Below are 45,106 nucleotides of genomic sequence, written 5' to 3'. Positions count from 1 at the left end.
CGCCGAGGCTGACCAGCGCCCCCGGCACCGCGCCGCCGGCGAGCATGGCGGCGAGGCGGAGCGCCGGTTCGGGCAGTGTTGCGCCCGAGGCGCGGACGGCGAGCCCCGCGACCATCGCCCAGACGAGCGGCGCACGCAGCATGGCGTTGGCGCCCGCGCGCAGGCCCCCGCGGGTCAGCAGCAGCATGTTGGCGTTCATGGTGCCGAGCACGTCGATCACCAGGATGGCGATCGCGGCACCGGTGGCGGCGGGGTCGGAGCCGAGGGGCGAGACGGCGATGGCGGGCAGGCCCATGTAGCCGACGTTCGCGCTGACCGCGCCCATGGCGGCGAGGGCGCGGGCGCGCGGGGAGACGAGGGCGGCGGTTGCGGCGGTGGCGAGCATGGCGGCGGCGAAGGCGGCGGGTGCGAGGAGTGCGGCGGGTGGCGGCGTGGCGGCCTCGACGACGAAGCGGAAGATGAAGGCGGGCAGCGCCGCGTAGAGGACGAACAGGCGCAGCCCGTTCTGGGCTGCGGGCGCGGCGAGCGGGCCGCGGCCGAGCGCGTAGCCGAGCGCGATCAGGGCGAAGAAGGGGAGGAGAATCGGCAGGGGCAGCACGGGGGGAGGGTCGGGGATGGGGGGTGGTGGGGGGAAGGGGCGAGGTGCCGTGGCGTCGCCGGCCCGGGGGCCGGCTCAGCGCCACCCTTCCCTCCGCGGGTCCGCTTGTCTTGCGGGGGCGAAGCCGCCACTCTGGCACGGACCGAGTCGCGCGAGGCCCGATGCTGGACACGTCCGTTCATGACGCATTGATCGCCTATGCCGATGCGATCCGGAAGGATCGCGCGGCCAATCGGGGCATTGCCGGCGACGGTACGGGACTGGAACTGCTGCTGGCGCCGCGCTTCCAGCGACTGTTGGAAGATGCGCTGCGGCTGCGCTTCGGCGCCGGGGCAGCGGTGCGCGTGCTGCCCGAATACCGCAAGCCTGGCGTGGGCCGGCCCGACATCGCGTTGGCGCAGGCGGCGCAGCCGGCGCGCGCCTTCGTCGAGTTGAAGGCGCCGGACAAGGGGCTGCGGCCGGCGCAGTTGCGCGGGCACGACAAGTTGCAGTTCGAGCGCTTCAGGGCGCTGCCGCTGTGGGGATTCTGCAACTTCCACACGATCCATCTCTATCGGCGTGATGCGCACGACGAGGAGGCGATGATCGTTCCGGCCTCGGTGCTCGACCCGGAGACGCCGGCGGCGACGGCGGAGCGGCTGATCCGGGGCAGCGATCCCGCGCCGTTCCTGGCGATCGTCGAGAAACTGGCGCTGGCGCAACCGCCGCCGATGCGCACGGCGCAGGACGTGGCCGAGGCGCTGGCGCATGCCGCGCGGCTGGTGCGGGGCATCACGCTGGATGCCTGCCGCGAGGGCGCGCCAGCGGCCTTGGATGCCGTGCGGGCCGAATTCCGCGACACGCTGTTCGCCCATGCCGAGGCGGGCGGCTACGACGAGCGGGACGAGAACGCGCTGTTCGCGAACGCGTTCGCCCAGACGCTGGCCTTCGGCCTGCTGCTCGCGCGCGAGGCAGCCGGCGGAGAGGTCGGTCAGGACGCCTACCGCAGGCTGCCGGAAGGCAGCTATCCGCTGCTGCGCGCCACGCTGCGCGCGCTGACGCAGGACGAGATCGTCGAGGTGCTCGGCGCCGGCTTCGACGTCATCCTGGACACCGTGAACGCGGTCGATCCCGAGGTGCTGGCCAAACGAAACGGACACGATCCGATCCTCTATTTCTACGAGGACTTCCTCGCGACCTTCGATCCGGTCGCGCGCAAGCGGCACGGGGTCTATTTCACACCCGTTCCGGTCGTGCGGTTCATGGTGGCGGTGACCGACCGGGCGCTGCGCGAGCATCTGGGCACGAACGGGTTGCTGGACCGGGATGTGCTGGTGCTCGACCCGGCCTGCGGCACGGGCACGTTCCTGATCGCCGCCGCATCGCTTGTCGCGGAGCGGGCGGCACGCGAGATGGGCGAGGGCGCGGTAGCCGGCGAACTGACCAAGCTTGCCGAACGGCTGCACGGGTTCGAGCTGCTGGTGGGGCCGTACACGGTGGCGCACTACCGGTTGCAGCGCGAATTGCTGGCCGCCGGAGCGTCACTTGCGACGCGGTTGAAGATCTACCTCGCGGACACGCTCACCCCGCCGACCGGCGGCGTCGGGGTGGTGCCGCATCTCGGGTTCATGTCGGCACCGATCGTGGAGGAGCGGCGGGCGGCGGATGCGGTGAAGCGCGAGGCGCCGATCCTGGCGATCTTCGGCAACCCGCCCTATCGGCGGCTGGCGGAGGGCGAGGAGACGCGGATCACCGCCGGCTGGGCGAACGGGTTCTGGGACGATCTGAAGCAGCCGGTGCGTGAGGCCGGCTGGGGCGGGGAGCTCAACACGTTCCCCGACCTCTACATCGCGTTCTGGCGCTGGTGCCTGTGGAAGCTGTTCGAGAGCGAGGGCGCGCCGAAGCGCGGCGTGGTGTGCCTGATCACCAACCGGACCTTCCTCGCGGGCCACCCCTATGCCGGGCTGCGCAGGATGCTGCGCGAACGGTTCGACCGGATCGAGGTGATCGACCTGCGCGGCGACCTGCGCGGGGAGCGCCCGGCCGGGATCGAGGAGGACGAGAACGTCTTCGCGATCCAGGCGGGGGTGTGCATCACGATCGCCGTCGCCGACGGCACGAAAGCGGACGGCACGGAGGCGCAGGTGTTCTACGCCGACACGTGGCGGCAGCAGGCGTAGCGTGGCGGTGGGTCTGTTCTCGAAGGCGGCGAAGGAGGCGTTCCTGGAGCGTGTCGCGCGGGACGAGGTGGCCCTCTCGTTCGTGCGCGTCGAGCGCGGCGGGCTCGACGATTTCCTGCCTGCGCCGTTCGCCGATGTCGCCGCCGTGTCCATCGCCGATGCGTTCCGGTTCCGCTCGTCCGGAACACAGACGAAACGGGATGAATTCGTCTACGGCTTCACGGCCGCACAGATCGAACGCCAGGTGAAGGATTGGCTGGCGGCGCCAGCGGCCGAGGCGCAGGCAGCGTTCCATGCGTCGCGCGACCGCGACTGGTCAGAGGCGCACGCCACGTCCTTCGATGCCGCGCTGGTCCGTGAAACGGCGTATCGACCGCTCGATCGTCGGCTCCACTACGCGCACCGCGCCTTCAACGATTTCCTGCGCACCGATCTCCGCGCGGCCTGGGGCGCCACGAACATCGCCCTCTACGCCATGCCCTCCGGCACCGGCGCCGGCCCGGCCGTGTGGGTGCACGGCCTGATCCCCGACTACCACGCCTTCCGCGGCTCCTACGGCGGCTACGCCTTCCCGCTCTACGACCGCCGCAACGGTCCCGGCGCGCACAACCTGAACCCCGACCTGCTGCGCGGCCTGGAAGCCGCCTATGCGCGCCGCGTCCGGCCCGAGGACGTGTTCCACGCGATCACCGCGCTGCTCTCCGCCACCTCCTACACCCGCCGCTTCGCCTGGGACCTGGAGGAGGCCTTCCCGCACATCCCCTTCCCCGCCGATCCGGCGGTGTTCGAGGACGCCGCGCGGATCGGCGCGGAGATCGCCGCGCTGGAAACCTTCGCACGCCAGCCGGCCGCCGCGTTCCGCACCGCGCGTCTCGCGGGCAAGGCAACGGGCGTCACGCTCCAGGTGCCGCCGATCGGCCGGGCCTTCCTGCCCGACGGGTCCGGCAGCGGCGCGATCCCGCTCCAGCACGACAGCTCGCTCCGCCTCGCTGGCGTGCCCGAGCGCGTCTTCGCCTTCGGCGTGTCCGGTTATCGCGTGCTCTACCGCTGGCTTGTGGCACGCGCAGGCGAACCCCTTGCCGAGGTGCAGCGCGACGCCCTCGATATCGCCTGGCGGCTCGCCGAGCTGCTGCACTGGTTCGACCAGGCCGATCCCGTGCTGGACGCCGCGCTCGCGCGCCCGCTCAGCCGCGCCACGCTCGGCCTGTAAGACACCGCCCCCGGGCTGCTACACTGCCGGCATGCCGATTCACGCCCCCGACCAGACCAGCCTGTTCGACCACCTCCCGGCCCAGAGCACGGAGGCCGAGGACGAGGCCCGACGCAGGGCCGCGCGCCGCATGGCGCGGCACGTCATCGCCGAGCTCGAAGCGGCCAAGACCATGCCGTGGGACGAGGCCGCACGGGCCAGCGCGAGGATGCTGGTCACCAATGCCACGAGCTGGTTGCCTGAGGAGGAGCGCGAGACGCTGCGCGCGGCCTTCGCCGCGGCGCTCGCCCGGCACGGGGTCACCGCGTAGCCCACCGTGCCCCGCAGCGGCTCTACGCGATCGAGGACGAACACGACCGGTTCTGACGCATCGGTGCACTACGCTGCGCGCGCCATTCCCCGGCACGCCGCACACGACGCCGGGCGGCGGCATAAAGTCGTAAAGCGATAAAGTCATAAAGCAATGGGGGGCGACGCTCGCCCCCCACACCCCCCGCAGCGATCAGTCGTCCAGGAAACTGCGCAGCTTCCGGCTCCGGCTCGGATGCTTGAGCTTGCGCAGCGCCTTCGCCTCGATCTGGCGGATGCGCTCGCGCGTCACGTTGAACTGCTGCCCCACCTCCTCGAGCGTGTGATCGGTGTTCATGCCGATGCCGAAGCGCATCCTGAGGACGCGCTCCTCGCGCGGCGTCAGGGTGTTGAGGACGCGCGTGGTCGCCTCGCGCAGGTTCGCCTGGATCGCCGCATCGAGCGGGATGACCGCGTTCTTGTCCTCGATGAAGTCGCCGAGATGGCTGTCCTCCTCGTCGCCGATCGGCGTCTCCAGGCTGATCGGCTCCTTGGCGATCTTCAGCACCTTGCGCACCTTCTCGAGCGGCATGCCGAGCTTCTCGGCGAGCTCCTCCGGCTGCGGCTCGCGGCCGATCTCGTGCAGCATCTGGCGGCTGGTCCGCACCAGCTTGTTGATCGTCTCGATCATGTGCACGGGAATGCGGATCGTGCGCGCCTGGTCCGCGATCGAGCGCGTGATCGCCTGGCGGATCCACCAGGTGGCGTAGGTCGAGAACTTGTAGCCGCGGCGGTACTCGAACTTGTCCACGGCCTTCATCAGGCCGATGTTGCCCTCCTGGATCAGGTCGAGGAACTGCAGCCCGCGGTTGGTGTACTTCTTGGCGATCGAGATCACGAGGCGCAGGTTCGCCTCGATCATCTCCTTCTTCGCCCGCGCCGCGTCCCGCTCGCCCTTCTGCACCGTTGTCACCACGCGGCGGAACTCGCCCACCGGCAGATGCACCTCGTTGGCGATCGCGGCGATCTTCGCGCGCACCGCCTCCACCTCGGCCGCGTGCTTCGTGGCGAGGGTCTTCCACGCCTTGCCGGGCAGCCTGCCCACCCGCTCGAGCCAGCCCGGATCGAGCTCGTGGCCGCGATACTCCTTGAGGAAGTCCTCGCGCTTGACCTTGGCGCTCTCGGCGAGACGGAGGAGCTGGCCCTCGAACGCGGTCAGGCGCTGGTTGAGGTCGCGCAGCTCCTCGACCAGCTGCTCGATGCGCACGTTGTTCAGGTGCACCTTCTGGACGAGCTCGACCACCTCGGCCTTGGCCTTCTCGTACTTCCGCTCGGCCTGCGGCGTCGGCACCCCGCCCTCGGAGAGCGTCTTCAGGCGCGCCTCCTGGAGCTTGGCGAGCTTCCGGTAGGCGGCCGCGATCGCCTCGAAGGTGGCGAGCACCTCGGGCTTCAGCTTCTCCTCGAGCGCCGAGAGCGAGAGCTGCGCGCCCTCGTCGTCGTCGAACTCCTCGCCGCCCGCATCGTCGTCCGGCTCCGCCGCCGGGGCGGGCGCGCCGTTGACGGCCGCCTCCTCCGGCGTCTGGCCGGCGCCGTGGGTGGCCTCGAGGTCGATGATGTCGCGCAGCAGCATCTTGCCCTGCTGCAACGCGTCGTGCCAGGCGATGATGGCCTTGAAGGTCAGCGGGCTCTCGCACAGCCCGCCGATCATCATGTCGCGGCCGGCCTCGATCCGCTTGGCGATCGCGATCTCGCCCTCGCGGGAGAGGAGCTCGACCGAGCCCATCTCGCGCAGGTACATCCGCACCGGGTCGTCGGTGCGGCCGAGCTCGGCCTCGTCGACATTGCCGCCCGAGCCCTCGTCCTCGTCCTCCTCCTCCGCCTTCGCGGCCTTGGCGACGGGGGCGGCCTCCGACTCCTCGGCCTCCTCGGCCTCCACCACGTTGATGCCGAGTTCGCTCAGCATCGCCATGGTGTCCTCGATCTGCTCGGAGGAGACCTGGCCCGGCGGCAGGGCGGCATTCACGTCGTCATAGGTCACGTAGCCGCGCTCGCGGCCGCGGGCGACGAGCTTCTTCACCGCGGCCGACTGGGTGTCGAGCAGCGCGCCCTCGGCGATGTCCTCCCCGGCGGGGTCGGCGGTGGTGGTGGTGGTCGGTTTCGCCATTCGGGTCACCTCGGTCGGTGGTCGGGATGGGGCACGAACACTGTCCCCCTACCCTATGTGCGTGTCTCGCAGGCCTCGGCGGCGTCACTCGGCCGGATCCTCGGCGAGCTCCGCCCGGAGCTCCGCCCGCATCCGGTCCAGCGCCTGGAGCCTGCGCAGATTGGCCTCGCAGAAATCGGCAGCCAGCGCCGCGCGCGCCTCGGCCACTTCGCGCTCCAGCCGCTCAGGGTGCAGTCCGGCGAAGGCGCGCTCGATCGCGGCACTCGCCTCCGCTGGTGTCGCCTCGGGCAGGGTGGTCGGTGGAATGTCGCTCAGGCCGCGTCCCAGAACGGCCTCCAAAGCCTCTGCAAGCCCCAGGCTGCGGAGTTGGTCGACGAGCCCCTTGGGGTCAAGCCCGATCAGGGCGGTCCTGACCTGCTCGCAGGGCGGGGAGGTGAACCGCTCGGCCGCGAGCGCCTCCTCGAACCGGGGCAGCAGCCCCGGATGGGTCAGCAGCAGGGCGAGCAGGTTGCGCTCGCGCAGCGCCTGTACCCGATCCGGGGCAAGGGGCGGACGGGATGCTAGGCGTGCGCGCGGGCGGGTCGCCGGCCCTGCGGCGCCGCTCCGGGCGCCCTGGCGCTGGCGGAACCAGCGGTCGCGGAAGTGGCGGCGGTACTCGTCGCTGAGGTCGCGGTCCCGGATGCGCCCGGCGAGTTCGTCAAGGCGGCGGCGCTGCGCGGCCCGTTCCTCCGGCCCGGCGGCAGGACCGGCGATCGCGTCGAACAGGGTATCCGCGAGGCCCTTCCGCGCCGCGAGCACCTGGTGGAACCCGTCCGCGCCCTTGCGCAGGACGAGCGTGTCTGGATCCTCGCCCGGCGGCAGGGAGGCGAGCGCCAGCGTCCGCCCGGGCGCAAGCAGCGGCAGCGCGATCTCGGCGGTGCGCAGCGCCGCACGCGCGCCGGCAGCATCGCCGTCGAAGCAGAGCACCGGGGCCGGGGAGATGCGCCACAGCTCGGCGAGGTGTTCGGCGGTCAGCGCCGTGCCGAGCGGGGCGACCGCGCCGCCGAACCCGGCCTGGTGCAGCGCGATCACGTCCATGTAGCCCTCGACGACGACCAGCTCGGCGCCCGCACGCGCATTCGCCCGCGCGAGATCGAGCCCGTAGAGCGTGCGGCGCTTCGAGAACAGCCCCGTCTCCGGCCCGTTCAGGTACTTGGGCTGGCCGTCGCCGAGGGTCCGGCCGCCGAAGCCGATCACCCGGCCGCGCCGGTCGCGGATCGGGAACATCACGCGGTTGAAGAAGAGATCGACTGCCGGGCGATCCGGGTCGTCCTGCTTCATCAGTCCGACCGCGACGAGCTGCTCGACCGTCACGCCCTGGCCGCGCAGATCGGCCGCGATCGCGCCCCGCCCCTCGCCCGACCAGCCGAGCCCGAACAGCCGGATGGTCTCGTCGGTCAGTCCCCGCCGACGGAGATACGCGAGTGCGGGTCGCCCCTCCGGCAGATGCAGCCGGCGGGCGAAGGCGGCGGCGGCGGCCTCGGCGATGCCGGAGAGGCTCGCGATCCGCTCGGCCGCGGCGGCGGCCTCGGGGCTCGCCCGCGGCACGGTCATGCCCGCTTCACTGGCCAGCCGTTCCACCGCCTCCATGAATCCGAGGTTCTCGCAGCGCATCACGAAGGCGATCGCATCGCCATGCGCACCGCAGCCGAAGCAGTGGAAGAACCCCTTGTCCTCGACCACGTGGAAGGAGGGCGTCTTCTCGTTGTGGAACGGGCAGAGGCCCTTCAGCTCACGCCCCGCGCGCGTGAGGCGCACGCGCCGGCCGATCAGCGCGCCGAGGGGGGTGCGCGCACGCAGCTCGTCGAGGAAGGAGTCGGGAAGCGCCATCGGCGCGGGTTCAGCCGGCGAGCGCCGCCCTCACCTTCGGCCCGGCCTTGGCCAGGTCGAGCGCCCAGCCGTGCTTCGCCTTCAGCGCGGCCATCACCTTGCCCATGTCCTTGACCGAGGCCGCGCCGGTCTCGGCCACGGCGGCGCGCACGGCGGCCTCGAGCGCCGCCTCGTCCATCTCGGCGGGCAGGAAGCGCTCGATCACGGCGATCTCGGCGAGCTCCTTGTCCACCAGATCCTGGCGGTTGCCCTGGCGGTACATCTCCACGCTCTCGCGGCGCGACTTCACCATCCGGCGCAGCATGGCGAGGATCTCGTCGTCCTCGACCTTGTCGATGCCCTTCGGCCGCGCCTCGATATCCACCTTCTTGAGCTCGGCGAGGATCATGCGGATGGTCGAGGTGGTGGCGGCATCCCCCGCCTTCAGCGAGGTCTTCATCGCCTCGGCGAACTGCTCGCGCAGGCCCATGCGCGGATCTCCCTGATGAATGGCCCTCTACTATAGGGTATGACGCTCGCCGGCGCAGCTTGGGAACGCCCTTCCCAAGTGCCGATTTGGCTTGCGGCAGGAAATCTCTTCCCTTATCTCCGCCCCATGGCCAGCGTGGACGAGATCATCGACCGGCTCGGCGGCCCAGAGCGGGCGGCCCAGCTCACCGGCGTCGGGACGGAAGCGATCCGCAAGTGGCGCCAGTCCCGCACCATTCCTGCCAAGCACTGGCCGCTGATCCTGAAGGAGACTGGGCTCGCGCTGGCCGACATGCCCGGTGCCGAAGCGGCGGAGCCTGCGCCGAGCGCGGATGGCCGCCCGGTCGGCGCGACGGCGGCGCTGGTGCTGGCGGATGGCACCGTGCTCTGGGGCCGCGGCTTCGGCGCGCACGCCACCATGGTTGGCGAGGTGTGCTTCAACACGGCCATGACCGGCTACCAGGAGGTGCTGACCGATCCCTCCTATGCCGGGCAGATCATCACCTTCACCTTCCCGCATATCGGCAATGTCGGCACCAATGCCGAGGACATCGAGACCGCCACCCCCGCCGCGCGCGGGCTCGCGGTGAAGGACGATCCGACGCTGCCCTCCAACTGGAGGGCCTCGCGCGGCCTGCCCGAGTGGCTCGTGGCGCACGGCCTGCCCGGCATCGCCGGGCTCGACACGCGACGCCTGACGCGGCGCATCCGGCTTGCCGGCGCGCCCACGGGCGTGCTCGCGCACCCGGCGGACGGCAGGTTCGACCTCGAGGCGCTGGTCGCGCAGGCGACGTCATGGCCGGGGCTCGAGGGCATGGACCTCGCGCGCGAGGTCACCACCCGCCAGCAGTACTCGTGGGACGAGACGGTCTGGGCGTGGCCCGCGGGCTATGGGCGTCAGGAGGCGCCGCGCTTCCACGTGGTCGCGATCGACTACGGGGCGAAGCGCAACATCCTGCGCTGCCTCGCCAATGCCGGCTGCCGGGTGACGGTGCTGCCCGCGACCGCGAGCGCGGAGGACATCCTGCGCCACGCGCCGGACGGGGTGTTCCTCTCGAACGGCCCGGGCGATCCGGCCGCCACCGGCGAGTACGCGGTCCCCGCGATCCGCGGCGTGCTGGAGAAGCGCGTGCCGGTGTTCGGCATCTGCCTCGGGCATCAACTGCTCGCGCTGGCGCTCGGGGGGAAGACGCGCAAGCTGCACCAGGGCCACCGCGGCGCGAACCATCCGGTGAAGGAGCTCGCCACCGGCAAAGTCGAGATCACCAGCCAGAACCACGGCTTCGCGGTGATCCCGGAGAGCCTGCCGGAGAGCGTGCGGGTGACGCATGTGTCGCTGTTCGACGGCACGAACGAGGGGATCGCGTCGGACGCGCTGCCGGCGTTCAGCGTGCAGTACCACCCCGAGGCGAGCCCGGGACCGACCGACAGCCATCACCTGTTCGACCGGTTCGTGACGATGATGGAGAGGGCGAAGGCAGCATGAGCGGTCTGTTCGATCTGACGGGGCGGGTGGCGCTGGTCACCGGGGGCAATGGCGGCATCGGTCTCGGCATGGCGAAGGCGATCCATGGCGCCGGTGCGTCGGTGATGATCGCGGGCCGCAACACGGAGAAGAACGCGGCCGCCGTGGCCGCCCTCGGCGAGCGGGCGGCGTCCGTGGTCGCGGATGTGAACGACGCGGCGTCGGTCGCGGCGATGGTCAAGGCGACCACGGACCGGTTCGGCGGCCTGGACATCCTGGTGATCAATGCCGGCATGAACATCCGCAAGCCCGTGCAAGAACTGGCGTTCGACGAGTGGCGCCAGGTGATCGCGACCAATCTCGACAGCGCCTTCGCCTGCGCCAAGGCGGCCTATCCGGCGCTGAAGGCCTCGGGGCGCGGCAAGGTGATCACGATCGGCTCGATGATGTCGATCTTCGCCGCCGGCTTCGCGCCGGCCTATGCCGCGTCCAAGGGCGGGATCGTGCAGTTCACCAAGGCGCTGGCGACCGGCTGGGCGGCGGACAACATCCAGGCGAACGCGGTGCTGCCGGGCTGGATCGACACCGATCTGACACGTCGCGCGCGGCAGGACGTCGCGGGGCTCAACGAGAAGGTGGTGGCGCGCACGCCGGCCGGGCGCTGGGGCGTGCCGGACGATCTCGGCGGGATCGCGGTGTTCCTCGCGTCGAGCGCATCGGACTTCGTCACCGGCACGGCGATCCCGGTCGATGGCGGCTACGCGGCGATGATCTGAACCGTGCCCGACACCGCCACCCTGCTGACCTTCGCGGCGCTGAGCTTCGGCCTGTGGATCACGCCCGGGCCGAACATGCTCTATCTCGTCTCGCGCAGCCTGACGCAGGGGCATCGCGCGGGGTTCGTGTCGCTGGTCGGCTGCCAGTGCGGCAGCCTGGTCTATGCGCTGCTGGGCGCGGCGGGGATCAGTGCGGTGCTGCTGGCGGTGCCAGCGGCCTATGACGCGTTGCGGTTCGGTGGCGCGGCCTATCTCGGCTGGCTCGCCTGGCAGAGCGTCCGGCCGGGCGGTGTGCCTTTATTCGCGCCGCGGCCGATGCCGCGCGAGGGCGATGCGCGGCTGTTCCTGATCGGCATGGGCACGGCGATCCTGAACCCGAAGGTCGCGTTGTTCTATGTCGCGGTGTTGCCGCCATTCATCGATCCGGCGCGCGGCGACGTGTTCGTGCAGGGCGCGGTGCTGGGCGGCATCCAGGTGCTGGTGTGCACGCTGGGCGACGCGTTCCTGGTGGCGACGTCCGGCGGTGTGGCGACGTTCCTGCAGAAGCGCCCGATGTGGATGGCGGCGCAGCGCTGGGTGCTCGGCGGGGCCTTGGCGCTGCTCGCGGTGAAGTTGGCGACAGACGAGCGACGGTAATCGGGGGGTCCGGGGGGCCAATGGCCCCCCGGCGGGATGCAAGGGCGGAGCCCTTGCGGAGGGGAAGACATGCCCAAGCGCGAGGACATCAAGAGCATCCTGATCATCGGCGCCGGTCCGATCGTGATCGGCCAGGCCTGCGAGTTCGACTACTCGGGCGCGCAGGCCTGCAAGGCGCTGAAGGCCGAGGGCTATCGGGTTGTTCTGGTGAACTCCAACCCGGCCACGATCATGACGGATCCCGGGCTCGCGGATGCAACCTATGTCGAGCCGATCACGCCGGAGATGGTGGAGAAGATCATCGCCAAGGAGCGGCCCGATGCCTTGCTGCCGACCATGGGCGGCCAGACCGCGCTGAACACGGCGATGAAGCTCGCCGATCTCGGCGTGCTCGACCGCTACGGGGTCGAGCTGATCGGCGCGAAGCGCGAGGCGATCGACAAGGCTGAGGACCGGCAGAAGTTCCGCGACGCGATGGCGGCGATCGGGATCGAGAGCCCGAGGAGCGCGATCGCCCATTCGCTGGCGGAGGCGCGCGAGGCGTTGAAGCTGGTCGGTCTGCCGGCGGTGATCCGGCCGAGCTTCACGCTCGGCGGCACGGGCGGGGGCATCGCCTACAACATGGAGGAGTTCGAGGCGATCGTCACGGGCGGGCTGGATGCCAGCCCGACCACCGAGGTGCTGATCGAGGAGAGCGTGCTCGGCTGGAAGGAGTACGAGATGGAGGTTGTGCGCGACCGTGCGGACAACTGCATCATCGTCTGCTCGATCGAGAATCTCGATCCGATGGGCGTGCACACCGGCGATTCGGTGACGATCGCGCCGGCGCTGACGCTGACCGACAAGGAGTATCAGCGGATGCGCGACGCCTCGATCGCGTGCCTGCGCGAGATCGGGGTGGATACCGGCGGGTCGAACGTGCAGTTCGCGATCAATCCGGCCGATGGGCGGATGGTGATCATCGAGATGAACCCGCGCGTCAGTCGCTCCTCGGCGCTGGCGTCGAAGGCGACCGGGTTCCCGATCGCCAAGGTCGCGGCGAAGCTCGCGGTCGGCTACACGCTCGACGAGTTGGCGAACGACATCACCAGGGTGACGCCGGCGAGCTTCGAGCCGACGATCGACTACGTGGTGGTGAAGATGCCGCGCTTCACCTTCGAGAAGTTCCCGGGCACGCCGGCGCTGCTGACCACGAGCATGAAGTCGGTCGGCGAGGCGATGGCGATCGGCCGCACCTTCGCCGAGGCCTTGCAGAAGGGGCTGCGCAGCCTCGAGACGGGACTCTCGGGCCTCGACGAGGTGACGGCGCTGGCGGGGGCGGAGAAGGGCGAGATCCTGGCGGCGCTGTCCACGCCCACACCCGATCGCGTGCTGGCGGTGGCGCAGGCGTTCCGCGAGGGGCTGACGGTGGAGGAGATCCACGGTGCGACGCGTTTCGACCCGTGGTTCCTGCGCGAGATCGAGGCGGTGGTGCATGCCGAGGAGATGGTGCGCGCGGCGGGGCTGCCGAAGGATGCGGCGGGGTTGCATCGGCTCAAGGCGATGGGATTCTCGGACCGGCGGCTTGCCACGCTGGCCGGCGTGAAGGAGGCCGAGGTCGCGAAGCTGCGCGGCAGGCTCGGCGTGCATCCGGTGTACAAGCGGATCGATACCTGCGCGGCCGAGTTCGAGAGCCTGACCCCCTACATGTACTCGACCTATGAGGGGAACGGGATCGAGCCGGCCGAGTGCGAGGCCGATCCGACGGACCGCACCAAGGTGGTGATCCTCGGCGGCGGGCCGAACCGGATCGGCCAGGGGATCGAGTTCGACTATTGCTGCGTGCACGCCGCCTACGCGCTGAAGGAAGCGGGGTTCGAGACCATCATGGTCAACTGCAACCCCGAGACGGTGAGCACGGACTACGACACCTCGGATCGGCTCTACTTCGAGCCGCTGACGGCGGAGGACGTGATCGCGCTCGTGCGCCGCGAGCAGCAGCGCGGCACCGTGCTCGGCTGCATCGTGCAGTATGGCGGGCAGACCCCGCTCAGGCTCAGCCAAGCGCTCGCCGCGGCGGGAATTCCGCTTCTGGGCACCTCGGCCGATGCGATCGACATCGCCGAGGATCGCGAGCGATTCCAGGATCTCCTCAAGCGGCTCGGGCTGCGTCAGCCCGAGAACGGCACTGCGCGCTCGGTCGAGGAGGCCGAGGCGGTGGCGGAACGGATCGGCTATCCGGTGGTGATCCGCCCCTCCTACGTGCTCGGCGGGCGGGCGATGGAGATCGTGCACGACCGGTCCGGCCTGCACCGCTACATGCGCGAGGCGGTGCGCGTCTCGGGCGAGAATCCGGTACTGATCGACCGCTACCTGAACGACGCGATCGAGGTGGACGTGGACTGCATCGCCGATGGCGAGACGGTCTATGTCGCGGGCGTGATGGAGCACATCGAGGAGGCGGGGATCCACTCGGGCGATTCGGCGTGCTCGCTGCCGCCCTACTCGCTCTCCCCGGCGCTGGTGGCGGAGCTGCGCGAGGAGACCGAGGCGCTGGCGAAGGCACTGAAGGTCGTCGGGCTGATGAACGTGCAGTACGCGATCCAGGACGGGGCGATCTACGTGCTGGAGGTGAATCCCCGCGCCTCGCGCACCGTGCCCTTCGTCGCCAAGGCCACGGGTGTCGCGGTGGCGAAGATCGGCGCGAAGGTGATGGCCGGGGCGAAGCTCTCCGCGTTCCGGCTGGACGACGAGGCGGTCAGCCGGCACGTGGCCGTGAAGGAGAGCGTGTTCCCCTTCGCGCGCTTCCCGAACGTCGATGTGCTGCTCGGTCCCGAGATGAAGTCGACCGGCGAGGTGATGGGGCTGGATGCGAGCTTCGAGCGCGCCTTCGCCAAGAGCCAGCTCGGCGCCGGGGTGCGGCTGCCGCTCGCCGGCACCGCGTTCATCAGCGTCAAGGACGGCGACAAGCCGGCGGCGGTGGCGCTGGCGCGGCGGCTCACCGACATGGGCTTCGGGATCGCGGCGACGCGGGGCACCGCCGCCGCGATCCGCGAGGCGGGGCTGGAGGTGGGGGTGGTGAACAAGGTTCTGGAAGGCCGGCCGCACTGCGTCGATGCGATCAAGTCGGGCGCCTTCCAGCTCGTGATCAACACCACCTCCGGCGGTCGCAGCGTCTCCGACAGTTTCGACATCCGCCGCTCGGCACTGACGCACAACGTGCCGCACTACACGACGCTTGCTGGCGCACGCGCGGCGGTGCACGCGATCGCCGCGCTGAAGGCCGGCACGCTTGAAGTCGCGCCCCTCCAGTCGTATTTTGTCGGGTCGTTCTAGGACGAAGCCGCGCGCCTGCCCGGGCAACCGGGGGGCGCGCAGCGTCGTTTGACAGTCGCGGGGAAAGGGGCAAGCTGATCGCCGTCCCCGCGGCATGTTGTGCCGGTTACACGAGAAGAGAGTTCAAGAGGACGCCTGCCGTGCAGAAGTTCCCGATGACGGCCGAAGGCCTTGCCAGACTGGAGGAGGAACTCCGGCACCTGAAGAGCGTGGAGCGACCGGCGGTGATCCGCTCGATCGCCGAGGCGCGCACGCATGGCGACCTGTCGGAGAACGCCGAGTATCACGCGGCGCGCGAACGCCAGAGTTTCATCGAGGGCCGGGTGGCGGAGCTCGAGGCGATCATCGCCGCCGCCGAGGTGATCGACATCTCCAAGCTCTCGGGCAACCAGGTCATGTTCGGCGCGAAGGTGACGCTCGTGGACGAGGAGACCGAGGAGGAGCGCACCTGGCAGATCGTCGGTGCGCACGAGGCCGACATCAAGAAGGGACTGATCAGCATCTCCTCGCCGGTCGCGCGCGCGATCCTCGGCAAGAAGGTCGGCGACGTGGTCGAGGTGCCGGCCCCGGGCGGGGCGAAGAGCTACGAGATCACAGCGGTCGGCTTCGGCTGAGGGTCAGGCCCGGTCCGTCCCGCCGTGGCGGTGACCTTTGACGACATCGCCGCGGCGGCGGCACGCATCGCCGACGGTGTCGCGCGCACGCCGACGGTTCCCGCCCATGCGCTGGCGACACGCCTCGGCCTTGCGGCGCTCGCGCTCAAGCTCGAGACACTGCAGCGCACGGGCAGCTTCAAGGAACGCGGCGCGCTGAACCGCCTGCTGGCGCTGTCCGAAGACGAACGGCGCGCGGGCGTGATCACCATGTCGGCCGGCAATCACGCCCAGGCGGTCGCCTACCACGCGCAACGGCTCGGCATTCCCGCGACCGTGGTGATGCCGGCTTCGACGCCGAACGCCAAGGTGATGCGCACCCGCGGTCACGGCGCGAGGGTGGTGCTGCACGGCGAGACGCTCGCGGACAGCGCCAGGCATGCGCGCGCGCTCGCAGCCGAGCACGGGCTGACCTTGGTGCATCCGTACGACGACGATGCGATCATCGCCGGCCAGGGCACCGCCGCGCTCGAGCTGCTCCGCGATGCGCCCGATCTCGATACGATCGTTGTCCCGGTCGGCGGCGGCGGCCTGATCGCCGGCTGCGCGGTCGCCGCACGCGCGCTGCGGCCGGGCGCACGCGTGATCGGCGTCGAGGTCGAGGGCTGGGCGGCCTGCGCCCAGCGTCTCGCCGGCGAGGAGGTGCGCACCGGGGGCGCGACGATCGCCGAAGGGATCGCCGTGCGCGACATCGGCGAGCGCCCCTTCGCGATCATCCGCGACCATGTCGAGCGTGTCCTTGTTGTCCCGGAACAGTCGATCGAGGAGGCGATCGGGCTCCTGGCCGAGGAGGCGAAGATCGTCACCGAAGGGGCGGGCGCGGCCGGCATCGCGGCGCTGATCGCGCATGCGCCGCTGTTCGCCGGCGCGCGGGTCGGCGTCATGCTGTGCGGCGCGAACATCGATGCGCGCATCCTCGCCAACGTGCTGCTGCGCAACCTGGTGCGGGACGGGAGGCTCTTGCGGCTTGCGGTCGACATCGCCGACCGGCCGGGCGTGCTCGCCGATGTCGCCGGCCGGATCGCGGCGGCCGGCGGCAACATCATCGAGGTGACGCATCAGCGCCTGTTCGCAACCCCGTCGGTGCGCGCCGCCGAACTCGACCTGGTGGTGGAGGCGCGCGATGCCCTGCACGGCGCGGAGATCCTCGCCGCCCTGGAAGGGGCCGCGTTCCGGGTGAAGCGGATCTAGCCTCGCAACCGGAAAGGTCAGGAAAGCTCCGGCAAGACGCGACGGTCGTCGCGGAAAGCGCGGGTCGGCATGGTGGCTGCGGAACGACGCCCAGGCAGGCGCCGTGCACCGCAGGGAGATCCCGCCATGACCCAGACCCGCCCCCGCCGCACTCTCGCCGCCCTTGGCCTGGCCGCGTGCCTCGCCGCGGCGAGCGCCGCCTCACCCGCGTCCGCGCACGACCCCCGCTCCGCCGCCGGCGGCCCGGCCGCGCTGACCGCCCAGCTCGTCGAGGTGCGCGAGGCGCTGTCGAAATACGCCGATCCCCTGGTCGCGATCCGCGACGGCTACTTCTCGACGCTGGGCTGTGTGCTCTATCCCGAGGGCGGGATGGGAGTGCACTTCCTCAACCCGGCGCTGATCGGCCCCACGCCCGATCCGTTCAAGCCGCAGATCCTGGTCTACGAGCCGGATCGCGCAGGCCGGCTGCACCTGGTCGCCGCAGAGTGGTTCATCCCTCTCGCCACGGGCATCGCCGACCGGCCGACGATCTTCGGCCGGCCCTTCGACGGGCCGATGGAGGGCCACGAGCCGCTGATGCCGCGCGAGCTGCACCACTACGACCTGCATGTCTGGCTGTGGAAGGACAACCCGGAAGGGGTCTTCAACGCCATCAACCCGACCGTGACCTGCCCCGGCTACGCCTATCGGCTGATGGAGGCACCACCGCCGATCGTCGCCCATCGCTGAGGGCGCGCGCCCGCGCCCGCGCGCCGCCGACGCTACTCCATGTGCCAGCCGTGGCTCGCGATCAGGCTCTGCCCGGTCAGCGCCGCGGTGGGATGGCTCGCGAAGAACAGCGTCACCTCGGCGATGTCGTCCACGGTGGTGAACTCGCCGTCCACCGTGTCCTTCAGCATCACCTTCTGGACGACCTCCTGCTCGCTCAGCCCCAGCGTCCGGGCCTGTTCCGGGATCTGCTTCTCGACCAGGGGGGTGAGCACGAAGCCCGGACAGACGACGTTGGCGGTCACGCCCTTCCGCGCTCCCTCCTTCGCGACCACGCGCGCGAGGCCCATGAGCCCGTGCTTGGCGGCGACATAGGGCGCCTTCAGCACCGAGGCGGTCTTGGAGTGCACCGAGCCCATGTAGATGATCCGGCCGTGGTTGTTGGCGTACATCGAGGGCAGGCAGGCGCGGGTGAGCAGGAAGGCGGCGTCGAGATGGACCGCCACCACGCGGCGCCACTCGGCGAAGCTGAACTCCTCCAGCGGATGGACCACCTGGATGCCGGCATTGCTGACCAGGATGTCGGTGCGGCCCCAGGATTTCAGCACCGCCTCGACGCCGGCCTGCACGGCTGCCTCGTCGGCGACGTCCATCGCCACCGCCATCGCCGTCCCGCCCGCCCCGCGGATCGCCTCGGCGGCCGCCTCGGCGGAGTCGCGGTTCAGGTCCGCGATCGCGACCTTCGCCCCCTCCTCGGCGAAGCGTTCGGCGATGCGCCGGCCGATGCCGCTCGCAGCGCCCGTGACGATCGCCGTGCGTCCCTCGAGTCGCATCCCTGCACTCCGTTCCTGGGGTTCACTCGCGCGGGATCGGCACCCCGGCCACGTCCTTGCCGGTGCGGATGGTCTGCAGCGTGGTCACGCGCGTCACGTTCGGAGCCTCGGTGAGCCGGCGCGTCAGCTCGTTCTCATGGGCGGTGTCGCGCGCCACCACCTTCAGCAGGAAGTCGCCGCCGCCGCGGATCATGTGGCACTCGCGCACCTCCGGCCAGGAGCTCGCCATCTGCTCGAAGGCGTCGAGCACGGACTGCTTCTGGCTCTCCAGTCCCACCACCGCGAAGAACAGCACCTCCCAGCCCAGCATCGCCGCATCGGTCTCCGCGTGGTAGCCGCGGATCACTCCCGCCTCCTCGAGCCTGCGCACGCGCCTGAGGCAGGGCGGCGCCGAGATGCCGGCGCGCCGGGCGAGCTCGACATTGGTCATCCGCCCATCCTCCTGCAGTTCGGCGAGGATCCGCCGGTCGATCGCGTCCAGCACGGGCGTGGCGGCCGGGGTCTTGCGCATCTCGGAATCCTGGAACGGTCACGAAGCTCGCACGCGCAAGAATATTCCAGATTCGTCCCCCGCGGAACAGCCTGGCCTGCGCGTTCGCCTTGTCGCGCCGCGGCAAAGGGCAATATCCTGTCGTGGACGCGGACGAGGGGGCGATGGCCGATCCGATCACTTCCCCGGTGCTGATCATCGGCGCCGGCCCGGCCGGCTACACGGCAGGGATCTACGCGGCGCGGGCCGCGCTCAAGCCCGTGCTCGTCGCCGGGCTGCAGCCGGGCGGGCAGCTCATGATCACGACGGATGTCGAGAACTATCCAGGCTTCGCGGACGTCATCCAGGGCCCCTGGCTGATGGAGCAGATGCGCAAGCAGGCCGAGCATGTCGGCACCCGCGTGATCGAGGACATCGTCACCGCGGTCGACTTCTCCCGCAGGCCGTTCCGGGCGACCGGCGACTCGGGCGCGACCTACCTCGCGGACGCGGTCGTGATCGCCACCGGCGCCCAGGCGCGCTGGCTCGGCCTGCCCTCCGAGAAGCGGTTCCAGGGCTTCGGCGTCTCGGCCTGCGCCACCTGCGACGGGTTCTTCTTCAGGGGCAAGCGGGTGGCGGTGATCGGCGGCGGCAACTCGGCGGTGGAGGAGGCTCTCTACCTCACCCACCATGCCTCTCAGGTCACACTGGTGCACCGGCGCGACACCCTGCGCGCCGAGAAGATCCTGCAGGAGCGGCTGTTCGCGAACCCGAAGATCAGCGTGATCTGGGACCATGTGGTGGACGAGATCCTCGGCACGGACGACCCGCCGGGCGTGACCGGGCTTCGGCTGCGCCACGCGCGCACCGGCACCATGCGGGAGGTCGCGCTCGAGGGGGTCTTCATCGCCATCGGCCACAGCCCGAACACGGCCCTGTTCAGGGGGCAGGTGGAGATGGATGGCGAGGGCTACATCCTCACCGCCCCCGGCAGCACGCGCACCTCCGTCCCCGGCGTGTTCGCCGCCGGCGACGTTCAGGACAAGGTGTTCCGTCAGGCGGTGACGGCGGCCGGGACCGGCTGCATGGCCGCACTCGAGGCTGAGAAGTTCCTGGCCGCACATCCGGCGCAGCCGGCGCTGGCGGCCGACTGAGCTTGCCCGGCGCGGATGCCGCCGGGCGGTCGTCGGATCACGCGTGGAACGTTGTCGCCCCAGGTGACAACGGGCCCTCTCCGGCGGCACGATCACACCGCCCGCGGCGCGACTCCTGCGCCGTGGGCATCGGGTGCGAAACGTCATGGCATCGCCTCGCCGTCCCTGCCGGGGGCGGACAGGCAGACAGAGGCGTCGCCCCGCGAGGCGGAGCAGGACGATGATCGACTGGGACAAGCTGCGCGTCTTCCACGCGGTCGCAGAGGCGGGAAGCTTCACCCATGCGGGCGAGACCCTGAACCTCTCGCAGTCGGCGGTCAGCCGGCAGATCTCGGCGCTCGAGGAGGCGCTCCAGGTGCCGCTGTTCCACCGCCATGCGCGCGGCTTGATCCTGACCGAGCAGGGCGAAACGCTGAACCGCACGGTGCGCGAGGTCTTCGCCAAGCTGGCGATGACCGAGGCGCTGTTGACGGAAAGCAAGGAGAAGCCTTCGGGCAAGCTGAAGGTCACCACCACCGTCGCCTTCGGATCCACCTGGCTCGCCCCGCGCATCAAGGCGTTCCTCGACCACTATCCCGAGATCTCCCTCTCGATCGTTCTCGACGACCAGGATCTCGATCTCGCCATGCGCGAGGCCGATGTGGCGATCCGGATGCACCCCCCGCGCCAGCCGGACCTGATCCAGCGCCACCTGATGACGATGAGCTGGATGCTGGTCGCGGCGCCCGACTACCTCAAGCGCATGGGTGTGCCGGAGCGGGCCGAGGACCTCGACCAGCATCGGTTGCTGGTGTTCGGCGACTACCGAACCCCCGTGCAGGACATCAACTGGATCCTGGATGCAGGCAAGCGGCAGGGCATCACGCGCCGGCCGGTGCTGGAAGTGAACTCGATCTATGGCCTGCTGCTCGCGGTCCAGAGCGGCCTCGGGATCGCGGCGATCCCCGACTACATGATCGACGAGACGCGCGATCTCGTCCGCGTGCTGCCGGACATCAAGGCGCCGAAGGTCGAGGCCTACTTCGTCTACCCCGAGGAGCTCAGGAACTCGAAACGGGTCTCGGTGTTCCGCGACTTCCTGCTCACGCAGTTGGCGGACAAGGGCTGACCGCCGTCTGACCGCGACCGGCGGGCGCGAAGGGCAGCGCAAACAGCGGTTGATCCGACTCGCTGCAAAGTTGCAGACTGGGCCATGCGGCACACGCATGTCGGCCCCCGGCATTTCGCGATGCAGCAGACCGGAACCGCCCCCTACCTTTGCTGCGTTGATTGACGCAGATCACACGCGTTAGCGGACTTGGTTGATAGATTTCATCCGGTTTCGGCTTTGGCCGATCCAGTTCCGGCGACTTTGCCGGAAACCGGGGTCTTCGGACCCCTTCGTCTCCCAGACGTGAAGCCTCCCTGTTGACTTGGGGGTCCGGGACAACCCGGACCCTCTTTTTTCGATCGTTTCTGGGTCATGCGCCGGACCGGCTTGCCCGTCCGGCCGAGCCGAGACAGGCTTGAGCCGCAGAGGCGAAGGAGGGGCGTCGGTGTTCCCAGGCTTCACGCTCCGCAGCATCGAGGTCGGTCCCGGCATCGCGCTTCGCGTGCGCACCGGCGGCTCCGGCCCGCCGCTCCTGCTTCTGCATGGCAACCCGCAGACCCATGCGATGTGGCACAAGGTCGCGCCTGCGCTCGCCGCCCGCTTCAGCGTGGTCTGTCCCGACCTCCGCGGCTACGGCTTCTCGTCCAAGCCGCCGCCATCGCCGGACCATGCCGCCTACGCCAAACGGGCCATGGCTGCCGACATGGTGGCGCTGATGCGGATCCTCGGGTTCGACCGCTTCCGCCTGGTCGGCCATGACCGCGGCGCCCGCGTCGGCCACCGCCTGATGCTCGACCACCCGGACCGGGTCGAACGGGCAGCCCTGCTCGACATCATCCCGACGCTGGAGCATTTCGAGCGCGCCGGGATGGACTTCGCCATGGGCTACTACCACTGGTTCTTCCTGGCCCAGCCAGCGCCCTATCCGGAGACGCTGATCGCCGCGGATCCGCGCTTCTGGCTGTTGAGCCACAGCGGCAGGCACGGCGCGCCGCCCGACTTCTTCGCCCCGGAGGCCTTCGCCGACTACCTCGCCGCGCTGCACGAGCCCGGCACGATCGCGGCGATCTGCGAGGACTACCGCGCCGCCGCGGGCATCGACCTCGAACACGACCGGGCAAGCCGGGCCGCCGGGCAGCGCATCACCTGCCCGCTGCTGGTGCTGTGGGGTGCCAGGGGCCGGGTCGGGGCCTGGTACGACGTGCCGGAGGTCTGGCGGCTCTACGGCACCGACATACGCGGCGCCGCGATCCCGTCAGGGCATTATCTCGCCGAGGAGGCGCCGGCCGAAACCCTGGCGGCGTTGGAAGCGTTCCTGTGAGCCCCTACTCGACCCGCTTCCACCAGTAGCCCTCGTCCACCGGCTCGCCGGTCGGGCGGATCGCGTAGCCCGGGATCACGCCGACGAAGTTCCAGCCCAGGCTGCGCACGATCGCCTCGGCCGGCCCGCCCGGCCAAGTGCGCAGCACCAGGAGCCGCCGCCCATGCGCGAGCCCCGCCTGGTCGATCCGCGCCATCAACTCCCGCCCGACCCCCTTGCGGCGGAAGCCCGGGTGCACGATCAGCTGGCGCACCTCGGCGCGATGGCTCTGGTTCTCCGGCGTATCCATGTCGAGCTGCAAACACCCGCCGATCGCTCCATCCACCCAGGCGCACAGGATCACGCGCTTGCCGGCAGCCACCTCGGCGGCGCGGTCGCGCCAGAAGCTGCGCGCCTTCTCCATCGCGAGCGGTGCTAGGAAGCCCACCACGGCGCCGTCGTCGACGCAGGCCTTCAGCACATCGGCGAGCCTGCGCTCGGCCGATACGGCGGCGGCCGCGTCCAGCACCTCGACCACCGTGCCGGCGATCGGCTTGGCATAACGGAACTCGAGGCTGCGGCTCTTGTCGTCGAGCACGCGGATCGAGCCCGCGCGCACGAAGGAGTGCTTCTCGTAGAAGCGGTGCGCCGCCTCGAAGCGCGTATCGGTCCAGAGCACCACGCGGCGCGCACCGGCGCTGCGGATGCGCTCCTCCGCCGCCGCGAGCAGCCGCGCCGCCAGCCCGGTGCCGCGATAGGGCCGGGCGACATACATGCGCGAGATCTCCCAGGCGAGATCCTCGCGCATCGGTGTGGCCGCGATCATCCCGACGATGCGCCCCGAGGCCTCGGCGGTCCAGAGCGCACCGCCGCGCTCGCCCACATGCGAGGCGAGCCGGCGCAGCTCCGGTACCTCGCCGTCGACGTCGAGGACGCAGCCGGGATACTCGGACCAGCACTCGGCGATCAGGCCGATGAACCCGGCCGCGTCATCGTCGCGGCCCGGACGGATCCACGGCAGCGCGGTCATGGTCAGGTGAGGCCTGCGCAGAAGGTCTGGATGCGGGCGCAGGCTTCGCGCAAACTCTCCGTGTCCGTGGCGTAGCTCACCCGCACATAGGGGCTCATGCCATAGGCGCCGCCATGCACGGCCGCGACATGGTGCTCCTCAAGAAGCGCAAGCACGAAGTCGAGATCGCTCTCGATGCGCCGTCCGCCGGCGGAGGTCTTGCCGAGACAGCCGGCGATGTTCGGGTAGACATAGAAGGCGCCCTCGGGCTTGTGGCAGACCACACCCGGCGCCTGGTTCAGGAGGTCGACGACCAGGTCGCGGCGTTGGCGATAGATCGCCTGACGCTCGGCCACCACGTCCTGCGGCCCGTCAAGCGCCGCCGCCGCCGCCGCCTGCGCGACCGTGCAGACGCCCGAGGAGAGCTGGCCCTGCACGTTCACCATCGCCTTCACGAGCGCCTTCGGTCCGCCGCAGTAACCGATCCGCCAGCCCGTCATGGCATAGGCCTTGGAGGCGCCATTCACCGTGAGCACCTGCTCGCGCGTCTCGGGCGCCGCGGCCGCAAGGGTGGCGAAGGCGAAGCCGTCATAGACCATGTGCTCGTACATGTCGTCCGACAGCACCCAGACCTGCGGATGGCGCGCCACCACCGCGCCGATCGCGCGCAGCTCCTCCCCCGACAGCGCCGCCCCGGAGGGATTGTTCGGGCTGTTCAGCACGATCCACTTCGTCTTCGGCGTGATCGCCGCCTCGAGGTCCTCCGCGCGCAGCTTGAAGCCGTTGTTCTGCGGGCAGGGCACGAACACGGGCCTGCCGCCGGCGAGCTTCGCCTGTTCGGCGTAGCTGATCCAGTAGGGTGTCGGGATGATGACCTCGTCGCCCTCGTCGATGGTGGCGAGGAAGGCGTTGGCGATGATCTGCTTGCCGCCGTTCGAGACCATGATCTCGTCGAGCGCGTAGTCGAGCCCGTTGTCGCGCTTGAACTTGCGCTGCACCGCGGCCTTCAGCGCCGCCGTGCCGTCCTGCGGCGGGTAGTGCGTGTCGCCGGCGAGCGCGGCCTTGTGCGCCGCCTCGATCGCGTGCGGCGGGGTTTCGAAATCCGGCTCGCCGACGGCAAGGCTGATCACGCGGTGGCCGGCGGCGCGCAGCGCGCGCGCCTTGTTGGTCATCACCACCGAGGCGGCGACCTCCACCCGGTTCAGGCGGCTGGCAAGAGCGGGCATCCTCGGACTCCCGGGCGCTGGAATGGCGGTCAGTGCAGACCTTCGCAGAAACGGCGGATGCGGGCGCAGGCTTCCCGCAGGCTCTCGGTGTCGGTGGCGTAGCTGATGCGCATGTGGCCGGGGGCCACGAAGGCGGTGCCGTGCACGGCGGCCACTCCTTCCTCCTCCAGCAGGGCGGTCACGAAATCCTCGTCGGTCTCGATCCGCCGTCCGCCGGCCGAGGTCTTGCCGAGGCAGCCATGGATGCCGGCGAACACGTAGAACGCCCCCTCCGGCTTGCGGCATGTCAGGCCGGGGCAGGCATTCAGCGCCTCCACCACCAGGTCCCGGCGGAGCTTGTAGACCTCCACCATGGCCCTGATCGACTCCTGCGGCCCCGTCAGCGCCTCGACCGCCGCGGCTTGGCTGATCGAGGAGGTGTTGGAGGTCGACTGGCTCTGCAGCTTGTCCATCGCCTTGATGAGCGCCTTCGGCCCACCGCAGAAGCCGATGCGCCAGCCCGTCATGGCATAGCCCTTGGAGCAGCCGTTCATGGTCAGCGTGCGCTCCTTCAGGCGAGGCTCCACCTGCACCACGGTCGCGGGTTTGAACCCGTCATAGGCGAGGTGTTCGTAGATGTCGTCCGTGAACACCATCACCCGAGGATGGCGCATGAGGACATCGGTGAGCGTCTTCAGTTCCTCGACCGAGTAGGCCGCCCCGGTGGGGTTGCAGGGGTTGTTCAGCATGAACCACTTGGTGCGCGGCGTGATCGCCGCCTCGAGATCCGCCGCGCGCAGCTTGAAGCCGTTGTTCTGCGGGCAGGCGACGAACACCGGCTTGCCCTCCGCGAGGCTGACGATGTCGGGGTAGGAGACCCAGCAGGGGGTCGGGATGATCACCTCGTCGCCGGGATCGAGGGTCGCGAGCATCGCGTTGAAGATCACCTGCTTGCCGCCGGTGGAGACCATCACCTCGTCGGGCGCGTAGTCGATGCCGTTGTCGCGCTTGAACTTGAGGCACACCGCCTCGCGCAGCGCCCGGGTGCCGGCGACGTCGGTGTACTTGGTCTCGCCCCGCTCGATCGCGGCGATGGCGGCGCGCTTGATGTTCTCAGGCGTGTCGAAATCGGGCTCGCCAGCGGACAGGCTGATGATGTCGCGACCCTCCGCGGCAAGCGCGCGCGCCTTCTGGGTGATGGCGATGGTCTGCGAGGGCGAAATGCGGTCGAGCCGCTGGGCGGTGAGCGACATGCGGAAGATCCCGGGCCCCTTTCGGGAAGATCAAGCGAACGAAATCGGACGCTAGCCGCCGACCCGGGCGGACGCAACCCGGCCAAGCCGCAGGGCGAGGGCAAGCCCGAAGCTGACCACGACGATGATCACCGTGGCGAGCGCGAACAGCTCCGGGGTCAGGCCAAGCTTCAGCGCCGAGAACACAACCATCGGCAGGGTCGAGGCGCCAGGGCCCGAGGTGAAGGAGGCGATCACCAGGTCGTCGAGCGAGAGGGTGAAGGCGAGCAGCCAGCCGGCGGCGAGCGCCGGCGCGATCAGGGGCAGGGTGATCAGCAGGAACACCCGCCAGGGGCGCGCACCGAGATCGAGCGCCGCCTCCTCGAGCGAGCGGTCGAAGTCCGACAGGCGGGACTGTACCACCACCGCGACATAGGCCGTGGCGAAGGTGATGTGGGCGATGGTGACGGTGGTCACGCCACGCTCGCCCGGCCAGCCCACCGCCTCGGCCAGCGCCACGAACAGCAGGAGCAGGCTGAGCCCGGTGATCACCTCGGGCATCACGAGGGGTGCTGCGACCATGGCACCGAACAGCGAACGGCCGCGGAACGCCCCGAATCGGGCGAGCGCGAAACCCGCGGCCGTGCCGAGCGCCGTCGCCCCGGTGGCGGCCACCGCGGCGATCCGGACCGACAGCCAGGCGGCTGTGACGAGCGCGTCGTTGTGCCAGAGGGCGGCGTACCAGCGCAGCGAAAATCCGGTCCAGAGCGTCACCAGCCGGCTGTCATTGAAGGACAGCACGACCAGCAGCGCGATCGGGATGTAGAGGAAGGCGTAGCCCACCCCGAGGGCGATCCAGAGCCGGCCGAGCCGCCCGCTCACCTTCCCCCTCCGGCGCGCCCCTGGAGGTGCTGGAACCAGGCGATCGGCAGCACGAGCAGCAGCAGCAGCACGACCGCGAGCGCGGAGGCCATCGGCCAGTCGCGGTTCTGGAAGAACTCGGTCCACAGCACCCGGCCGATCAGCTGCGCGTCCGGCCCGCCGAGCAGTTCGGGAATGACGAACTCGCCGACCGCCGGGATGAACACCAGCATGAAGCCCGCGAGGATCCCGGGCAGCGAGAGCGGCAGGGTGACGGCGAGGAAGGCGCGCCAGGGCCGCGCGCCGAGGTCGGAGGCCGCCTCCAGGAGCGCCGGGTCGAGCTTCACCAGATTGGCGTAGAGCGGCAGCACCATGAAGGGCAGGTAGCAGTAGACGATACCGAGATAGAGCGCGGTTTCGGTGTAGAGGAGGCGCAGCGGCTCGGTGACGAGGCCGAGGCCCAGCAGGATGTTGTTCACCACGCCGTTGTCGGCGAGCAGTCCGATCCAGGCCATCACGCGCAACAGGAAGCTGGTCCAGAACGGCAGCACGACCAGCAGCAGCAGCAGGTTGCGCCGGCGCTCAGGCGCGCGCGCGATCGCATAGGCCATCGGATAGCCCGCGAGCAGGCAGAGCAGCGCCGAGAGCGAGGCGACGCGGAGGCTGCGCAGGTAGGCGTCGAGATAGAAGCTGTCCTCGACCAGCAGCGCGAAGGCGCCGAGGTTCAGCACGATCGCGAGCGTGCCCTGCTCGTCCCGGCGCAGCAGCGGCGCGTAGGGCGGGATGCCGAGGGCCGCTTCGCTCAGCGCGATCCTGGCGACGATCAGGAAGGGGAAGAGGAAGAACAGGCCGAGCCAAGCGAAGGGTAGCGCCAGGACGAGCGTGCGGCCCGCGGGCAGCCGCCAGCTCATTCCGGCAGCACCACGGTCGCGAGCGGCGGCCAGTCCACCGCCACGCGGTCGCCCCAGGTGATCGGCAGTTCGGTGACGCGCGCGAGGTTGGGCTGGCTGACGCGCACGCTGCGGCCGTCCGGCAGATCCACCACGAACATGAAGAAGTCGCCGTAATAGGCGATGTCGCGCACGGCCCCGACCAGCCGGTTGGTTCCCGCCCGCTCGCCCTCGGCGGCCTTGCGCACGCGCATCTTCTCGGGCCGGACGGCGACGAAGACGCGCGCCCCCACCGGCTTGGGCGGGTCGGTGTCGCTCTCGAAGACGGCGTCGAACTCGGTGGACTCGACGAGCGCACCGGTCGCGCCGGCCTTCGTCACGATTCCCTCGAACACGTTGGCCGTGCCGAGGAACTCCGCGACCAGGCGGGTCTGCGGATACTCGTAGACCTCCGCCGGCGTGCCGACCTGGGCGAGGTAGCCGTGGTGCATCACCGCGAGCCGGGTCGCCATGGTCATCGCCTCCTCCTGGTCGTGCGTGACCATGATGAAGGTGATGCCGGTTCGCTCCTGGATGTTGACGAGCTCGAACTGGGTCTGCTCGCGCAGGCTCTTGTCGAGCGCGCCGAGCGGCTCGTCGAGCAGCAGGAGCTTGGGCCGCTTGACGAGGCTGCGCGCCAGCGCGACGCGCTGCCTCTGTCCGCCCGAGAGCTCATGCGGCCGGCGCCGCTCGAGCCCCGTGAGGCGGACGAGGTCCAGCATCGCCCCGACGCGCGCGGCGATCTCGGCGCGGGGCAGGCCCTCCATGCGCAGGCCGAAGGCGACGTTCTGCGCCACCGTCATGTGCGGGAAGAGCGCATAGGACTGGAACATCATGTTCACCGGCCGCGCATAGGGCGGCACGGCGGCGACATCCTGGCCGTCGATCAGGATGCGCCCCTGGTCGGGCCGCTCGAAGCCGGCGAGCATGCGCAGGAGCGTGGTCTTGCCGGAGCCCGAGCCGCCGAGCAGGCAGAACAGCTCGCCGCGATAGATGTCGAGGCTCACGTCGTCGACCGCGACGGTCGCGCCGTACCGCTTCGTGACGCCGATGATGCGGACATAGGGCTCCGCCTCCGGGTCGCGCCAGGGCTCGGGCGCGCCCGGAGGGGCGACGTTCGCGGTCTGCACCGTCTCAGCGGCCGGCCTTGAACCTCGCCCACATGCGGCTGCGCGCCCGTTCGGCCGCCTGCGGCACGGCGCCGATCGTGAAGAAGCGCGCGAAGTCCTGCTCGGCCGGATAGACGTTCCGGTCGGCCAGGATGTCCGGCTCGATCATCGGCTTGGAGGCCGGAACCGCGTTCGGATAGGCGACGTGGTTGGTGACCGCCGCGATCACCTCGGGCTGGAGCAGGAAGTCGATGAAGCGGTGCGCGGCCTCGGCGTTGGGCGCGTCCTTCGGGATCGCCAGCACATCGAACCAGAGCTGCGCGCCCTCGCGCGGTGCGACGTACTTCACCTCCACGCCCTGGCCAGCCTCCTGCGCGCGGTCGGCGGCCTGGATCGCGTCGCCCGAGTAGGCGAAGGCGAGGCAGGACTGGCCGGTGGCGAGTTGCTCGATCGCCCCGCCCGTGGAGAAGGTGCGGATATGCGGGCGGATCGCCATCAGCGTCTGCTCGACCTTGCGCAGGTCGGCCTCGGCCGTGCTGTTCGGATCGAGCCCGAGGTAGTGCAGCACGGTCGGGATCACGTCGATCGCGCTGTCCATCATGGTGATGCCGCAGCGCGCGATGCGGCTCGCGTGCTCGGGCTTGAACAGCAGATCCCAGGAATCGAGCGGCGCGTCGGGCGCGACCTCGCGGATGCGCGCCGGATTGAGGCCGAGCCCGATCGTGCCCCAGAGATAGATCACGCCGTGGCGATTGCCTTCATCGGAACGGTCGAGCCGCTGCATCAGCGTGCGGTCGAGGTTGCCCCAGTTCGGGATCTTGGCGCGATCGAGCGGCTGCAGCGCCCCGGCCCTGATCAGGCGCGAGAAGGTGGGCTCGTTGGTCGGCACGACGATGTCGTAGCCCGACCGGCCGGCGAGCAGCTTCGCCTCCAGCGTCTCGAGGCTTTCGAACACGTCGTAGCGGACGGCGATTCCGGTCTCGCGCTGGAACCGTTCGATCACGGCCGGATCGATGTAGTCGTTCCAGTTGTAGACGTTGAGCGTCTGCGAGATCGCGGCAGTTGCGGCCGTGGCGATCACGGCGGCGGCGAAGGCGCCTAGGACGCGGCGGGCGAAAGCGGGCGCGTGCTGGCTCATCGTCCCGGTGTCTCCCCTCTCTGCGGTGGAATGGCGGGCGGGCCGCCGCGGACACCCTAACACGTCGCGGCCCGGCGGATCACCGCCGCAGGGCGCCGGCCCGGGTTTCCGCCGCCTATATGAATATTTTCCTTGACTGGAATCCGAAGCCTTGGCAGCCTGCGCGACGTCACGGGACTCGTGCGCCCGGGGATCACCGGTCCCCTTCGCTCACGCCGTTCCCCCGCCCGAACCCCACCGTCCGCCGCCGCCCCGACGCGCCGCTCGCGCCGGGCGCTGCGCGCCGCGCAAAGGGACCGACCCCGCCATGGCGTTCGTGCCCACCAGTCTTGCGGTCCTCTCCTACGCCGCCGGCTTCACGCTCTGGACCTATGCCAGCGCCGAGGACGACGTCGCCGCCATCCTCGCCGAGGGCTATTTCGACGAGGCGCGCACCTACCTGCGCACGGACGACCTGATCCTGCTGAACGGTGCCGACGGCGCGCGGATCCTGCGCGTCGTGTCGAACGACGGATCGACGGTCGCCGTCGCCTCGCTCGCGGGCGAGACGCCCGATCTCGGGCCGGACATCCCGCCGGACGCGATCCTCGACGAGTCCGGCCAGCCGATCCTCGACGATGCGGGCCAGCCGATCCTGGCGGGCTAGAGCCGCGGTCGGCGCCGCCACCCGCCGACCCGCAGGCGCCATCCGCCGGGCAAGCCCCGTGCTGGCCGTCCCCTCCCCAGCCCCGCCCAAGGAGTCCCCGTAATGCCCTTCGAGATCCAGAGCCTGTCCGTGCTCGCCTATGCCAACGGCTTCACGCTGTGGCACTACCGCACCGACACCGACACCCGCACCCAGACCCTCTCTGCAGGCTACTTCAACCCGGCCGCGCATCTGGTGCGCCGCGGTGACATGGTGCTGTCGCGCTCGAGCGACGCGTTCTCCATCCTGCACGTGACGGGGCACTCCGGGTCGTCGGTCAGCGTCGCCGCGCTGGTCTAGATCGCCATGCTGCGCCGCAGCACCACGCGCCACGCCGGACGGATGGTGCTGCCGGTGAGGATTGAACTCACGACCTCTCCCTTACCAAGGGAGTGCTCTACCACTGAGCTACGGCAGCGCTGGCCTGACAGGCCACTCCGCTCGCGCCGGTCCACTACTCCAAACCCCGGCCTGCCGTCGAGATGCCTCGTGCGCGGCATCGGCGAGGCGGGCCGGCACGCCGCCCGAACGCCCCGTGCCGCTACCCGCCGGCCGACGGTCGGGCGGTGACACCGCAACCGGGCCGCTCCGTCGAGACGGCCCTGTCATTCGTCAAGGAGACGCCGATGTCTGGCCCTCTGAAGATCTCGCAATACCCGCCCGCGACGTCCGCCCAGGACACCGACGAGATGGTCGCCAATCAGAACGGCACCACCCGCAAGATCACCGTCGGTCAGGTCCGGGCATCCCTCGCACCGGCGGCGCACACCCATACCGAGGCGGATCTGATCGGCACGATCGCACCGGCCAGGCTCGCCCAGGGGGGGGCCTCCACGGGCCAAGTGCTGAAGTGGAACGGCACCGCCTGGGCCCCGGCGACCGACGTTGTCGGCAGCGGCGGCTCGACCGACTGGTCCGCGCTCACCGGAATCCCGGCGGCGATCGACGCGATCGACGCGCTCACCCCGGCCGCCGACCGCATCGCCTACTACACCGGCGCGAGCGCCGCCGCGCTCGCGCCGCTCACCGGCTTCGCCCGGTCGCTGCTGGACGACGCGGACGCCGCCGCCGCGCGCAGCACGCTCGGCGCGGCGGCGGTGTCGCACGGCCATGTCATCGCCGACATCGCCAACCTGCAGACCGCGCTCGACGGCAAGGCACCGGCAACGCACACGCACGCGGCCGCCCAGGTCACCGACTTCCCGGCCGCGGCGCGCGCCCAGACCGAGGCGATGGTGGTCGCCGGCACGAACCTCGCGATCGCCTATGGCGGCACGGGTGCAACCCGCACCGCGACCCTCGCCGCGGTGGGCGGCCCCGCCTCCTATGCCGCGCTGACGGCGAACCGGGCGGCGACGGCGGCCGACAACGGGCGCGTGATCGAGTGCGACGGGTCGGACCGTACCCTCACCCTGCCGGCCGGGCTCGGCAAGGGCTTCGCCTGCGTGGTGCGCCGCGCCGCGGCCGGCAACGCCACCGTGGCCAAGGGCGGCGGGGTGACCTTCGCGCCGGTGGACGCCAGTGTGAGCACCGCCGCACTGTGGGACGAGATCGCCGTCGAGTGCATCGCCGACACCGGTTCCGCCGCGACCTTCCTGGTACGGCTGGTGCCGGCCTGACACCGCCGTTGCCGCCGCTCAGCGCTGGCGCCACGGCAAGCCGGAGGCGATCCAGCCGGCGACGGTGCGACGGTGGCCCTGCGCGTCCAGCGGTCCCTCGAACCCGTCGCGGATGTTGAACACCGCCGGGAAGCCGGCGGCACGCGCCGCGCGCGCCGCCGCGAGGCTGCGCGCGCCCGACCGGCAGAGAAAGTAGAGCCGGTGTCCGGGCGTCAGCCCGGCGGCCCGCAGCGACTCGACGAAGTGCGGGTTCACCGCCATCGCCGGGAAGACCTGCCAGGCGATCGGCAGGATGGGCTTGCCGGTCGCCGACAGGTCGGGCATGCCGACATAGGTCCACTCGGCATCCGTACGGACATCCACCAGCATGGCGTTCGGGTCCTCGTTCAGCGCCTGCCAGGTCTCGGCCGGGGTCACCTCGGGTATGTCGCTCATCGAGTGGGCTATCCTCTCCGGCAGTCGGATATCGTCGGGTGCAGGGTAGCGGCAGGAGCGGTGCGATGGCGATGGTGGACGGGCTGGTGGGGGCGATCGGCAACACGCCGCTGATCCGGCTGAGGCGGGCCTCCGAGGCCACGGGCTGCGAGATCCTCGGCAAGGCCGAGTTCATGAACCCGGGCGGATCGGTGAAGGACCGCGCGGCCCTCGCCATCATCACCGATGCCGAGGCGAAGGGGCTGCTGCGCCCCGGCGGAACGATCGTCGAGGGCACCGCCGGCAACACCGGCATCGGGCTGACGCTGGTCGGCAATGCGCGCGGCTATCGTTGCGTGATCGTGATGCCGGAGACCCAGAGCCGCGAGAAGATCGAGTTCCTGCGCATGATCGGTGCCGAGCTCCGCCTGGTGCCCGCGGCCCCCTACCGGGACCCCGGCAACTACGTGCATGTCTCGCGCCGGCTTGCCGAGGAACTCGCCGCGTCCGAACCGAACGGCGCGATCTGGGCGAACCAGTTCGACAATCTCGCCAATCGCGAGGGCCACCGCCGTACCACCGGCGAGGAGATCTGGCGCGAGACCGAGGGCCGCGTCGACGCCTTCACCTGCGCCTGCGGCACGGGCGGCACGCTCGCCGGCGTGGCCTTCGCGCTCAAGGCGAAGAAGCCGTCGGTGCGGATCGTGCTGGCCGATCCGCCGGGCAGCGCGCTCTATGCCTGGAAGACGCGCGGCGTGCTCGAGCTCGAGGGCAGCTCGATCACCGAAGGGATCGGCCAGAGCCGCGTGCCGGCCAATCTCGAAGGCGCGCCGATCGACGATGCGATCCGCGTGACCGACGAGGAGTCGCTCGAACAGGTATTCGATCTGACGATCCATGAGGGGCTGAGCGTGGGAGGTTCGGCCGGACTCAACGTCGCCGCGGCGATCCGGGTGGCGCGCGCCCTCGGCCCGGGCCACACGGTCGTGACGATCCTCTGCGACGGCGGCGCGCGCTACCAGTCGAAGCTGTTCAACCCCGATTTCCTGCGCAGCAAGGGTCTGCCCGTGCCGCCCTGGCTGGCGTGACCGCCCGTCGGGGGAGCAGCCGCAGTTCAGTGCAGGGTGCCATCACGCTGTTGGGTGCGCAGCGGGCCAGCTGACACGGTCCGCTGCCGGTGGGCGTCGGCGTAGTGGCGGTTCATGGCGTGCACCGCCGCCATCAGATCGAACACCGCATGCTGCAGCTTGCTGGCGATCAGCGCATCCTGCGCCCCCTCGCCCCGCCGCGCGGGCGCTGCGCCGTCGCGCGAGAGGAATTCCGCATACCAGGCGACGAAGCGCTGCGCGGCCTCGAGCACCTCGATGAGCACCGAATCGCCCGAGACGGTTACCGTTTCCTCACCAGCCTCGCGCATGAATCCCCTCATCCGCGCCGCGTGCCGCTGGCGTGGCATCCGTCGGGACGAACCGATATAGAGAAGAGTGCCGGAACAGACGCGGGGATCGCGCGTGAGATCGTCGTCAGCATGCGTGATTTGTTGGCGCACGCCGCCCGACGGCAACGACGGAGCCATGACACCTCCCCGCGGTTGTAGGACATATCTCTTGCGACCGGCAAAAGTTCCTGTTACGTTCTCACTCATCCGGCGGGTAGGACTGCCTCGCCGCCTTGCTCGATCTGGCCGAGCCTCTTGTCCTAGTCGTGGGGCTTCCGTTCATGGCCGGAACAAAGCAAGAACCCGCAGTCTGAGAGACGATCGAAGGAGATCACGATGGCCCACACCCTGAACGCCTCTCCCACGCTGGATGCCGGCAAGGTGCGCCTCGGCGGCGTCGCCCCGGCCCTGAAGCCGATCGCGGACGCCGGCAAGGTCCGCCTCGGCGGCGTGGCTCCCGCCCTGAAGCCGGTCGCGGATGCCGGCAAGGTCCGCCTCGGCGGCGTCGCCCCGGCCCTGAAGCCGGTCGCGGATGCCGGCAAGGTGCGCCTCGGCGGCGTGGCTCCCGCCCTGAAGCCGATCGCGGATGCCGGCAAGGTGCGCCTCGGCGGCGTCGCCCCGGCCCTGAAGCCGGTCGCGGACGCGGGCAAGGTGCGCCTCGGCGGCGTGGCTCCCGCGCTCTGATCCCCTTCGGAGGTCGCGCCGGTCCCATGCCGGCGCGACCTTTCATTCTCCCCGAGGTCTTCCCGTATGTTTTCCTGGAAGCGCGTCCAGAGACGCCGCGACGAGGGATCGTGATGCCGGATGCGCCGCCCGCCAGCCCCATCCTGACCTTCCACCGCCTGATCGAGCAGGCCCGCCCACCGATGCGTGCGGACCGCTCCGCCATCGGCACCCTGCCCACCCGCGCCTTCCGGTACTGCGAGGCCGTCACCACCGCCACCGCCTTCGGCTGGTACGTCTTCCCGCCGATCGGCCTGACCCTGATGTGGGACGGCAGCCAGGTCTTCTGGACCTACGACGGCGCCGAACATGACGGCTGGATCCCGCTCAACGGCAGTGCCCAGTTCCCCTACTTCGCCCAGGCCTTCGACGCGGCCGCGCCGGACCACGTCAAGGGGTTCTCGCCGCCCTTCCTCTCGGCCCTGCGCGAGCCTGGCGTGGTGCAGATCTGGTCCGGCCTGATCGCGCGCACGGCCCCCGGCTGGGGCCTGCTGGTGCGCGGCCCCGTCAACCTGCCACGCGGCCACTACGAGCTCTACGAGGGCATCATCGAGACCGATCGCTGGTTCGGCCCGCTGTTCAGCAACATCCGCCTCACCAAGACCGACGTGCAGGTCCGGCTCGAGCCCGACTACCCGATCTTCCAGGTCGTGCCGCTGCCGCGCAGCCTCTACGGCGACGAGACCATGCAGTCGGTGAAGATCGTCCCAGCGCTTGCCGACCTGACGGAGGACGACTGGGCGGACTACGAGGACACCGTCGTCCGTCCCAACGTCGATCCGAACCGCCAGCGCGGCGCCTATGCCATGCGCACCCGCAAGCGCCGCAAGGGCGAGGCGCCGCACGCCGTCATGGCGGGGCCCGACGAGGACTGACGCCCGGTTCGCTCAGAACGGGATGTCGTCGTCCAGGTCGCTGCCGCCACCCTTCTTCGGCTCCCAGCCACCGCCCGCACGGCCGCCGCCGCGCGACGCAGCGGCCATCGGCTGGCGCGAGGCATAGCCGCCCGCCTCGTCCTCCACCCCCGCCCCGCCGCCGCGGCCGTCGAGCAGCGTCAGGTCGCCGCGGAACCGACCGATCACCACCTCGAAGATCTCACGCTCGTTGCCGTCCTTGTCGGTGTACTTCCGGCTCTCGAGGCTCCCCTCCACGTACACCTTGCTGCCCTTGCGCAGGTACTTCTCGGCGATCTCGCCGAGCTTCTCGTTGTAGATGGCGATGCGGTGCCACTGCGTCTTCTCCTTCCGCTCACCCGAGCTGCGGTCGGTCCAGGATTCGCTCGTGGCGACCGAGAAGGTCACGACCCGCCCACCGGTCTGCTGCATGGTCCGCACCTCGGGGTCGCGGCCGAGATTGCCCACCAGGATCACCTTGTTGACGCTGCCCGCCATCGCCGCCTCTCCGTGAATGCCGCCGCCGGACTGTAGGGCCTCCGCCCCGCCCCGTCCAACGAGGCGACCTCATGTGCACTCTCGCCACTTGCGTCGCCGCCCCCATCTCTGGCCCACTCCGTTCCCCTTTCGTCCCCCGGGTGGCCCATGACCGACTCGATCCGCGTCCGCGGCGCGCGCGAGCACAACCTCAAGAACATCGATGTCGAGATCCCGCGCCACAGCCTGACCGTGATCACGGGTCTGTCCGGTTCCGGCAAGTCCTCGCTCGCCTTCGACACCATCTACGCCGAGGGCCAGCGCCGCTATGTCGAGAGCCTCTCGGCCTATGCGCGCCAGTTCCTCGAGCTGATGCAGAAGCCCGACGTGGATGCGATCGAGGGGCTCTCCCCGGCGATCTCGATCGACCAGAAGACCACTTCGCGCAACCCGCGCTCCACCGTCGGCACGGTGACCGAGATCCACGACTACATGCGCCTGCTCTGGGCGCGAATCGGCGTGCCCCACTCGCCGGCCACGGGCCTGCCGATCGAGGCGCAGACCGTCAGCCAGATGGTGGACAAGGTGCTGGCGATGCCCGAGGGCACGCGGCTGCTGCTGCTCGCCCCCGTGGTGCGCGGGCGCAAGGGCGAGTACCGCAAGGAACTCGCCGAGCTGCAGAAGCGCGGCTTCCAGCGCGTGAAGGTGGACGGGACGCTCCACGACATCGATGCCGTGCCCGCCCTCGACAGGAAGCGCAAGCACGACATCGAGGTGGTGGTGGACCGCATCGTCGTGCGCGAGGGGATCGCGCCGCGGCTCGCCGACAGCTTCGAGACCGCGCTCGCGCTGGCCGACGGCATCGCCTTCACCGAGAACGCCGATACCGGGGAGCGCACCAACTTCAGCGCCAAGTTCGCCTGCCCGGTCTCGGGCTTCACCATCGCCGAGCTCGAGCCCCGCCTGTTCAGCTTCAACAACCCGGCCGGCGCCTGCCCCGCCTGCGACGGCCTTGGCGTCACCACCTTCTTCGATCCCGAGCTCGTGGTGCCCGACGAGCGGCTCTCGCTCGCCGACGGCGCGATCGCACCGTGGGAGAACACCTCCTCGCCCTACTACCGCCAGACGCTGGAGAGCCTGGCACGCCACCTGAAGATCTCGACGCGCACGCCCTGGAAGGACCTGCCCCAGCGCGCGCGCGAGGCGATCCTGAACGGCACCGGCGAGATCCCTGTCACCATGCGCTACGAGGACGGCCTGCGCGCCTACGAGACGAAGAAGCCGTTCGAGGGGGTGATTGCCAATCTGGAACGGCGCTGGCGCGAGACCGACAGCGCGTGGGTGCGCGAGGAGCTGGCGCGCTTCCAGGGCGAGGCGCCGTGCCAAGCCTGCAACGGCTACCGCCTGAAGCCGGAGGCGCTGGCGGTGAAGATCGCCGGCAAGCACATCGGCGAGGTCAGCGCGTTCTCGATCCGCGAGGCGGACGGGTGGTTCCGCGCGCTCCCCGACCAGCTCACCCCGCAGCGCCGAGAGATCGCGCGCCGCATCCTGCGCGAGATCACCGAGCGGCTCGGCTTCCTCAATGACGTCGGGCTCGACTACCTCACCCTCGCGCGCGGGTCGGCCAGCCTCTCGGGCGGCGAGAGCCAGCGCATCCGCCTCGCCTCGCAGATCGGCTCCGGCCTCACCGGCGTGCTCTACGTGCTCGACGAGCCCTCGATCGGGCTGCACCAGCGCGACAACGAACGCCTGCTCGGCACGCTGAAGCGGCTGCGCGACCTCGGCAACACCGTGATCGTGGTCGAACACGACGAGGACGCGATCCGCTCGGCCGACCACCTGGTGGACATGGGGCCGGGTGCTGGCGTGCATGGCGGCGAGGTGGTCGCCTCGGGTCCGCCCGAGACCGTGTTCGCCAATCCGCGCAGCCTCACCGCGGACTATCTGACGGGCCGCAAGCGCATCCCCGTGCCGGCGCGTCGGCGCCCGGCCGACCCGAAGCGCGTGCTGCGCGTGGTCGGCGCACGCGGCAACAACCTGAAGGACGTCACGGTCGCCTTCCCGCTCGGCACGCTCACCTGCGTCACCGGCGTCTCGGGCGGCGGCAAGTCGACGCTGGTGATCGACACGCTGTACCGGGCGGTGTCACGGCGGCTGATGGGCACACGCGATCACCCCGCGCCGCATGACCGCATCGAGGGGATCGAGCATCTCGACAAGGTGATCGACATCGACCAGTCGCCGATCGGCCGTACCCCGCGCTCCAACCCCGCGACCTACACCGGCGCCTTCGCCCCGATCCGCGACTGGTTCGCCGAACTGCCGGAGAGTCGCCAGCGCGGCTACAGGCCGGGCCGGTTCAGCTTCAACGTGAAGGGCGGACGCTGCGAGGCCTGCCAGGGCGACGGGGTGATCAAGATCGAGATGCACTTCCTGCCCGACGTCTATGTCACCTGCGATGCGTGCAAGGGCCGCCGCTACAACCGCGAAACGCTGGAGATCCAGTTCCGCCACAAGTCGATCGCCGACGTATTGGACATGACGGTCGAGGAAGGGGTGGCGTTCTTCCAGGCCGTCCCCTCCATCCGCGACAAGCTGCGCACGCTGAACGAGGTGGGGCTCGGCTATGTCAAGCTCGGCCAGCCGGCGACCACGCTCTCGGGCGGCGAGGCGCAGCGGGTGAAGCTTGCGAAGGAGCTGTCGCGCCGGGCGACGGGCCGCACGCTCTACATCCTCGACGAGCCCACGACGGGGCTGCATTTCGAGGACGTGCGCAAGCTGCTCGAGGTGCTGCACGCGCTGGTGGACGCGGGCAACACCGTGCTGGTGATCGAGCACAATCTCGAGGTGATCAAGACCGCCGACTGGATCGTCGATCTCGGCCCCGAGGGCGGCGACGGCGGCGGGCGGATCGTCGCCGAGGGCACGCCGGAGCAGGTCGCGGCGCAGAAGGGCAGCTACACCGGGCGGTTCCTGGCGCCCGTGCTCGCGCGCGACGGCCATGCGACGCAGCCGGCCGCGGCGCCTAGACGGCGGCGCGCCGCGGGCTGAGCGCCCTGGCTACCGCAGCCGCGCGACCACCTGCCGCGCCAACGCCGCGAGCGCCGCATCCACCCCCTCGGCGGCGCGCATGAAGTCGTAGGGAAAGAGCTCGGCGGTCGCGAAACGCGGCTCCCCCGGCCCCCCGATGCGCTCGCCGCCGAACGGCCGGAACGCGTTCATCACGAGCTGGTCCTGCAGCACGACCCGGCCGTCCGGCAGCGCCACCCGCATCATCACGACGCCGAAGGGGATGAACGGCCCTTCCGGCGTGCCCGCCGAGAACCCGTATTCCGGCACCACCGTGTCGAGATAGGCATCGACCTCCGCCGCAGGATATGCCGCCAGGAGGTCAAGCCCGAAGCGCCCGACCGGCACCGGCAGCGGCTGGCTCCCCGCCGCCAGCAGGGCCGCGGTCAGATGCTCGCTCCAGCGCGCGGCGGCATCGTAGCCGGCGCTCACCAGTGCCCAGGCCAGCAGCCGGTCGCGCTCGGCCTTCAGCGCCGCGTCCACGAACCGCCCGATATGGCCGAAAGGAACCGAGAGCCAGAGATCGGTCGGCGCCGAGGGCGCGTCCGCCACCGCCGGCGTCACGACGCCGATCCGGCCGGCCGCGCGCAGGGCGGTCCGATCCTGCGCGATGCGTTCGACACCGCAGGCCGCAAGGCCGAGCCCTGCAAGCGCCGCAAGGATGCCCCGGCGCGAACGGGCCACCGTCAGCCGAGCCGCGCAGGCACCCGGGCGATCGTCGCCTCGTCGGCGTTGGCGAAGGCCAGCCGCAGATGCCGCTCCTGCCCAGGGCCGAAGAACGGGCCCGGCAGCGTCATCAGCCCCCGCTCCGCCGCCAGACGTGCTGCGGTCGCCACGGCGTCGGGCGCATCCTCCGGCAGGCGCAGATACGCGAAGTAGGCGCCGAGCGCGTCGATGCGCCAGCCCGGCAGCGCGGCGAAGGCGCGCCGGAACGCGGCTGCGCGCGCGGCCATCACGTCCCGGTTGCCCTCGCGCCAGGCGGCGAGCGCCGGCACCGCCCAGGCGAGCGCGGCCTGGGCCGCGCGCGGCGCGCAGATCTGCAGCGTGTCCAGCACCTTGCAGAGCTGCGCGCGGATCGCCGGCCCGGCGACGATCGCGCCCACGCGATGGCCGGGCACGCAGTAGCTCTTCGAGAACGAGTAGAGCTGCACCAGCCCCTCGCGCCAGGCGGGATCGGCGAAGAGCGCGTGCGGCGGGGCGTCACCCGGCAGGAAGTCGCGATAGGTCTCGTCCAGCACCAGCGCGATCCGACGCCGGCGGCAGAGCGCGGCGAAGGCGGCGATCACCTCGGGCGGATAGATCGCCCCGGTCGGGTTGTTCGGCGTCACCAGCACCACTGCGCGCACGCGCTCGCCGATCAGCGCCGCCGCCCGCCCCGGATCGGGAACGAAACCGTCCTCCGCCCGGCAGGGCAGCGGGACCGTCTCGATCCCCTGCATGGTGAGCGCCATCTGGTGATTGAAGTACCAGGGCGCGGGCAGCAGCACCGCCGCCCCCGGCCCGACGAGCGCCGTCATCGCCATCACGAAGGCGAGGTTGCAGCCCGCGGTGATGACGATGTCCTCGGCCGCGAAGGCGGCGCCGTAGCGCCCGGCAAGATCCGCGGCCAGAGCGGCGCGCAGGCTCTCCTCGCCCTCGATCGCCCCGTAGCCGGCATTGGCCAGCCGCGCCGCTTCCGCGCCGAGCCGGGCGAGCAGGTCCGGGTGCGGCGGGTAGCCCGGCACCGCCTGGGTCAGGTCGATCGGCGGCCCCGCCGCGCCGCGATAGGCGGCGGCCCAGGCGCGCGCGGCCGGGATCGCCGGCGCGGCGGTCGCCAGGATGCTCGGCGGGAACGGGGGCGCGGCGGGCGCGGCAGTGTCCGGCATGGGCGCAGACTCACACCCGGCCGCGCCCGCGTCCAGCCGCGTTGCAGCGCCCGGCCCGAGCGTCTATCTCCCCCCCATGGCCGCGTCCGTTCATGTCGTCGGCGCCGGGCTCGCCGGCAGCGAGGCCGCCTGGCAGATCGCCTCCGCCGGCGTGCCGGTGGTCCTGCACGAGATGCGCCCGGTGCGCATGACCGAGGCGCACCGCACCGCGGGCTTCGCCGAGCTCGTCTGCTCCAACTCGTTCCGCGCCGACGATCCGCTGTTCAACGCCGTCGGGCTGCTGCACGAGGAGATGCGGCGCGCAGGCTCGCTGATCCTGCGCGCGGGCGACGCGCACCGCCTGCCGGCGGGCAGCGCGCTCGCGGTCGACCGCGACGGCTTCTCGGCCGAGGTGACGCGCACGCTCGCCGCACACCCGCTTGTGACGGTGCTGCGCGAGGAGGTGCCCGCCCTGCCGCCGCCCGCCTGGGGCTTGGCGATCGTCGCCACCGGGCCGCTCACCGCGCCCGCACTCGCCGAGGACATCCGCCGCGCGACCGGCGAGGATGCGCTCGCCTTCTTCGACGCGATCGCCCCGATCGTGCACCGCGACTCGATCGACATGTCGGTCGCCTGGATGCAGTCGCGCTACGACAAGGGTGGCGGGGCCGACTACATCAACTGCCCGCTCGACCGTGCGCAGTACGAGGCCTTCGTCGCTGCGCTGCTCGCCGCCGAGACGACCGGGTTCCGGGAGTGGGAGACCGCGACCCCGTATTTCGACGGCTGCCTGCCGATCGAGGTGATGGCCGCGCGCGGGCCGGACACGCTGCGCTGGGGGCCGATGAAGCCGGTGGGGCTGACCGATCCGCGCACCGGCCGCCGCCCCTGGGCGGTGGTGCAGCTGCGCCAGGACAATGCGCTCGGCACGCTCTGGAACATGGTCGGCTTCCAGACCAAGCTGAAACACGCCGAGCAGGTGCGGCTGTTCCGCACCATCCCGGGGCTGGAGAACGCCGAGTTCGCACGCCTCGGCGGGCTGCACCGCAACACCTTCCTCAACAGCCCGCGCCTCCTGGACCCGCTGCTGCGGTTGCGCGCCGCCCCGCATGTGCGCTTCGCCGGCCAGATCACGGGCGTGGAAGGCTATGTCGAGTCCGCCGCGATCGGCCTGCTCGCCGGCCGCTTCGCCGCCGCCGAGGCGAAGGGCGAAGCACCCGCCCCGCCGCCGCCCGAGACCGCGCTCGGCGCGCTGCTCGCGCACATCACCGGCGGGGCGACGGCGGAGACGTTCCAGCCGATGAACATCAATTTCGGCCTGTTCCCGCCCCTCGAGGACGCGCCGAAGGGACGCGAGCGCAAGCGCGCCCACTGCGAGCGCGCGCTCAGGGCGGTCGATGCCTGGCTCGGTCGGCCGCACAGCCTGCCCGCCCCGCGCGAGGCGGCCTGAACGCAGCCCGGCGCTTCGCCGGCGCGACCGGCACCCCGTCGGCCCCCGACCGGGCCACGGGCGCATCTCCCTGACGCGGCCCGGCCCTGCCGGCGGCGCGTCTGGCGGGGAGGCTCCGGGTCGCGCACACTCCGGGCAATGTCCACCGGGGGGAAACGCCGCGACGGCGCGCTTGCGCTGCTTCGCCTGCCCGACTTCCGACGGCTCTGGACGATCGGCGCGGTCGCCAACGTGTCGCGTTGGCTCGAACTGCTCGCGGCAGGGCTCTATGTGCTCGAGGTCACCGGCTCGGCCGGGATCGTCGCGCTCACCGCCGCTGCGCGCTCCATCCCGCTCCTGCTGTTCGGGCCGCTCGCCGGCGCGATCGCCGAGGCGGTGGACCGGCGCCTCCTGCTGCAGCTCGGACTGGTCGCGACACTGCTCTCGGCCGGGGTGATGGCGCTGCTCGCGCGCGCCGGCGTGCTCGCTCCCTGGCATGTCGGCATCGGCGGCTTCGTCTCGGGACTGATGTGGTCCACCGAGCTCTCCACGCGCCGGCGCATGCTGGCCGAAGCGGCCGGCGCCCCGGCGATGCCGCGCGCGATCGCGCTCGATGCCATGACGAACGCGACGACACGAATGCTCGGGCCCGTGCTGGGCGGGCTCGCCTATCAGGCCCTCGGACTGGACGGCGCCTTCGCCGTCTCGGCCGCCGGTGCCCTGGTCTGCATCGCGCTTGCGGCCGGGGTGCGCGCGCCCCAGCCGGTGCATCCGCTCCGCGTCCGCACCGCGACGCGGGGGCTGGCCGAGGGCATCGCGGTTGCGGTCGCCCATCCCTCCGTGCTCGGCGTGCTCGGGATCACCGTCGCGATGAATACGCTCGGCTTCTCCTATCTGGCGCTGATCGCGCCGATCGGGCGGGCGCTGTTCGACGCGACACCGCTCGGTGTCGGCCTGCTCGCCGCCGCCGAGCCGGCAGGCGCGCTGATCGGCGGATTCCTGCTCGCGCGCCGCGGCGACCGGGTGGACGGGGCGCGCGCCTTCCTGGTCGGCTCGCTCGGCTTCCTGGCCGCGCTGGCGGCGATGCCGGCGATGCCGCTGCTGGCACTCGCGATCCTGCTGCTGCTTGCCGGCGGCATCGGCATCGCCGCCTTCGGGACGTTCCAGACCACGCTCGTCCTGACGGCAGCGCCGGTCGAGGCGCGCTCGCGCATGATGGGGCTGGTGACCATGGCGATCGGCACCGGGCCGATCGGCATGGTGCTCTCCGGGGCCCTGGCAGACCGGCTCGGCGCCGGTCCCGCCGTGACCGCCCTGGCGCTGGCGGGGCTTGCGATCGTCGGCACGGTCGGCGCGCTCTGGATGCGCGCGCGGCCCTGACCGGTCCTGCGCTACTGGGCGGACGGCGGGCCCGGATCGAAACGCGTCCAGCCGGGCACCTGCGCGGCAAGGTTCACCTCGCGCCACTTCGGGTGCCTTGGCGGGCGGAGGAACTCGTCGAAGCGGCGGGTGAAGGCGTGCACGAAGCGCGCGACCTTGCGGTAGCGTTCCGTGCCCGGCTGCCAGGCATAGACGGCCATCACCGCACCGACCGCGATCGTCTCCACCTCGCCGCCGGGGGCAATCAGGTTCGGGTAGTCGGCGGCGGCGAGGACGGAGGGGAGATAGGTCTCGAGCAGCGCCGGGGTTGCGGGGATCGGCACGAAACGCAGTCCGCTGCCGGGCGGGATGCCGACGAACAGCCGGGCGGGCTTGCCGGCGACGTACACCATGCCGGCGATCTCGCCGTTGCGCAGCTTCGTGAGCGCAAGGTCCTGCGGGTCGTTGGCGATCCGCACGTCCACGCCGAGGGCCGCGAACACGAGCGATGCGGTCATCGCCGTGCCCGAGCCGCGCACGTCGACGTTCACCGTCTTGCCGGCGAGATCCCGGACGCTGCGCACCTCCTCGCGCGCGAGCAGGTGGATCTCCTCGTCGTAGAGCTTGGTGATGTACTGCACGAGCCGGTCGATCCCGGGCAGCAGGCCCTCGCGCTTGGCGTAGGCGAGCACATCGGACTGCACGATGCCGATGTCGATGCCGCGCAGCAGCACGATGTCGCGCAGGTTCTGCACCGAGCCGCGCCCGAGCATCGCGACCACCCGCATCCGGTCGCCCTCGTCGAGCACGTTCATCAGGTCGGCGGCGATGCGGATATAGGTGCCGTCCACGCCGCCGGCCATGATCCCGACCGTGCCCTGGTTCGCCTGCGCGGTCAGGCTGCTGAGACGCTCGATCCAGCTCGTCTGCGCGGGAGCGGGTGCGGCGGCGAGGGCGGCAAGCGCCGAGCCGAACAGCACGCGGCGGGGCAGGCGAGGATCGGGTCGGGTCACTGCGAAGCCTCCAGTCGGGCGATGCGGGACCGCGCCTCCGCGACGCCCATCGCGGCGGCGCGGCGGTACCACTGCAGGGCAAGACCGCGGTCGGGCGGGATGCCGCGCGCGCCGATCGTCTCGAGCACGCGCGGATCGTAGGTGGCGCCGGCCTGGAGCGCGGCCTCGCCGCTGCCGCCTGCGGCCGCGCGCTCGAAGAAGCGCCGGGCGGCGGAGACGTCGCCGATGCGCATCAGCTCCTCGCCGCGGCGAAGCAGCAGGGCGAGCGTGGCGGGCGGCAGATGCGGCGGCGCCCCCGGGGCGGGGTCGAGATG

Annotated in this window: 41 protein-coding genes, 1 tRNA gene and 1 pseudogene; 22 read left to right on the top strand and 21 right to left on the bottom strand. The window is 70.9% G+C overall.

Annotated elements, in window-relative coordinates:
- Positions 1-598, bottom strand: a 598-nt coding sequence (locus tag FK498_RS03700) for an AEC family transporter (RefSeq protein ID WP_370510872.1), incomplete at its 3' end; no start/stop codon positions are given.
- A 161-nt stretch (positions 599-759) separates the two neighbouring features.
- Here FK498_RS03700 and FK498_RS03695 point away from each other — a divergent pair.
- Genes FK498_RS03695 through FK498_RS03685 form a run of 3 tightly spaced genes read left to right on the top strand, consistent with a single transcriptional unit; the run spans position 760 to position 4,277 of the window.
- On the top strand, positions 760-2,757 hold the full coding sequence (locus FK498_RS03695; protein ID WP_141851653.1) for an N-6 DNA methylase: 1,998 nt from the start codon (positions 760-762) through the stop codon (positions 2,755-2,757).
- A 1-nt stretch (position 2,758) separates the two neighbouring features.
- Positions 2,759-3,967, top strand: a complete 1,209-nt coding sequence (locus FK498_RS03690; RefSeq protein WP_141851652.1) for a type ISP restriction/modification enzyme — start codon at positions 2,759-2,761, stop codon at positions 3,965-3,967.
- Positions 3,968-3,998: 31 nt separating this feature from the next.
- The gene (locus tag FK498_RS03685; RefSeq protein ID WP_141851650.1) at positions 3,999-4,277 is read left to right on the top strand and encodes a hypothetical protein; all 279 of its coding nucleotides are present in this window, start codon (positions 3,999-4,001) and stop codon (positions 4,275-4,277) included.
- 192 nt (positions 4,278-4,469) lie between these two features.
- On the opposite strand, the gene rpoD is transcribed toward FK498_RS03685, so the two are convergent.
- The 3 genes from rpoD to FK498_RS03670 all read right to left on the bottom strand — a co-directional run bounded on the left by rpoD (position 4,470) and on the right by FK498_RS03670 (position 8,757).
- Positions 4,470-6,419: an RNA polymerase sigma factor RpoD gene (rpoD, locus tag FK498_RS03680; protein WP_141851648.1), complete on the bottom strand. Its 1,950-nt coding sequence runs from the start codon at positions 6,417-6,419 to the stop codon at positions 4,470-4,472.
- A gap of 84 nt (positions 6,420-6,503) precedes the next feature.
- The gene (gene dnaG, locus FK498_RS03675; RefSeq protein ID WP_141851647.1) at positions 6,504-8,288 is read right to left on the bottom strand and encodes a DNA primase; all 1,785 of its coding nucleotides are present in this window, start codon (positions 8,286-8,288) and stop codon (positions 6,504-6,506) included.
- 10 nt (positions 8,289-8,298) lie between these two features.
- A complete protein-coding gene (locus FK498_RS03670) occupies positions 8,299-8,757 on the bottom strand; it encodes a GatB/YqeY domain-containing protein (protein ID WP_141851645.1) in 459 nt (152 codons plus the stop codon).
- Positions 8,758-8,883: 126 nt separating this feature from the next.
- On the opposite strand from FK498_RS03670, the gene carA reads away from it, so the two are divergent.
- From carA to FK498_RS03635, 7 genes are all read left to right on the top strand, one after another.
- Positions 8,884-10,242 (top strand): glutamine-hydrolyzing carbamoyl-phosphate synthase small subunit, encoded by a 1,359-nt coding sequence (gene carA / locus FK498_RS03665; protein ID WP_141851643.1) that lies wholly within the window; start codon positions 8,884-8,886, stop codon positions 10,240-10,242.
- On the top strand, positions 10,239-10,997 hold the full coding sequence (locus tag FK498_RS03660) for an SDR family NAD(P)-dependent oxidoreductase (RefSeq protein ID WP_141851640.1): 759 nt from the start codon (positions 10,239-10,241) through the stop codon (positions 10,995-10,997). Before carA ends, FK498_RS03660 begins: the two co-directional genes overlap by 4 nt.
- Positions 10,998-11,000: 3 nt before the next feature.
- Positions 11,001-11,633 carry a LysE family translocator gene (locus FK498_RS03655; RefSeq protein ID WP_141851638.1) on the top strand — a complete coding sequence of 211 codons (633 nt, stop codon included), beginning with the start codon at positions 11,001-11,003 and terminating at the stop codon, positions 11,631-11,633.
- Between the two features lie 69 nt (positions 11,634-11,702).
- Positions 11,703-14,948 (top strand): carbamoyl-phosphate synthase large subunit, encoded by a 3,246-nt coding sequence (gene carB, locus FK498_RS03650; protein ID WP_141851636.1) that lies wholly within the window; start codon positions 11,703-11,705, stop codon positions 14,946-14,948.
- 140 nt (positions 14,949-15,088) lie between these two features.
- Complete coding sequence (gene greA / locus FK498_RS03645; protein ID WP_141851634.1) at positions 15,089-15,562, top strand: transcription elongation factor GreA; 474 nt, start codon at positions 15,089-15,091, stop codon at positions 15,560-15,562.
- A 24-nt stretch (positions 15,563-15,586) separates the two neighbouring features.
- Complete coding sequence (locus FK498_RS03640) at positions 15,587-16,792, top strand: threonine ammonia-lyase (protein WP_141851632.1); 1,206 nt, start codon at positions 15,587-15,589, stop codon at positions 16,790-16,792.
- A 126-nt stretch (positions 16,793-16,918) separates the two neighbouring features.
- Positions 16,919-17,521, top strand: coding sequence for a hypothetical protein (locus FK498_RS03635; protein ID WP_141851630.1), 603 nt, complete (start codon positions 16,919-16,921; stop codon positions 17,519-17,521).
- A 32-nt stretch (positions 17,522-17,553) separates the two neighbouring features.
- Here FK498_RS03635 and FK498_RS03630 read toward each other — a convergent pair whose 3' ends face one another.
- Both FK498_RS03630 and FK498_RS03625 read right to left on the bottom strand, forming a co-directional pair.
- The gene (locus FK498_RS03630) at positions 17,554-18,333 is read right to left on the bottom strand and encodes a 3-hydroxybutyrate dehydrogenase (RefSeq protein WP_141851628.1); all 780 of its coding nucleotides are present in this window, start codon (positions 18,331-18,333) and stop codon (positions 17,554-17,556) included.
- Between the two features lie 22 nt (positions 18,334-18,355).
- The gene (locus tag FK498_RS03625; protein WP_141851626.1) at positions 18,356-18,844 is read right to left on the bottom strand and encodes an Lrp/AsnC family transcriptional regulator; all 489 of its coding nucleotides are present in this window, start codon (positions 18,842-18,844) and stop codon (positions 18,356-18,358) included.
- Between the two features lie 143 nt (positions 18,845-18,987).
- Here FK498_RS03625 and trxB point away from each other — a divergent pair, with 143 nt between their 5' ends.
- The 3 genes from trxB (at position 18,988) to FK498_RS03610 (ending at position 22,367) form a co-directional block, all read left to right on the top strand.
- Entirely contained in the window at positions 18,988-19,956 is a 969-nt protein-coding gene (gene trxB / locus FK498_RS03620) for a thioredoxin-disulfide reductase (RefSeq protein WP_141851624.1), read from the top strand.
- A gap of 220 nt (positions 19,957-20,176) precedes the next feature.
- On the top strand, positions 20,177-21,064 hold the full coding sequence (locus FK498_RS03615) for a LysR family transcriptional regulator (protein WP_141851622.1): 888 nt from the start codon (positions 20,177-20,179) through the stop codon (positions 21,062-21,064).
- A 427-nt stretch (positions 21,065-21,491) separates the two neighbouring features.
- Positions 21,492-22,367 (top strand): alpha/beta fold hydrolase, encoded by an 876-nt coding sequence (locus FK498_RS03610; RefSeq protein WP_141851620.1) that lies wholly within the window; start codon positions 21,492-21,494, stop codon positions 22,365-22,367.
- 4 nt (positions 22,368-22,371) lie between these two features.
- Here the strand turns inward: FK498_RS03610 and FK498_RS03605 are convergent, their stop codons facing one another.
- Genes FK498_RS03605 through FK498_RS03575 form a run of 7 tightly spaced genes read right to left on the bottom strand, consistent with a single transcriptional unit; the run spans position 22,372 to position 29,829 of the window.
- A complete protein-coding gene (locus FK498_RS03605; RefSeq protein WP_141851618.1) occupies positions 22,372-23,376 on the bottom strand; it encodes a GNAT family N-acetyltransferase in 1,005 nt (334 codons plus the stop codon).
- A gap of 2 nt (positions 23,377-23,378) precedes the next feature.
- Positions 23,379-24,581, bottom strand: coding sequence for a pyridoxal phosphate-dependent aminotransferase (locus tag FK498_RS03600; RefSeq protein ID WP_141851615.1), 1,203 nt, complete (start codon positions 24,579-24,581; stop codon positions 23,379-23,381).
- 29 nt (positions 24,582-24,610) lie between these two features.
- Positions 24,611-25,813 (bottom strand): pyridoxal phosphate-dependent aminotransferase, encoded by a 1,203-nt coding sequence (locus FK498_RS03595; protein ID WP_141851613.1) that lies wholly within the window; start codon positions 25,811-25,813, stop codon positions 24,611-24,613.
- A 51-nt stretch (positions 25,814-25,864) separates the two neighbouring features.
- Positions 25,865-26,674, bottom strand: a complete 810-nt coding sequence (locus FK498_RS03590) for an ABC transporter permease subunit (RefSeq protein ID WP_141851611.1) — start codon at positions 26,672-26,674, stop codon at positions 25,865-25,867.
- Positions 26,671-27,564 (bottom strand): ABC transporter permease subunit, encoded by an 894-nt coding sequence (locus tag FK498_RS03585; RefSeq protein ID WP_141851609.1) that lies wholly within the window; start codon positions 27,562-27,564, stop codon positions 26,671-26,673. The genes FK498_RS03590 and FK498_RS03585 overlap by 4 nt, the downstream gene beginning before the upstream one ends.
- The gene (locus FK498_RS03580; protein WP_141851607.1) at positions 27,561-28,712 is read right to left on the bottom strand and encodes an ABC transporter ATP-binding protein; all 1,152 of its coding nucleotides are present in this window, start codon (positions 28,710-28,712) and stop codon (positions 27,561-27,563) included. Before FK498_RS03580 ends, FK498_RS03585 begins: the two co-directional genes overlap by 4 nt.
- Positions 28,713-28,716: 4 nt before the next feature.
- Positions 28,717-29,829, bottom strand: coding sequence for a polyamine ABC transporter substrate-binding protein (locus tag FK498_RS03575; RefSeq protein ID WP_141851605.1), 1,113 nt, complete (start codon positions 29,827-29,829; stop codon positions 28,717-28,719).
- A 307-nt stretch (positions 29,830-30,136) separates the two neighbouring features.
- Here FK498_RS03575 and FK498_RS03570 point away from each other — a divergent pair, with 307 nt between their 5' ends.
- Together FK498_RS03570 and FK498_RS03565 are read left to right on the top strand one after the other, a co-directional pair.
- Entirely contained in the window at positions 30,137-30,475 is a 339-nt protein-coding gene (locus tag FK498_RS03570) for a hypothetical protein (RefSeq protein ID WP_141851603.1), read from the top strand.
- Positions 30,476-30,577: 102 nt separating this feature from the next.
- Positions 30,578-30,814, top strand: coding sequence for a hypothetical protein (locus FK498_RS03565; RefSeq protein ID WP_141851601.1), 237 nt, complete (start codon positions 30,578-30,580; stop codon positions 30,812-30,814).
- A 43-nt stretch (positions 30,815-30,857) separates the two neighbouring features.
- Here FK498_RS03565 and FK498_RS03560 read toward each other — a convergent pair.
- Positions 30,858-30,932: transfer RNA gene (locus FK498_RS03560), tRNA-Thr, on the bottom strand.
- A gap of 208 nt (positions 30,933-31,140) precedes the next feature.
- On the opposite strand from FK498_RS03560, the gene FK498_RS03555 reads away from it, so the two are divergent.
- Positions 31,141-32,133, top strand: a complete 993-nt coding sequence (locus tag FK498_RS03555) for a hypothetical protein (RefSeq protein ID WP_202614727.1) — start codon at positions 31,141-31,143, stop codon at positions 32,131-32,133.
- Positions 32,134-32,151: 18 nt separating this feature from the next.
- On the opposite strand, the gene FK498_RS03550 is transcribed toward FK498_RS03555, so the two are convergent.
- Positions 32,152-32,568 (bottom strand): rhodanese-like domain-containing protein, encoded by a 417-nt coding sequence (locus tag FK498_RS03550; protein WP_141851597.1) that lies wholly within the window; start codon positions 32,566-32,568, stop codon positions 32,152-32,154.
- 65 nt (positions 32,569-32,633) lie between these two features.
- Here FK498_RS03550 and FK498_RS03545 point away from each other — a divergent pair, with 65 nt between their 5' ends.
- Positions 32,634-33,635, top strand: coding sequence for a cysteine synthase A (locus FK498_RS03545; protein WP_141851595.1), 1,002 nt, complete (start codon positions 32,634-32,636; stop codon positions 33,633-33,635).
- A 26-nt stretch (positions 33,636-33,661) separates the two neighbouring features.
- Here the strand turns inward: FK498_RS03545 and FK498_RS03540 are convergent, their stop codons facing one another.
- A complete protein-coding gene (locus tag FK498_RS03540) occupies positions 33,662-34,123 on the bottom strand; it encodes a hypothetical protein (protein ID WP_141851593.1) in 462 nt (153 codons plus the stop codon).
- A gap of 198 nt (positions 34,124-34,321) precedes the next feature.
- On the opposite strand from FK498_RS03540, the gene FK498_RS03535 reads away from it, so the two are divergent.
- Both FK498_RS03535 and FK498_RS03530 read left to right on the top strand, forming a co-directional pair.
- On the top strand, positions 34,322-34,669 hold the full coding sequence (locus FK498_RS03535; protein WP_141851591.1) for a hypothetical protein: 348 nt from the start codon (positions 34,322-34,324) through the stop codon (positions 34,667-34,669).
- Between the two features lie 113 nt (positions 34,670-34,782).
- Complete coding sequence (locus tag FK498_RS03530; RefSeq protein ID WP_141851589.1) at positions 34,783-35,583, top strand: DUF6065 family protein; 801 nt, start codon at positions 34,783-34,785, stop codon at positions 35,581-35,583.
- A 12-nt stretch (positions 35,584-35,595) separates the two neighbouring features.
- Here the strand turns inward: FK498_RS03530 and ssb are convergent, their stop codons facing one another.
- Complete coding sequence (gene ssb / locus FK498_RS03525) at positions 35,596-36,099, bottom strand: single-stranded DNA-binding protein (RefSeq protein WP_141851587.1); 504 nt, start codon at positions 36,097-36,099, stop codon at positions 35,596-35,598.
- Between the two features lie 147 nt (positions 36,100-36,246).
- Between ssb and uvrA the strand changes: the two genes are divergently transcribed.
- Complete coding sequence (uvrA, locus tag FK498_RS03520) at positions 36,247-39,129, top strand: excinuclease ABC subunit UvrA (RefSeq protein WP_141851585.1); 2,883 nt, start codon at positions 36,247-36,249, stop codon at positions 39,127-39,129.
- A 9-nt stretch (positions 39,130-39,138) separates the two neighbouring features.
- Here the strand turns inward: uvrA and FK498_RS03515 are convergent, their stop codons facing one another.
- Together FK498_RS03515 and FK498_RS03510 are read right to left on the bottom strand one after the other, a co-directional pair.
- Positions 39,139-39,831: a hypothetical protein gene (locus FK498_RS03515; protein ID WP_141851583.1), complete on the bottom strand. Its 693-nt coding sequence runs from the start codon at positions 39,829-39,831 to the stop codon at positions 39,139-39,141.
- Between the two features lie 2 nt (positions 39,832-39,833).
- Positions 39,834-41,012: an aminotransferase gene (locus tag FK498_RS03510; RefSeq protein ID WP_141851581.1), complete on the bottom strand. Its 1,179-nt coding sequence runs from the start codon at positions 41,010-41,012 to the stop codon at positions 39,834-39,836.
- 76 nt (positions 41,013-41,088) lie between these two features.
- On the opposite strand from FK498_RS03510, the gene trmFO reads away from it, so the two are divergent.
- Both trmFO and FK498_RS03500 read left to right on the top strand, forming a co-directional pair.
- Positions 41,089-42,441, top strand: a complete 1,353-nt coding sequence (trmFO, locus tag FK498_RS03505; protein ID WP_141851579.1) for a methylenetetrahydrofolate--tRNA-(uracil(54)-C(5))-methyltransferase (FADH(2)-oxidizing) TrmFO — start codon at positions 41,089-41,091, stop codon at positions 42,439-42,441.
- Positions 42,442-42,579: 138 nt separating this feature from the next.
- The gene (locus FK498_RS03500; protein ID WP_141851577.1) at positions 42,580-43,800 is read left to right on the top strand and encodes an MFS transporter; all 1,221 of its coding nucleotides are present in this window, start codon (positions 42,580-42,582) and stop codon (positions 43,798-43,800) included.
- Positions 43,801-43,811: 11 nt separating this feature from the next.
- Here FK498_RS03500 and FK498_RS03495 read toward each other — a convergent pair whose 3' ends face one another.
- Positions 43,812-44,792 carry a TAXI family TRAP transporter solute-binding subunit gene (locus FK498_RS03495; protein ID WP_141851575.1) on the bottom strand — a complete coding sequence of 327 codons (981 nt, stop codon included), beginning with the start codon at positions 44,790-44,792 and terminating at the stop codon, positions 43,812-43,814.
- Positions 44,789-45,106: pseudogene (locus FK498_RS03490) on the bottom strand (SEL1-like repeat protein); the annotation flags it as partial. The pseudogene FK498_RS03490 and the gene FK498_RS03495, both read right to left, overlap by 4 nt.

This window comes from Elioraea sp. Yellowstone (genome assembly GCF_006704265.1).
In the GTDB taxonomy this organism is placed as follows: domain Bacteria; phylum Pseudomonadota; class Alphaproteobacteria; order Acetobacterales; family Acetobacteraceae; genus Elioraea.
The sequence above is the reverse complement of the archived record's forward strand: the minus strand, read 5'-3'. Positions and strand labels throughout refer to the sequence as shown.

What these genes read in the sequence shown, in the direction of transcription:
- FK498_RS03500 (WP_141851577.1), top strand. Translation starts at nt 42,580, where the DNA reads ATGTCCACCGGGGGGAAACGCCGCGACGGCGCGCTTGCGCTGCTTCGC.
- FK498_RS03575 (WP_141851605.1), bottom strand. Translation starts at nt 29,829, where the DNA reads ATGAGCCAGCACGCGCCCGCTTTCGCCCGCCGCGTCCTAGGCGCCTTC.
- ssb (WP_141851587.1), bottom strand. Translation starts at nt 36,099, where the DNA reads ATGGCGGGCAGCGTCAACAAGGTGATCCTGGTGGGCAATCTCGGCCGC.
- FK498_RS03670 (WP_141851645.1), bottom strand. Translation starts at nt 8,757, where the DNA reads ATGGGCCTGCGCGAGCAGTTCGCCGAGGCGATGAAGACCTCGCTGAAG.
- FK498_RS03570 (WP_141851603.1), top strand. Translation starts at nt 30,137, where the DNA reads ATGGCGTTCGTGCCCACCAGTCTTGCGGTCCTCTCCTACGCCGCCGGC.
- FK498_RS03510 (WP_141851581.1), bottom strand. Translation starts at nt 41,012, where the DNA reads ATGCCGGACACTGCCGCGCCCGCCGCGCCCCCGTTCCCGCCGAGCATC.
- FK498_RS03595 (WP_141851613.1), bottom strand. Translation starts at nt 25,813, where the DNA reads ATGTCGCTCACCGCCCAGCGGCTCGACCGCATTTCGCCCTCGCAGACC.
- dnaG (WP_141851647.1), bottom strand. Translation starts at nt 8,288, where the DNA reads ATGGCGCTTCCCGACTCCTTCCTCGACGAGCTGCGTGCGCGCACCCCC.
- uvrA (WP_141851585.1), top strand. Translation starts at nt 36,247, where the DNA reads ATGACCGACTCGATCCGCGTCCGCGGCGCGCGCGAGCACAACCTCAAG.
- FK498_RS03530 (WP_141851589.1), top strand. Translation starts at nt 34,783, where the DNA reads ATGCCGGATGCGCCGCCCGCCAGCCCCATCCTGACCTTCCACCGCCTG.
- FK498_RS03550 (WP_141851597.1), bottom strand. Translation starts at nt 32,568, where the DNA reads ATGAGCGACATACCCGAGGTGACCCCGGCCGAGACCTGGCAGGCGCTG.
- FK498_RS03585 (WP_141851609.1), bottom strand. Translation starts at nt 27,564, where the DNA reads ATGAGCTGGCGGCTGCCCGCGGGCCGCACGCTCGTCCTGGCGCTACCC.
- trxB (WP_141851624.1), top strand. Translation starts at nt 18,988, where the DNA reads ATGGCCGATCCGATCACTTCCCCGGTGCTGATCATCGGCGCCGGCCCG.
- trmFO (WP_141851579.1), top strand. Translation starts at nt 41,089, where the DNA reads ATGGCCGCGTCCGTTCATGTCGTCGGCGCCGGGCTCGCCGGCAGCGAG.
- FK498_RS03565 (WP_141851601.1), top strand. Translation starts at nt 30,578, where the DNA reads ATGCCCTTCGAGATCCAGAGCCTGTCCGTGCTCGCCTATGCCAACGGC.
- FK498_RS03630 (WP_141851628.1), bottom strand. Translation starts at nt 18,333, where the DNA reads ATGCGACTCGAGGGACGCACGGCGATCGTCACGGGCGCTGCGAGCGGC.
- FK498_RS03540 (WP_141851593.1), bottom strand. Translation starts at nt 34,123, where the DNA reads ATGGCTCCGTCGTTGCCGTCGGGCGGCGTGCGCCAACAAATCACGCAT.
- FK498_RS03615 (WP_141851622.1), top strand. Translation starts at nt 20,177, where the DNA reads ATGATCGACTGGGACAAGCTGCGCGTCTTCCACGCGGTCGCAGAGGCG.
- FK498_RS03660 (WP_141851640.1), top strand. Translation starts at nt 10,239, where the DNA reads ATGAGCGGTCTGTTCGATCTGACGGGGCGGGTGGCGCTGGTCACCGGG.
- carB (WP_141851636.1), top strand. Translation starts at nt 11,703, where the DNA reads ATGCCCAAGCGCGAGGACATCAAGAGCATCCTGATCATCGGCGCCGGT.
- FK498_RS03545 (WP_141851595.1), top strand. Translation starts at nt 32,634, where the DNA reads ATGGCGATGGTGGACGGGCTGGTGGGGGCGATCGGCAACACGCCGCTG.
- FK498_RS03535 (WP_141851591.1), top strand. Translation starts at nt 34,322, where the DNA reads ATGGCCCACACCCTGAACGCCTCTCCCACGCTGGATGCCGGCAAGGTG.
- FK498_RS03625 (WP_141851626.1), bottom strand. Translation starts at nt 18,844, where the DNA reads ATGCGCAAGACCCCGGCCGCCACGCCCGTGCTGGACGCGATCGACCGG.
- FK498_RS03555 (WP_202614727.1), top strand. Translation starts at nt 31,141, where the DNA reads ATGTCTGGCCCTCTGAAGATCTCGCAATACCCGCCCGCGACGTCCGCC.
- rpoD (WP_141851648.1), bottom strand. Translation starts at nt 6,419, where the DNA reads ATGGCGAAACCGACCACCACCACCACCGCCGACCCCGCCGGGGAGGAC.
- carA (WP_141851643.1), top strand. Translation starts at nt 8,884, where the DNA reads ATGGCCAGCGTGGACGAGATCATCGACCGGCTCGGCGGCCCAGAGCGG.
- FK498_RS03605 (WP_141851618.1), bottom strand. Translation starts at nt 23,376, where the DNA reads ATGACCGCGCTGCCGTGGATCCGTCCGGGCCGCGACGATGACGCGGCC.
- FK498_RS03635 (WP_141851630.1), top strand. Translation starts at nt 16,919, where the DNA reads ATGACCCAGACCCGCCCCCGCCGCACTCTCGCCGCCCTTGGCCTGGCC.
- FK498_RS03600 (WP_141851615.1), bottom strand. Translation starts at nt 24,581, where the DNA reads ATGCCCGCTCTTGCCAGCCGCCTGAACCGGGTGGAGGTCGCCGCCTCG.
- FK498_RS03685 (WP_141851650.1), top strand. Translation starts at nt 3,999, where the DNA reads ATGCCGATTCACGCCCCCGACCAGACCAGCCTGTTCGACCACCTCCCG.
- FK498_RS03695 (WP_141851653.1), top strand. Translation starts at nt 760, where the DNA reads ATGCTGGACACGTCCGTTCATGACGCATTGATCGCCTATGCCGATGCG.